Source organism: Halorubrum distributum JCM 13561 (genome assembly GCF_000337395.1).
In the GTDB taxonomy this organism is placed as follows: domain Archaea; phylum Halobacteriota; class Halobacteria; order Halobacteriales; family Haloferacaceae; genus Halorubrum; species Halorubrum distributum.
Window position 1 is genome coordinate 1 of record NZ_AOJF01000001.1, and the last position, 56,989, is coordinate 56,989.

Here is a 56,989-nt window from a genome sequence, read left to right on the forward strand (position 1 = left end):
AATCATCGAGATGAACTAGGAGTAAATTCCGGGCGGGGTGGTATTGATCTTGGATCGCTTAAGAGCCGGATCCTTCCAGAAGAACGGGAAGAAATAGATGCTAGGATTCAAGGCCGGTTGGAGCAAGAGGATGCGGAAACTCCCCCCTACCCTATTACAGATAGACGGCTTTCACCCCGTTCATTTGAAGAATTTCTCGCTTTTCTTGAGCAGCGGGGGATAGAGGAAGTTGAACGGCTATATGTTCCTGAAGACTACTCCCGGCTAAAGGGACAGGATAGTAACTGGATTTGGGGCAAGTACTCCCCAGAGGATGTGGCGGAAAACCTAGATATATTTTTCACATATCTTTCTGATGCCTTCGATGATATCGTTGATGCAAATTTCACAGGTTTAGCTGATGAACTTGAGCTCTTTGGTGGCGCGTCAAAAATCGTGGTGACCTACGAGGTGAGCGAGACGTATGACTCACGTCGCGATGCGCCGACTATGTGGCTCTACTCTCTGAGCAATGATGGAAACAGTTCAGTTGATATTCAGGTTTCTCACGACGGAAATAGTCGGTTCTACGACTGGCAGGAAGAGATAGAAATGGGTGATGAGGTCGAAATTGATGGGGAAGAATACGAAATTACGGGAGTCTCCCTTAGCCAAATGGATTTCCTATTCCATGAACTTCCGATGCTGAGTTATATTTATAAACAACTTGGGAGAAATATTGGAGACCCATTAGATGTGGATAAGACAATATTTGCTGGACGAATCTAAGTGATTTCTTAATAGGCACCAAATTAACGGCCAGTTCTCGATCAGAGAAACGGAACAGACTCCACCAGCTTTCTGTATCTATTCCTGTATTCAGGTAGCCGGTTGAGTAAGACCAAAAGGTTTCAGCAGAGTCAGTTCTCTCAGAGTGTTGTAAATTACTCTGCGGATAAGAACCAAGTTCTTCTGAATTTCCGTCGAGCAATTTTCAGCGACTAACACGGCCGGAATCGAGAGATTCTGGTGTGTTTCACGATTGGATGTGCCAAGTCGGAGGACCTCGAAAGGTTCAGAGCAGGTAAAGCAGCGGACACAGATGAACAGATACGTTCGAATTCACCTTCGTTACCCCGCCGTCGAGCAATTTTTTAGATTTGAGCATTATTCCAGAACTCGTCGAGGTACTTTCTACGCCCTCAAATCGGCCCGACGAGGTTCTTCTGCGATATTAGCGCGTTATTTCGGCTTACATATCGCGGTTTTTGTCCAAAGAAAGAGGCGATATGCAGTGTGCGAAGGCCGCCGGCTCTCTCAGGCCGAGGGGCCATCACAGGGGTAGCGGAATTACGGACGTGTCAGATTTAGCGCATAGGTTGGGCGGGTGCGTTTCGGTGGTGTCTGTTGCCCCCGCGAGGGGGTGGCGGGGCGCATCACGTGCCCCCGATAGACGATGGCTTCGGAACGACGCAGCGAAACACGAGCAGCGCATCACGCAGAAACCACCCCCGACGGTCAAGCACCGTGGGCAGATCTCGAGGTGACGGTCCCGACCGACCGGGATCACGCGTCGGTCGTCGCGCTCGTGGAGTGTGCTCTCGTCGAACTCACGCACGAGACCGTGGGGGCCGTCTTCATCTTCCGGCAGGTCGGGCAGTCGACGCGGACACAGTACGTCGCTGCCGACGACGTCGGCGAGCAGATCCAGAAGCGGCACTTCGACGACCGGCTGGGCTGGCACGGGACCACCGTCCCTCGACGAACCGTTCGCGACGAGCTCATCACTCATCTCACGCGGTCGGCATCAACGACGGCGGAGCGGTCAGGTGAAGAAGCAGCCAGCGAGCCAGATACCTTCGTCGTGAAGCCAGTTCGAGAACTCCGAACGCCGTAGCGGCTAGACTTAACCAACATTCCGAACCGATACCGGCACAGCGTTGGTTAACTCTGGGGCTATCGCGACCCCTTTTTCCAGAACAGGACCACAGCTGGAATCGCCATTTTCGCAAGGAAGACTACGGACTGAGTGCGTATCGCAGAATGTTACCCACTTAATCAAATTGTCTAGGTCGCGTGAAAACCTACTGGACTCTTCCGTATGAAGCACGTACTATCTGTTTATCACAGACCTCACGTCATCGGGGAACGCCCCCCGTTCCGATCCCCCCTCCGCTGATTTAGACGTTGCTAAACTCCGTCTTGAATTGAGCGAAAAGTCCTTGGAAGAATTAGTGGAAGATGGGGTGGTCAAGTGGGATCCCGAGAGAAATATTGTAAAGAAAGGCCCCCACTTCGACAAGGAACGTCCCCTCAAGAGCTAATTCAGGATTCGACATGGTGTATCATGCCACAATCGTATTCCTCTCCGCAGTCTAAAGAGAAGGATGCCTGTACAGGATCCAACTACCAAACGGGAGTTTCAAGAAGCGATGGATGACCTCATTCTTCGTGCACTTGAGAACGGTGTTCCCATAGACAATGGAGGATACGAACTACGCCATGACGCCGAGACTCGAGACTTAGAAGTGATGATTTTCCGGTTGAAGAAGTCGGGATAATGACGATGACTAGCAGCCCTGAGCAGGATTTTCACCCCATCGCTGAATTGAGAAGGGGATATTGCGCCTAACTAAAATCAGTCGAATAACCCCGCCCATCGCCCTACTCCTCGAGTAAGTATACCTTGGCGGCCGGTCGGCTCGATTGACCGTCGCGACGGGTTTTATCGGGTCGCTACTCCTCGTGAGCGAGTATGGTCGTCGTCGAGGAGGTCACCAAACTGAGCGAGCGCCGCAACCAAACCTCGTCCGAGGCGTTTCCGGACGATGCGCTGGCGTCGATTCGGTCGGCCGTCGAGGCCGTCCCAGCAAGCGTCTTCGACGGCTCGACGAAGCACACAGAGGTCGGCGGCTTCGATGCCGCGATCGCCGACCGGCTCCCGCAGTACGAGTACGAAGGAGACGCCGCCGGCGGCTACAACCCGAACTGCAAGCTCTGGTCGCATCAGGGTTTTAACTACAGCGTCGATCTCTACGACGCCGACGCCCGCATCGCCATCGAGGTCGAGAAGAGCGAACGGAAGAACGTCAGCGACGATCTCCTCAAGTTCCAGAAGGGGTACCGCACCAAGAAGGACGGCCGGCCGAAGATCGAGTTCGGCTGTCTGGTGGTGCCGGTGAACTACCTTGGTCGGCATAACCTCTACCAGCACAGCCTGACAAAGCTCGACTTCATGAAGGGCGTCTTGTTCATCGACGACGTCGCCGTCATCGGCTATCGCGACCCGCGACCGGACTGACCCTGTCCGCCCTGACTGTTTGTCGGCGCCGGGAGGCGTGCAGCGCGCAACAGCGTGCGCTGCGTGACTCACCATGCCTGGTCCCGACCCGCACGACGACACGAGTCGCGACTACGAACAGTTCGAGAAAGAACTGCTCGCCCAAGACCGCGACGCCGCCGGCGTCGACACGGCGGACATCGACGACACGACGGCCCAGCGCCTGGTCAGCGATCTCGTCGATGCGGACGTCGTCACTTCGGTTCCCGAGGACCAAGTTCTGGTTCACGAGCCGAGCGGTACGGCGTTCGACTCGACAACGCAGTTGGCCGTCTTCCACCGTGGCTGGACGGCCGGCCGCGACGCCGACGGGGAGGGCGAGTGATGCAGCAGACCCTCGTCGGCTGTGCGTTCTGCGACGCGCCGCCCGGTACCGAGACTGGCGAGGCCCACACCTGGGGGCAAGACGAGCGGGTCACCCACCCGATCTGCATCGACTGCGCGATTCAGATGGAGCCGAATCCCGACGAGCGCGATCACGTCGCCTGTGACGGCTGTGGGCTGGTCGTCGACACGCTCGCAGCACTCACCCGGTTCCGGGTCGAACTGGGGCACCTGGAAGGCCCGATACAGCTGTGCGCCCGCTGTAGTCCGGGCGGACTCGCGACGTACTGGACGCGCGATCTCGAGGAGCATCTCGTCGCGACGCCGGCGGAGTGACCCCAACACTCTTTACTGATTCACTGTAAACTGTAATCAAGAAGGAACCGTGTCACGCACCTCAAACCGCGCTGACGGCGACATCGTCCAGGATTTCCTCTCGGTCGCCGACCTCCTCGAGGAGCCACAGCTCGCCCAGCTGTACGCGTACCTTGCTCGGGAGGGCGAGGCAACCGTCCAGGACGTGATGGAGGACCTTGAATTCGCCCAGGGGACCGCCTACAGCTACGTCAACCGACTCGTCGACGCCGGCGTCGTCGACGTCACCGACGACGAGCAGCCACGCCGGTACGCCGCTCGGGAGATCGACCTGACCGTGACGACCGCCGCGGGCGACCGCGAGTACACGATCACGCCGACGCTCATCGACGCCGTCGGCCGCCGCGAGACGGATGCCGACATCGACACCTACATCGACCGGCACGGCGTCGCCGGCCTCGCAACGGCGCTCACCTACGCGGTTTCTCGGGAGCGCGGCGAGGTGACCCACCGGCTGATGGCGGAGGATCTGGACATCTCGCCGCTGGCTGCGGAGATGATCCTCCAGGCACTCCGGCCCGTCGTCCACGAGCACTACGACATCGAAGAGGCCGGGGCAGGGCTCAAGGAGTTGGCCATCGACGGCGACGGCGCTGACGACGCGTGAGCCGGCTCCACATCGCTGACACCGGCCTGTTCGTCGCGATGGGACAGCCCTCGAACAGCCGGTACCAGGCCGTTCGGCGGTTCGCTCGCCGGAACGACGTCGCCTACCTCCTCCCTGAACGAGTGTACGAAGAGCTGACCGTCGACGATCCGGATGTCGAAAACCCGCCCGTCGACACCGCAATCGACGAGGGCTGGGCGACGGTTGCGGCGCCACTGGAGTTCTCCGAACCGGTCGTCTCGCGGGTGATGGACGGGGTCCAGCGGTACATCGCGAACGCCGACGACCGCCCTGCCGACGAAGTCGAGCGTGCCGACGCCGCCCTAGCTGCGCTAGCCGCCCAGCATCTCAGTGCGGGGTCGGTAACCGAGGTGTATATCTACACGACGGATATCGCGGCCGGCGAGGGGGCCGAAACCGTCCTCGCGAGTGAGGGGTACGGGGATTCGGTGACGTACGTGAACGGGTTCCGATTCATCGAGGACCTGGTCGCCGGCGACAGCTGACTGATCACTCGGTTGGTTCGGTGGAAGAGGACACTCGAAAGCCCTCGGCCGCTCGACGTCCCCCGACCGCCGCTGCGCGCCTCGTGGCTGCGGTGCTTGCGGGGTCGGGGGATGGCCGAGGCGGCCTCGCCCTTTCTGAGTCCGCCAGGACAGTGGAAAGCCCACCTAGTGATGTAGCCGGCTGAACAGGTGCGTACGTGACGGCCCGCCCCGCTCGCCGCTGCCGCCCTCCGCGTCGCTCGCGACCGACCATTCCGGGCGTGCGGGCGCTCTCCGCACCGCCCGCGCCCGTTCCGGGCTAAAGTGCATGTGCCCTCGGCGCCAGCGGGTAAGCGCGAGGGGTTGCGCGGCGTGGCTGCTCACCCCTGACTGTGAGGGTTCTAATCGAGGTGCCAAAGAACTGTGTACGAAATAGTTATTTTCGCCCCAAAACCAACGAATCCGCTGGTAAGTAGATATGCGTACAGCACACCCCAAAGGATTTGCCTGCAGAGATAGATAGTTGATAGATATGAGCGAAACCACCAGCGAACAATTCCTTCGGAGCCGAGTCGGACTGGGGGGTGAGAGCCTAGTTATCGGGACTATCACGCTTCTTGTCCTCACGTCCGTCCTCTTGGTGAACGGGAATTCCTTCCAGTTCAGCCTTCTCGCAGGTGCTGCGTTGGGGGCCCTTACTACTGGTTTGCGTTATCTCGTCCAGCGTAAACGGAACTGACCAGCTACTCGCATCTGTGGGATAGTTCCCTCACGTTTAACTGCTGAGAACGAAGCGCGTTGATTCGTTAGGTACGTCATCTGTACTTACCGATTCAATCCAAGTCTAACAACTGTTCTACGTAACCTCGTTCTAACTGTGTAGTGCGGTAGTGTTTTTGAGCGCCTGCGAAGGGTGCAGGCGCGTTCGGTCGTGCCTGCACAGCACAGGTGATTCGAGATGCAACACCACCACCAGCGACAGGTGTCCCGTCAACCGGAGGCGCGATGACCGATGGCGGTCGAACTGAACGAGATCGAGGAGGCTGAAGTCGAACTTGAGGAGTGGTTAGTCGAACAGGCCGAGAACGGTGTTCCGGAAATCGTCCTGATCGGGCTCCTCCGGGATTACGCGGACGACATCGAACAGCTCGGCTACGTGCCCCGAATGTGGGGTGAGTCAGAGCGGTGAGACGGACCAACACCTTCGAAGTCGTTCCACAATCGGAACAAGACGAGGCCGTCCTTCGACGCCTTCTCGATGCGTCAGCGAGCCTCTGGAACCAGCTGACATATGCGCGCCGGCAGCAGTTCTTCGCCGGCGAGAGCGTCTGGGACTGTGAGAACTACTACGACGAGTACGTCGACGTGTTGGGGTCGGCGACGACCCAGCAGGTCACCCGCGTCAACGACGCCGCTTGGCGGTCGTTCTTTGAGACGGTTGAGGAGGCCGACCAGGAGGTCAGTCCCCCCGGCTACTGGGGCAATCAAGCCGACGGGCGCGACCTGCGGACCTACATCCGCAACGACGCCTACACGATCAGTTGGGGCGAGCGCTCCCGGCTCGAAGTGCCCATCGGCAGCCAGCTCAAAGACGAGTACGGCTTCAGTCGGTTCGAGCGGCTCCGTGTTGCCGTCCGCGGTGAACCACACTGGCAGGGCGAGCAGGGCCGCCTTCACCTCACCTACGACGACATCGACGAGACGTATCGCGCCCACCAACCCGTAACAGTCTCCGAGGCGGAACAGGCGACGCCGACGGGGACGGACGTCGCCGCGCTCGATATCGGCGCGAACGTCCTCGTGGCGTGTACGACGACGATCGGCGACCAGTACTGGTACAGCGGCCAGGAGCCGTTCCGACAGTTCCGTGAGACGACCCAGCGCATCGCCGACGCCAAAGCGAAGTTGCCGGATGGACAGCAGACCAGTACGCGGATCCAGCGGCTCTATCGGAAGCGGTCTCGCCGGCGCGATCACGCCGTGAACGCGCTCCTTCGTGACCTCGTTGAGCGACTCCACGACGACGGCGTCGAAACCATCTATCACGGCGATCTCACCGGCGTCCTTGGCGAGTACTGGTCGGTCGAGGCGAACCTCAAAGCCCGCACGTTCTGGGCGCACCGGCAGTGTCTCGACCAGCTCGCGAACGTCTGCGAGGAGTACGGCATCGAGGTGGCCTCACTCTCCGAGGCGTGGACCTCCCAGACGTGTCCGGAGTGTGGCGAACGCGAGCGGACGCGCCGACATCGCGAGACACTAAGGTGTCCGTGTGGCTTCGAGGGGCACGCCGACCTCGTCGCGTCGCGGACGCTGCTCGAACAGGCGACGAATACCGCGGTCAGGCCGACGGCACGGCCCGTGCGGTTCCAGTGGGACGACCACCTGTGGTTCCCCGTCGAGGGGGACGTGGTGGGGCCCAACGAATAGCGCACAGACCCGCAAGGTGCCGCCGTGGTGTCACCGTGACACCAGCGAGCGGACGCTCCGTGACTTCGGAGTGGATGTCGATCCGCTGGTCGCTCGCTTTTCGTACCACTACGCAGTTGATCGACCCCGAAGACTTTACCTCAAAACATTTGGTTATCCCGTGATTCAGACAGACTATGAGCAGTAAAACCGTCGAGACAGCTCGCTGGCTTGCCTATTTCGATAGGGTTGCCCGAGGGGTACTGCTACTTGGTGGTGCGTTTATTATTCTACGCACGATTGTCGCAAGCCTCCAGGTCTGTACTGCTGGTGAATCATGCCCCCCAATCATCACTTCTGAAGTCGTCGTCACAGCACTGTTCGGTGTGATAGTAGCTTACGCGGGATATCGATTTCAACCTGAGTAACGGAAATCGGGATCGGGGTTTGCTGAACAGACTTTGATAAGGCGCTAACGTCTCGATTTTCTCCAGTATCAAGCGTTTACGGCTCGCACCGCTCGCCGCATTCCGCCCTCCGCGTCGCTCGCGACCGACCATTCCGGGCGGTCTGCCTGCAGTAGCGGGCGGACTGCCGGGCTAAAGTGCATGTGCCCTCGACGCCAGCGGGAAAGCGCGGGGGGCTGCGCGGCGTGGCTGCTCACCCCCTACGCTTTCTCCGCTGGTCGCTCGCTCCGGGCGGGTCGGCGCGCGGTGCTGGTTGGGGCCACCTTATGCAGGCGCGCTCTCGCTCGCGCCCGGTAGGGCGCTCGCGAAGGCGCGAGCGAGAGCGCGCAGATGGTTCTGTCGGTCGTTGTCGTCGGAAAACCGCGATGTTGGAGCATCGCGGAGTCGGCGCGTGAGCGCCTTCGGAGTTGGTGAACTCCAATGTCTAGTAACAACGCTAGCGGAAAGGTCGTTACGGTGGATGAACAGGCATTCGAGAAAGCGGGCGGTCAGGCGGTCGATGAAGATGGCTTCCCGGTCGTCGACGAGACGCCGGAGTTCGAGGCGGCGGTCGAGCAGGAGACGCAGGCGAAGGTGGATGCGAACCACCCGGATGGGATCGCGGACACGAGCGAGGACCGGATTCACGGTGTCACCCTCGAACAGGAGGAGCGCATTCGGGCGCGGGAAGCCGAACTGGAGCGCATCAGTGCCCAGGCCGAACTGGGAACGCAGGACGGTCGTGAACAGCGCACGCGAGAGGTCGTCAGCGAGCAGTGTGGTCGTGACGAGCCGGCGCCGGCGGAGCGCACGGATCCCCGAGAGAAGCTGACGCAAGAGGAGCTCGCGGCGGTCAACGAGCAGGCGATGCGGATCAGCGACGAGGTGAAGGGCGGCTGGTCGAGAGCGGTCGTCGCGAAGCAGCTGGCCGAGAAGGTGCAGCGCGGTCGGGACGTCACGAAGGCGGTGCTGGAGACCCTCGAGGAACTGAAGGCGGCGCCGGGGGCGATCGTGCCCATCGCGGACGTGCCGGACGTCCCGGTCGGTGAGGTGACGGTCGAAGGCACAGTGAGCGAACTCTGGGATCCCAGTTCCCCAGCAATCGCCCAGGTCGGACTCATCGAAGACGAAAGCGGGCGTACGAAATTCACGATCTGGGAGAAGAGCGGGAAGACGGTGGTTCGAGAAGGGCAGACAGTCCGGTTCAGAGCTGTCAAGAAAAACTGGTACCAGGGACGGTGCAGTCTCGCCATCACGGGCTGGAGCAGGATCGAGTTCCCGGAGCGCGGCCGGTGGTGGGAAGAGTAGCCAGCTGACGCAGCCTTCTTTTTTGCTGTGTGCCGGACCGACCCAGACCCCGCCGCCCCACCCTCCGCTCCGTGCTCGCTCCTACCGTCGCTGCGCGCGCAGCCACGACCTCAATCACGAATCGACATCGAACTCAGAGAGGTCGACCTCTCGGTAAACCCATTCTTCGAAAGCAGCATCAACCAGCTCTTCGAGAGATCTGTAATCGGAATTAGTTCGAATCGTTGTGTCCACGGCCTCTGGGAGATCGTCTACATCCGTCATCTCGTCAAGGTTGACCGGAAGCGCGTTCTCAAACGCCGATTGTGACTCGTACTCGGTCTGCTCACGTACGAATTCATCGGTGAACAACACTGACGCGCCCACGTGATTTAGAGCAATATCGACGATATCTTGATCGGCCCACTCCTCCAGTCGGTCTCGTTCGTCCTCCTCTAGTTCTTCGGCAGCCGCTGCGAATGCATCTTGGATGTCGCTCACGAGTTGTTCCATTCCCTTCATTTCCGCCACATGAGTCGCAGATGACTGCCACTCAATAAACGCAAACGTGATTTGCGCCAAGGAGACCGCCGTTAACTGGCCTGGACGGGCCAACCCTGCGTTCGACGGGCCAGCCAATAGGAGGTCGGGCTGTTCAACGTCAGGGATATCGATGATACCGAGCCGGTCAAGCGTCCCCTTCGACCCCCCATGGACCGATTCGCTGGCTAACCGGTAATATGGCTGGTAGTGGTTCAGATCGCCAGCTTCCTGGAGGCCCCTAATCGACGGCCCGCCACCACCCTCGTATGCGTCTGCCGCCCACCCGGTTCCGTAACCGTTATCGTCGAAGTCGGATCCAAACCGCTCTACCAGCTCCACTTTCCCCTCTTCGAGTGACTCCATCGTCTCATCCGCGATCTGTTCCTCATCAAGGTCGTCTGCGTGTTCTTGATACGTCTGAGCGAAGTAGTATTCCCAGAGATACCGGTAGTGCAGAAAACGCTCGGCTGTGTCGGAGCCTGCTTGCTTGATGAAGGAAGTGGTAATCGAGAGTTCGTGAAGGGATCTCCATCGGGCAAAGGCTCCATCAGCAAATCCGCCTTTGAGCAGGTGGTGGATCTCCATCGCGACCTGTACTGCCCGTGCGTGAAGTCGAGTCAGAGCGTCAAAGACGAAGTCCTGTTCCTGAGCTGCCTGGAGCCGATATTCCGAGTTGATTGCATCACCTGTTTCCTGCGACCAGATAATGAACCGTTCAAGCAGTTCCAAAGGTTCCCCCCAGCGATCTTCGATCCCGCGCTGAAATTCTGCCTTGGTTTCATAGAGTCGTCGCAATCCCTCGTCATCCTCGCGGACCTGCTGGTACATACTATCCCCAACAGCCTCAATGACCTCGTTGGTAGCTTCCGCGATCTCGTCTTCGGTGGGTTCCTCATCGAATTCTCCTTCTTGGAGAAGTTCCAGAAGCTGGTCGTGGATTGCCTGAGAGAGTGGGTCAGTGTCGTTGGGCATCCTGAGTTACTCTTTCTCGTGTTTCAGCAGAGTGGATGATGGAGCTTTGGGAGCAATTGGAGTTTATTAACCCCTCGATGGGTGAGGGGCGCGTCGTACTGGCGGGTTCCCGAAACACGGTGAGAACGATGGCAACCAGAGACATCTACGAAACTGGATTCGACGAGGACGTCCGAACGGAATCGAGTGCGAACCAATGTCCCGAGTGCGACGGCCGGGTCACCACGAACGCGGTCGAAACGGTCTGCGAGGACTGTGGGCTGGTCATCGACGAACAGCGTATCGATCACGGGCCGGAGTGGCGGCCGTACGACGACGAGGGGTGCGAACGAACGGGTGCCCCACTCACTGCGGCCCGCCACGATCGCGGCCTGTCGACGGAGATCGGTCGCGGCACCGACGCGAAGGGGAACGAACTCTCGGGGCAGAAGCGACGGCGACTGGCACGGATGCGCCGTGAGCAGACCCGTGGCCGCTGGCGGTCGAAAGCAGAACGGAATCTCGCCCACGGCCTGGGCGAAGTGCGTCGGTTGGCGAGTGCGCTCGAACTCTCCGATTCGGTCCGCGACCAGGCGTGTCAGCTCTTCCGGAGCGCCCAGAACGAGGATCTGCTTCGTGGCAGATCCATCGAGGCCATCGCCGCGGCCAGCATCTACGGGGCCTGCCGGTGCAACGGCCGCTCGCGGTTAGTGGACGACGTCAGCGAGATGGCCCGCGTCGCGGAGTCACGAGTCACGAACGCGTACAAAACGTTGAACGAGGAGCTGGGCCTCCCCGCTGAGCCCGTCTCCCCCAGCATGTTCGTGCCGCGCCTCGCCTCGGACCTCGAGTGTCCGGACGAAATCCGACAGCGGGCCCGAGCCCTCGCGGAACAGGCCGAGGAGCGCGGCGTGACGACGGGCGTCCATCCGGCCGGGTTCGCAGCGGCCTGCCTCTACAAGGCCGGTCACGAAGAGGGCCGATGGTTGACGCAATCCGAGGCCGCGGACGTGGCGAACGCCTCGAAGGCGACTGTTCGGGCGCACCGGGATACGTTGGAGGAACAGGTCGCCTGAGGCGATCACTGTCTCTCCGTCTGTACTGCACATCGGTCTATCCACGCTACGATTTAAACACGAAGACGAGCCATGTTCTCTGTAGACTGCTCTATGAACGGTCGTTACTCCGACTTTGAGGAACTGCGGCCGACCGGCGAGGCGTCCCACATTCCGGACACGAGGCTGGACGACGGCTGTGAGGGTGCCCCCCGGCGGCAACGCATCGCGACGAGCACTGGTGGCTACCCTGATGCGCCGACGGTCGCCGATGGCGAGTGCCGGTCTTGTGGGGCGTCAGTCCCAGACGGCCAGACGAAATGCCGGTTCTGTCTCACTAACCATCTCGGGAGTGACGCCACTAGCACGAATGAGACATCGTCGACGACGTGCCTCGGCATCGTCCACCTGGTCGTCGAGTCGACCACGTTCTACGGCGCCGTCGCGAAGGGCGGCGCGGCGGCAAACCTTCTCTCCGCCAACGAGGCGGAGCCAGCCGTCGACGACTACACGCTCATCTACGATCTCGATGAGGCGCCGGCGCGCCAGCTGGCCGAGCAATGGCCCTCACTTCCCGACGCGGTACAGGTGGCGTCAGCGGAGGGAGAGCGGCTTCTCAGTGTCGCCCGTGACCGGACTGGGTGGCACGGGCAGGAAGCGTCGGAGGATCCGGAGCAGGGCCCGACACGGCTCTACGACCAGCGTGGGGACGGCATCCGCGACGCGTCGCGTCTCGACGCGGTCCTCGACGACGCCGACGACGCGGTGTGGCTGGTTCCAGCGATAGCGCTGACCGAATCCACTGGCGAGGCTACGGCTGATCACCAGGCGTCGTCGGTACCGACGACGCAGGAACTCGACTGTCAAACCTGTGGACGGGCGACCGACCATCGGTTCAAGACGCATGAGTCGGTTCCGGATGAGGCGTGGACGGGACAGCCGATCTGGGAGTGCCGGGGGTGTGGCTCAGCTCGTTACGGACCCAGTCTCGAGTAGCCCCAATGCTGAGCGTCGATTAACCAACAGTCTGGGACTACTGTCGAGGGTCGTTGGTTAAGGCCGTGATTTCCTGCAAGCCCGACGCCAGTCGCGATGGGGCGTCTTTCCGCGCCGGCGAGCGGTGAGGCGCTTCCGATGGAGCAAGAGTTCAAACAGGGCTACCGGATGCATCGTATACTCAGCAATCTCAACCGACTCGACGTTGACCGATTGGACGACGCGGATCGAGAGCGAGTCGAGACCGCGAGAGACCTTCTAGAAGAGGTGAGCCTTCTCACGCGGCCGGGCGACGGAGCCGGGGCGGACGCCCACGCAGACTCCTAACTGGAGTCGCCGGCCACGCCTCGGGAGCCACCTCTCGCATCGGTTTATTGCCCCCAACGGGGGTGCGGGGGCGACCCCGTGAAGTCCAGACATGGCGACACTGCAAGCTTCGACGACATCGACCGGCGCGATCGTATCGGATCCGCAGGCAGTCCGCGAGCTCTGTGAGAGCTACTGCTTCGGGACGCTCGACTGGGAGGTTACCGAAGACGGAGAGCTCACCATCTGGGGGTACGACGACTTCGAGGTGTACGAGGCACGGGAGAACGGCCTCCCGGACTACGAGGGCGGCATCGTGACCCACGAATTCCTGCGAGAACTCGCCGACCACCTCGAAGCCGACGAAGAGTTCGATATCCAGACGGCGGGGTTCACCAAGTGCCGCTTCCCCGTGCTGGCGAAGCGGTACGTCGTTCGCGACGGCGAAGTCCTCCACGCGGACCTCAGTTCCCCCGACCCGATCGACGAGTAGCGTTGTTCGTCCCCCGGGAGGGGTGCGGGGCGATCCAGTCGCGGTCGCCCCGGAGGTGATTGCTCGATGGGACACCGCGCACTCGTTGCGTACGAACGCACAGACGGACAGTACACGCTCCACTACAGCCACTGGGGCGCAGCGAACCTCAAGCTCAAGCACCGAATCTCGGCTGAATCGCCGTTCGGTGGCGACGACACCGACTCCAAGTGGGCGAAACAGCTGCTGGCGGAACTGGCCGATGGCCTCGAGGCAGATGCCGTCGACGGCTACCTCGCCGGCGAGGCTCGACCGTCGACGGTCGTCGAGCCGAAGCCCCGCACCACCGAGCTCACCCTCGACGAGATCGTCGGTGACCACCTCGACTACCTCCACCACGAGGCGTTCTTCGTGGTGTCGACGACGTTCGAGGTGACCGCGTATCGGACGCTGTGGTTTGGGCTCCAGTACGACTCGGAGACAGTCGAACAGGGAGAGACAGTCGGGAACGGCGCACTCGCGACGGTGCGCTGGTACGACGGCGAGCCGGTCGGCGACGGCCACCTGCAGGGACAGTCCGCGGCCCTCAAAGACGTCGTCGGCGATATGCTCGACAAGGGCGTCTTCACGCCGTCGACGGCGAGGCAGTACCTGAAACGGAAGCTGGCCGAGCGAGTCGGCGACCGACAGGAGCTGCTCATTCCGACCGGAGAGTCACCCTTCGAGACGGCGAGTCTCAGCAAGCCGTAACACCAATCCCTTAGTGGATATCGGGGGACGCCTAAGTATGGCAAATCAGTCTGAAGATGACGTTCGTGTTTGGCTTGTCGAACGGACGTACTCCGATGACGAGCAGAACCTGATCATCCTCACCTACGCAACACCCGATGGAGAACAGTACTATCGGAAGGAACGCGCACTCACGTCCTTCACCGACGTCCGAGACACGACAGCAGCAGTCGATGCTGAACCCGGCAATCTTGGCATAGTCGATGACCCCGACCTCCAAGAGCAATACGCGGCCGAAGCACAGCGAATGCAGGAAGTCCACGACCCTGACGACGTAATCTGAGGTCCACTAGTCGACAACGCTGCAGGCCATGGGTTATGTCGTAGCAGGCCTTAGTCGGGGTATGCGCGAACTCGTCTTCGCTCTCGAATACGAGCCCGGCTGCAACCGGGTGGCGGACGCCCTCGCAGACCACTCCGACGCTCGCGTTCGTTCACTCTCGCTGCACGCCACTGCCGACCAGCTCTGGCGAGTCGACCATGCCACCGGCACTCCGGACGCACTCGACGCCATCGAGGACGCGTTTCGCAACAGCGACTACTACGCCGACTGTCTCGCCACCGAGGACTGCGGCGCAACCCAGACTACCCGTGTCCTCGACCGCACGGACGACACGCTCATCCTTTACTCCGACTGGGAGCGCACTCCGACCTGCGCCTCAGTTCCCCACATCGCTCGCGATCACCTCGGCGACGGCGTCTTATTCGAGACCCGTCACGAGGGGCGCCACTACACGTGGCGGCTCATTCACGCCGGCGAGGGCGATGTGGCGGCGTTCTTCGATTCCCTCGGGGTTGCCGTCGGGGAATGCGCCCAGATGGAGATGCTCCGCACAGCGGACACGACGACAGGAGCTGGGGGACGCGACGGGAAACCGAGCGGCCTCCCGCCAGCCCAGGAGGCCGCACTCCAGGCCGCGGTCGAACACGGCTACTACGAGTCACCCCGCGAGGTCGACGTCGGCGAGCTCGCCGAGCATCTCGACGTGCCACGGTCAACACTCACCTACCGACTCCGTCGGGCGGAAGAACATTTGGCGAAGCAACATGTTGCCGGCGAACAGGTAGCGGAAGAACGGCTGGCATCGCACTGACGCCCTCGATTGGAATATTCCAACAAAGACATATCGAACTCCCGCTCCTACCGTGACGTGATGACAGAGAATCCGGACGCAGCCGGGGGAACGAGCGGCGGCGGACAGCGACGTGAGCTGACCGCCCGCCTCGCCGTCCCCGAAATGGACTGTCCCTCTTGCGCCCAAAAGGTGGACAAGAGCCTCCAGCGTGTCGACGGCATTACTGACGCCACGCTCCAGCCGACCACCGGCACGGCCAACGTCACGTACGACCCTGATCGGACCAGCGAAGCCGACGTAGTCAAGGCGATTGAAGGCGCCGGCTACGAGGTCGTCGGGGGCTCGGACGCCGAGAGCGATGATGAGGACAACCAGGCGACCGATGGCGTCGACATCGCGCCCCCATCGGAGGTCTGGACGAGTCCTCGCGCGAAGAAGACGTGGCTCGGTGCGGCGTTCGTCACGCTCGGCCTCCTCTTCGAGTTCCTCCTCACCGGGCAGAACATTACGGTGGCAAGCGTCCTCGAGTACCCGCTCCACATCGCGGATGTCCTGTTCCTCGGCGCCGTCGCGGCCAGTGGCATCCCGGTCGTCCGTAGCGGATACTACTCCGCGAAGAACCGAAGCCTGGACATCGACCTCCTGATGGGGACGGCGATCATCGCGGCGACCGGTATCGGCTACTTCGTCGAGGCCGCCACGCTGGCCGTCCTGTTCAGCATCGCCGAACTGCTCGAGGACTACGCGATGGACAGGGCACGGGACTCCCTGCGCGAGCTGATGGAACTCTCGCCCGACGAGGCGACCGTCCTTCGGGATGGTGAGGAAGTGACCGTTCCCGCCGAGGAGGTCGACGTTGGCGAGACCGTCGTCGTCCGCCCCGGCGACAAGATTCCGCTCGACGGGACGGTCATCGACGGCGAGAGTGCAGTCGACCAGTCGCCGATCACGGGCGAGAGCGTCCCCGTCGACAAGACCGCCGGCGACGAGGTCTACGCCGGCGCGATCAACGAAGAGGGGTACCTCGAGGTAGAGGTCACCTCGACCGCTGGCGATTCGACGCTCTCGCGCATCATCGAGATGGTACAGGGCGCACAGGCGAAGAAAACCGAGTCCGAGCAGTTCGTCGACCGCTTCTCCGGCTACTACACACCCCTCGTCGTCGTGCTGGCAATCCTGACCGCCGCTATCCCGCCGCTGGTTATCGCTGATCCGGTGTCGGTGGACCTAGCCGGATACGGGTTCACCTTCGCGAGCGACTGGCAGACGTGGTTCATCCGGGGGCTCACCCTGCTGGTGATCGCCTGCCCGTGTGCGTTCGTCATCTCCACACCCGTCTCGGTGGTGTCGGGCATCACCAGCGCCGCGAAGAACGGCGTCCTGATCAAGGGCGGCAACTATCTGGAAGCGATGGGTGGGGTCGACGCAGTCGCCGTCGACAAGACCGGGACGCTCACCAAGGGCGAACTCGCCGTCACCGACGTCGTTCCGGTCGGTGACACCACGGCTGACGATCTGCTCCGTCGCGCCGCCGGACTGGAGCGGCGGAGCGAACACCCCATCGCAGCAGCTATTCTCGCCCGTGCTGAGGAGGCGGGCGTGGGCAACCTGCCCGACCCGACGGGTTTCGAGAGCCTCACCGGGAAGGGCATCCGCGGCGAGATCGACGGCGAGACGTACTATGCGGGCAAGCCCGCGCTCTTCGAGGAGCTGGGCTTCGATCTCTCACGGGCACGCCGTGAGACGGACGGCGGCGTCATGGCGGAAGAGGCAGCCGAGTCCGACGACGGGGCGTTCGCCGAGAATGCACTCACCGCGCTGGAGCAGGAGGGCAAGACGGTCGTTATCGTCGGGACGGAGTCGGAACTGCTGGGTGCGATCGCCATCGCCGACGAGGTGCGCCCGGCCTCGAAGCGGGCCGTCGAACGCCTGCACGAGCTGGGCGTCGAGCGCGTCGTGATGCTGACCGGCGACAACGAGGGCACCGCCCGCGCCATCGCCGAGCAGGTCGGTGTCGATGAGTATCGCGCAGAACTCCTGCCCGACGAGAAGGTCGACGCTGTCGAGGAGTTACAGGCGGAGTACGGGGAGGTCGCGATGGTCGGTGACGGCATCAACGACGCGCCCGCGCTCGCCACCGCGGAGGTCGGCATTGCGATGGGCGCGGCCGGTACCGACACCGCTCTCGAGACAGCCGATATTGCGTTGATGGGCGACGACGTCGGGAAACTCCCGTACCTGTACGACCTGTCGCATACGGCCAACGGCGTGATCCGGCAGAACATTTGGGCGAGTCTCGGCGTGAAGGCGCTGCTTGCCGTCGGCGTGCCGATTGGGCTCGTCAGTGTCGCCGTCGCTGTCGTCGTCGGAGATATGGGGATGAGCCTCGGCGTCACCGGCAACGCGATGCGGCTGTCGCGAATCGCGCCTGAACGCATGGGCGGTGAGACTGGCCAAGAAACGAGTGCATGAACGTTACCGAAGAAGACAGTGTCACCCCAGAACTGTATCACGCGTCGACCGTGAGAGCAACGAGCTCTTTGAACCCCTTCGGGCGGGTCCAACGTATAAGTCGAACTGCTCGAATCCCGTCTCCCGAGAGCGGGGACAAGAATAACGGTTACTCCGTTTGAAATCTTCCACAATAATGAACCCCTTCAATGCGATCCGCGAGTTCGAAGCCGATGGAACGGCCTACAAGATGGCCGACCTCACCGTCCTCGAAGAGCAAGGCCTCTGTGACCTCGACAACCTACCGGTCAGCATCCGTGTCCTCCTCGAATCCGTGCTCCGAAATGCCGACGGGGAGGACATCACCGAGGAAGACATCCGTGACCTCGCTGGCTGGCAACCGGACGTGCCCGACGCCGACATCCCGTTCCAACCGTCCCGGGTCATCCTGCAAGACCTCACCGGCGTCCCGGCCGTCGTTGACCTGGCCGCTCTACGGTCGGCCGTCGACCGCCAGGATCGAGACCCGAGTCTCGTCGAACCGGAGGTCCCCATCGACCTGGTCATCGACCACAGCGTCCAAGTGGACTATTTCGGCAACGAGGAGGCCTACGAGAAGAACGTCGAACTCGAATACGAACGCAACGGGGAACGGTACCGCGCACTGAAGTGGGCACAAAACGCCTTTGATGACTTCAGTGTCGTGCCACCCGGGACGGGTATCGTTCACCAGGTGAACCTAGAGCACCTCGGACGGGTCGTCCACGAGCGCGAGCATGACGGTGAGAACTGGCTGTTCCCGGACACGCTCGTCGGGACAGACAGCCACACCCCGATGATCGGGGGCATCGGCGTCGTCGGCTGGGGCGTCGGCGGCATCGAAGCCGAGGCCGCGATGCTCGGCCAGCCCATCACGATGAACGTCCCCGAAGTCGTCGGCGTTCGACTCACCGGCGAACTCCCTGAGGGCGCGACAGCGACCGACCTCGTACTGCACGTCACCGAACTGCTCCGTGACGTCGGTGTCGTCGACCGGTTCGTCGAGTTCTACGGGCCAGCCGTGGAGACGCTGACCGTCCCTGACCGGGCAACGATCGCGAATATGGCGCCCGAGCAAGGTTCGACCATCAGCATGTTCCCCGTCGACGAGGCCACCCTCGATTACCTCAAACTGACGGGGCGCGACGAGGACCACATCGAACTCGTGCGAGAGTACCTCGATGCCCAAGGGCTGTTCGGCGAGCAGAATCCCGAATACACCGAGACTGTCGAACTGGATCTCTCGACGGTGACACCGAGTCTTGCCGGGCCGAAGAAGCCGCAGTCACGTGTCGAGATGGGCGACATGCGGAGCCATTTCCGGGAGTTGCTTCACGGCGAGTTCGAGGAGGACCTCGGCGACGTGGACCAGGAGGCCATCGACCGCTGGATCGCAGAGGGCGGCAACACCCAGACCGAGTTGACCGGTGAACCAACCGACGTCGAACGAACAAACGGCGGCGTTCAGCAAGAGGCCCAGACTGAGAAACCGGACCTGGGACCGCTCACGGAGCGTGCGACAGTAACGGTTGATGGGACCGACGTCGAGATCGGGCACGGGAGCGTCGTCGTTAGCGCGATCACCAGCTGTACGAACACATCGAATCCCTCCGTGATGCTGGCAGCCGGGCTCCTGGCGAAAAATGCTGTCGAGCGGGGCCTCGACGTCCCGGACTACGTCAAGACGAGCCTCGCACCTGGCAGCCGCGTCGTAACCCAGTATCTCGAAGCGTCGGGACTGCTTCCGTATCTTGAGAAACTCGGCTACAACGTCGTGGGCTACGGCTGTACGACCTGTATCGGGAACGCAGGGCCGCTCCCAGAACCCATCGAGGCAGCCATCGACGAGCACGACCTCTGGACGACGAGCGTCCTTTCCGGGAACCGGAACTTCGAGGCGCGCATTCATCCGAAGGTGCGTGCGAACTACCTTGCCAGTCCGCCGCTCGTGGTCGCCTACGGGCTCGCCGGGCGGATGGACATCGACATGGAACACGACCCCCTTGGGTACGACGAGAACGGTAACCCGGTCTATCTCGCAGACCTCTGGCCGGGTAGTGACGAGATTCACGAAGCGGTTCACGACTTCGTTGACCCGTCGATGTTTGAGGAGAAGTACGCCGAAGTGTTCGAGGGTGACGAGCGGTGGGACGCACTGGATGCGCCGACGGGCGAGGTCTACGAGTGGGACGAGGACTCCACGTATATTCGGGAACCGCCGTTCTTCAAGGACTTCCCGCTGGAGAAACCTGGTGTCTCCAACGTCGAGGATGCACGGTGTCTGCTAACGCTGGGTGACACGGTTACGACCGACCACATCAGTCCTGCTGGACCGTTTAGTACGAATCAGCCGGCCGGCCAGTGGCTCATGGATCACGGCGTTGAGCCCCACGAGTTCAACACGTACGGTGCTCGTCGAGGGAACCACGAGGTGATGATGCGGGGCACGTTCGCCAACGTCCGCATCGAGAATCAGATGCTCGACGACGTCGAAGGCGGCTACACTATCCATCACCCAACGGATGAGCAGACGACCGTTTTCGAGGCCAGCCAGCGCTACCGCGACGAGGGAACACCCCTCGTCGTGATGGCTGGCGAGGAGTTCGGGACCGGATCGAGTCGTGACTGGGCGGCGAAGGGGACCGACCTCCTCGGTGTGCGTGCGACCATCGCTGAGAGCTACGAGCGAATTTATCGGGACAATCTCGTTGGGATGGGCGTGCTGCCGTTACAGTTCCAGGACGGGGACTCCTGGGAGGCGCTTGGTTTAGACGGCTCGGAGGTCTACACGATCTACGGGTTGGACGACGGGCTGACGCCGATGGCTGAGTTGACCGTGACTGCCGAGCGGCCAGACGGGTCATCGGTTGAATTCCCAGTGACAGCCCAAGTCGGGACGCCCGCCGGAGTGCGATATATTGAGCACGGCGGCATCTTACATTACGTACTTCGACAGCTATTGACGGAATCGTAACTCATTCCGAGTGAAATCACGGAGAGATGGCTGCTTTCGGATACCTGATTCCCTATTCGGAACCATCTGGAATCTGAAACAGCAGTTTCTGTGTTGAAGAGGTGCCAGATTTGGTTGAGGTTCTCGGTTTATTCCAAAGACGATTGGCCGCTATAGTACCATTCTAAACCAACTAATCACGCTACCAATTACACTCAAGCCACCCATACTGCGTTCGGCCATTCACACAGTCCCAGACACCAATCAACAGTTATGGGTTCTCAACAGAGCCATCGTGTTTGTTATTGCGCCGGCGATGGGTGCCGGCGCAGCAGGAGCGAGCAACGACCCCCGGTGCGTCGGCGTTTCGAGGTGTTCGAGATGCACATGGTGATTTACGCTCTGGTAGAAGAATCGACCCACGACGACGCACTGGCCACCGGAAAGACGGTGTTCGACCGCCTGGTCGGCGCGGACCCACACGCCGGCGCCGTCTTCGATTACTATGTGACCTTCGACGAGGAGGACACGTCCGTTGCGGGGACGGCGCGATGGGGTGAGCTGCCGACTGCAGCCCCCGTCGACTCCGATGACGGCGAAGACCTGCTCGAGCGTGGCTGGGAGGCGACGAAGGAGGAATTCGAGCGTAATCTCGACCGGGCGAAGGAGGCCATCAACGAGCTCTCCGACGAGGAAATCATGCGCGACGAGGACCTCGCCCGACACGCCTTCCACCAGGTCGGTGCGTACGACGGCCCGACGATCTTCCTGTACACCGAACACGGAACCGGCATTCGCCACCGTGGACAACTGGACCGACTCCTCGAGGAGAGTGAAGAGCTCTGGATCGTACCCGCTGACGTCCACTTCTAACTAATGCCTCGCATCACCAACTGGCGACGCGAGAGCCGCTCGCCGACGCTTGCGTATCGGAACACCGAGACCGGTGCGCGAGCCGTCCTGCATCGAGCCCCGGATTCCTACCGGTACAAGTGGCGCGGAGCAATCCTCGTCGACGGCTACCCGGTGTGGTCGCGGGGGTACGAGACGAAGGACGCGACGTCGTTCCGTGACGAACTCCGGGAGCGGCCGGCACCGGACCTCAGCTGCCCGGAGTGTCCGAACAACGACGTTCGCGTCGGCGAGAAGGCAGCAGACGGGGCGAAAATCCAGCGATGGTACGACTGCCCCGACTGTGGGTACGAAGCCCCCTCACGCATCGTCTACGGTGCCGAACGGTGAGTGAGTGAGCGGTGGGCGCTGTTTTTCGGCCGGGCACGAGGTGTTGGCCCGGTACGACCGGGGGAGTCAACCAATGAGTCTCGAAGTACTTGACCGACACAGCGAGGCACTGTTCGAGTTCCTCTGGTGTCCCGTCTGCGGGCAGGAGGTCTTCACCCACATCCCGTTCGAGGGGGTGTTCTGCAAGAACTGCAACACCCAGGTCGAACTCCAGGAATCCCGAGAGACGCGCGGCTACGAGGAGGCCGTGCTCGCCTGCTTCGATTCAACCACGACCTGGAACCTCCACGTCGACGAGAAACTGCGGCGCGACCTGCCTGATGGGTCGGCCCGCGTGAAAATCTTCGGCGCACCGGGCGCCTACAAGGTCGACTGGTGGAGTCCAGAGCCGGGGGAGGACTGGGAACCTGTCGAGCGCGGCGAGTTCGACGACGTCGAGGAACCATCAGAGGTGTCGCATCTGGCGTAGAGCACGCGTTAAGGCGGTAAATTTACGCCTGACACACGTCGCAGGACCCGCATCCACGAGGGGTTCGCTCGTCGAAGTAGAGACGGCGCCATCGAGCAAACTGATCCGCATACGTGTCCTTGCTGTACGGGAATTGGTACAGATTGACCCCGTCCGGCAGGTCTGTGATTTCGGGCGCGTCTACGCCGGGAAATCCGTTACGAAACACGAGATCTTCTGTTTTGGACACCAGCTCAGGAGCAACTGTGGATGGGTCCGAGGCCTTCAAGAAGTAGAGTGATGGGATGAACTCTTTCGGGTCGAAGAATCCGTTGGCGTGCAGAATCCACCCACAGAGCCACAGATACGCCTTCTCACTGGAGAAGAAGACTCCGTAGTGGTTGTCCGATTGCCGGCGTTTGTACACGAACACGGGGAGACCATAGCTGAAGCCGACCCGCGTTGGTTCTGCGTGGATATAGCAGTCCTCACGGTCGATATAGTGGACCAGTGGAGCTTGACACAGCTTGCCCGGGTGCTCACCAGTACCGATCTGCTCCCACAGCTCCGAAACGGAGGCCACGTCGGCGCTCTCGTCCTCGAGAGTCGTATCATCGATTGCACGATGGACGGGCGCAGCAGACTGAATCTCCTCGGGGAGATCGTCGCTGGACAGCTTCGCCGTCTCTCGGTCAGGGAGTGTCCGATAGAAGTGTTTATAGAAGCCCTCACGACGCCGTTTATCGGCGAGTGTTTCACACCGGGCGCAGTCCTCGATGAACATCGCTGGTACCACCCGGTCTGGATTCTCGGCGGCCTCCTCGTACAGACTAAGCTGCCGTTCGGCCCGACTGGCAATCTCATCTGGATCGGGGAGTGGTGAGCCCCTCTCAGACTCCGATGACATACGCATACCTTTGGGCTGGAACAGCATCAGTTTCCGAGCAAGGACCCCGCCCGACCGCTGTCTTGCGAATCTCAGAATTCATTTTTAACCGGGTTTAAGTTGTCTAGTGACAGCCATTCGGCGAGACTCCAGCGACTCCACTCGATTCAGGAGAAGTTGTTTCTGCGCCGGCGATGGGTGCCGGCGCACACGCGTCGGCGGTGATCGATGTCGACACGAAGTCAACTCCGATTCATCCAACGGAGCGAGCCCGCAGACGAACAGTCCGAAACCGACCGCATCGCACAGATCTACCGTCACTCGGATGGCTATCCCGACAGCGTCCTCCGTGACCTTGTCCAGATGAAGGAGCTGCTCGACGAGACACGAACAGAGCGCGGGCCTGCGTACGCCGCTGCCCAGTTCCTCTTCCTCGACACGCTATCGACGATGACCCTCTACGTGGACGAAGGGCGTGATCGGAGCATCCACGCTGACCACCCCTCGGATCTCCTCGAGCCGGACAATATGGAGCACCTCGACCAGCCGATGTTCCTGCTCGGACACGGCGTCGAGAACCCAGCCGACGGCATTCACGGCGACGAGGAGTATCTCTACGTCGTCGAGCTCCCGACCCGGAACCCGTTCGAGGAGCCGTTCGAGTGGACCGTCAAGGTGAGTGGTCACTCCGCCTTCCCGCGCTGGGATGGTCCGACCGAGAAAGCCTTCGAGCGGGCCAGCTGGCAGTTCCACGGCCCGCTTGAGCAGGCGCTCGAAGAGATAGTCGCTGAGCCGGCGTGAACGCTTAGCCCGCTCAGATGATGCCGCCGATGACGAGTAGTCCGACGACGACCAGCAGCGTCGCGACAACGCTTCCCCCGGCCAGCCACTTGTTCTCCATCGCCTTCTCGTGAAGCGGCATCGCGGCGTACTCCTCACGGAACGCTTCGAGGTTCTCCTCGTCGTAGAAGTACTTCGTCTTCAGCGCGAACCGTTCCGTCACCGCACAGCCCGTACAGACCGGCTCGCCTTCCAGCCGCTCCGTTTTGATGTGGCTGGAGCAGGCGATTGCCCCGCAGTTCGAACAGTAGGTGTACGTCTCGTCGCCGCCGCTCGTGTCACAGTGGACGCAGCGGTGGATGCCGTCCTCGGCTGTTACTCGTGACGGGCCTGCCGCGTAGTACTCGTAGGGGTAGGTGTACTCCTGGAGGTCGGTCGTGTGCCGAACCTCGGGGAGGTACACTGGTTCGATCGATTGGACGGAGATGTCCGAGCGGTTCGGCTCGCAGGTCTTGTCGTACGTGACGTTGTTGTCGCCGGTGTAGGTGACCGTCGTCGTGTGGTGTTGCTGGAGGCGCTCGACGGCCCACTCCTTGTACTCCGTTTGGGTCTGTCCGAACCGGCGCTCCTCGACGTCGTCGAACACCTCTCCGAACTGCTCGGCATCGAGGTCGACCGTCGCGTAGAGATTCTCGGTGACCAGCGTCCCGACGTCCTCCTCGACGACCTGCGGCTGCCCGCGTTCGGCGTGGGCGACGAATCGGGTCCGGTCGTTGATCCGGTGGACGACGCCCACCGACGTCTCGAAGACAGCGTTCGTGTCCGCGGTGACCGCGACCACCGGGCGGAACGTCACCGATGAGTGTGGGTCTGGGAGGTCGGCGGCCTCGATGTTCTCGATGTCGCGGAACGCCTCCGTGACTGGCGCGTCGACGTCGGCGGCCGGATCGTACGGGCGGAGCGTCTCGTCGCAGAGAATCTCGATGCGACCGTTGTAGAGGTCGAGGCCGATCTCGTCGGCGATCTCCCGGAGGTCCTCGCCATCGAGCAGCTCGATCGGGTGTGGGTCGTCGTTCTGCTGGAGGCGGTTTGCGTACTCCTGAGCAGGGTTCGTAAACCGGCCGGTCGTGACGACCATTCCGCGTTTCGCGCCGTCGAAGTCGAATGTCGCGATGGCGGAGTGGAGCTTCTGGACGACCGGCCGCCCGACCGTCCCCGTGTGCTTGCACTCGACGATGATCGCGCGCCGCGTGCCGTCGACGACCTCCTCCATAATGACGTCGCGACCCTCGTCAGCCGTGCGGTCGGCCTGGCGGACGTTCTCGTAGCCGAGGTTGCGGAACACGTCCTCCATCACGTCCTCGAACTCGAACCCCGAGAGATCGTCCAGTACAGCCATCCTCAATTATGTGGACAGTACGTTGCAACTGCCAAATACGTTGCCGAACGCTACGCCGTCCTGTTTGTGGAACCCCTGAGAGGGGTGCGGGGGTCACCGAACCGCCCGCGAGCAACGATGAACGGAAATGTACCTATGGCCAGTTCGGAATCGGTTCCAGTCGCATCGCCCGGTCAGTCCCACCGAGACACAGTCGAGTACGTCGGCTTCCGCGTCGACGGCCAAGCCGTCGTGCTGAACCTCTCGGAGCATCGGCGACTCTCCCTCGAGCGCAGTCTGGACCTGGTCAACCACAGTTCGAGAGACTACTCAAATCGAGTTACGAGAGGAAAGTTCTAGAGGAGTTCTCCAGACGAGATGGTTGATTAGTCAGTAGAGATTGCTTCATGCCAGATCACACTCAGATATAGAACGAAGAATCCACTAAAAGTACTACACTTTAAGTTGGTCTTGGACTCGGTCTGTAGACAGACCAAATTCAAGCAGACTCGCTCTTTTTTCCTCTAATTCCTCTGCCCACTCTGAATCACCCTCGAAGAAACGCAGTACATGGGGGTTGTTCCTAAAGAAGAGGCCTGCAACCTCTCCAAAGTCAGATAAAGCACCTTCAGGAGAGTCTATTTTGAATAATTTCCGGCGCTTCGACATTCTCTTCAGAGGGTTTGGATTCCGCAATTCACGGTTTACGTGACGGTCAATGAAATCATCAAGAGTTCCATATGAACGGAGTGCCCCATCTAAGTGGAAACATCGCTCACACTCCTCATCTACAATCGCATGTAGATATCGGGTATAATACTTCAACATTTCATCAGCAAGACTCGTATGTAATGAGTGCCGGATTCCTGTTCGCGGCATCAGTTCCTCAATCTGCAGATGCCACTTACCATCTCTTTTTTCAAAATAGAACTCAGTTCGGTCTTGTAATCCGTGATCATAGCTCTCAGTCCCCTTCTGAATGAAGAACTCGTGCCCAGATCTATCTTGAAGCTCTTGTAAAGTTTCAGGGCCACGCCAATGAGCGGCTAGTTTCGATTGACGAGTAGTGTCTGGTAGACCGATTTTTGAATATGTGATTGGAACGGCGAGATTAACAGCCTCTGCTCGGGCTTGGTTCAGTTTTCCAACCAAGCGATAGTTCTGGGAAAGTCGGGAACAAAGAATTAGATAGTGATTCTTGTATTCGAAGCTATTCTTATTCATATCAGCCTCGGGAGAGACTTCGATTAAGTCCCCAGAATTTCCACCAGTGAATTCGGGATAGGTCTCTTTCAGAATCCCTCGTTTTTGTGCAACAGCGATATCCCAAAGGTAGTAGCGACACTCTCTAGTTTCATCAATCTCGATTTGCTTTGCCAATTCTCGCTCAACTTTGACTCTGGAAATGGCCTCGTGGTCAGCCACGATTGATTTCAGAGATTCATACTCTTCCATCAGCTCTTCAGACGCAAAATTCCCGAAGCTCAAGCTTTTCACACGTATATTTTCTTCCTCACATAGAGAAGCCACAGTCCCCATTTGCTCCAATAAATCCGGAGGGACTTCGTCAGTAGGCATTATTGTGGCTAACTTTCGGGCACATATGAATTTTGCCACCATAGACCGGTTGTAGGCCTCTAACCAGCTGTTTCCTCAACTCGAAGAGAATAGAGGGCGTTTTACTGAATCCAGTTTGTGGATGGTAGTTTCATAAACACCTCAGAATATGATGGCCCTGAGATTCAAGTACGATTTCGGGTCGATAGTGTTTATTTCCCCCGAGAGGGGTGCGGGGGAACTCACTCCCCATCACCGAGTTATGACTGATTCAGAGTACCCCTAGCGAGACGAATCGCTCCGTTGTAACCCCAACTGGAAGCAGGAGTTGAGGATAGGGTCGAGAGTTTATAACCCATTACGGGGGAACCGCGGAGGGAGGTGACGTAGCGTTGACCGACCACATCTGTGACTACTGTGGCGAGGCATTTGCGACTTCCAACGAGTTGGGTGGCCACGTAACCGCGGTCCATCGTCGCGACCAGATCGTAACGGACGCAGACGTAATCCTTGACGATATTCGGCGTGTCGCAGACAAATTAGGGAAACCGCCGACAGCAAAGGAGATGAGCGAGCACGGAGAATACTCCCAGCGCGTCTGCCAGAATAAATTCGGGAGTTGGAACGAGGCGCTTCGTGAGGCTGGCTACGCTCCAAATCGGAAATTCCGACTCACCGATCAGGACCTGGTGGACGAGATTGACCGGCTTGCGGAGCAGCTCGGTCGCCCACCATCAAGCGGGGAGATGGATCGGATTGGGAAGTATCACAGATGGACGTATGACCACCGGTTTGGCGGGTGGGAAGAGGCACTCACCGAAGCTGGCTTCTCACAACCACGGTCCTATCAAGAACGTTTAGAGATCCCGTACGGGCCAAATTGGCCGGAGCAACGGCGGCAAGCATTGGAACGTGATGACTTCCGGTGCCAAACGCCGTGGTGTGAGATGACTCAAGCGGATCATCAAGAGCAGGTCGGAAAGGACATCTCTGTCCACCATTTGATTCCGCGGAAGTTCTTCGTCGGCCCGGACGGGCAGTTTGACCATGAACAGGCGAATCGAGTCTCGAATCTCGTGACGGTCTGCTCGAAGCATCATCTCATCTGGGAAGCCGTCGCCCCGCAGCGGTTGGATACGATTGTCGACGCCACACAGCCACCAGAGCGAGGTGGGCCGGACGGCGTTGCTCTCGCCCTACGAGGGGATGAGGGGTAACCCCCTCGTGATTCAAATTCGAGAGACAGACGAGTCTATCCCGACGCCCAATACAGACGGTCTCACGAACAGAGAACGGCTCCGGTGGCACCTCACTAGTGCCCTCGCAAGCGCCGAGTCGGCGGGAACGATAACCCACCTCCGAGGAGCCCTTGCAACGTATCGGAATCTTCCGCCGTCACCACTCGTCGAGTGTCCGCTCTGTGGGAAAGTCGGGCTTCCAGAGCGAATCCAAATTCACGAATGTCGACAGGCGTAGCGTCGTTTTTTGCGCCTCGATGGGTGGAGGCGCAGATCAGAACGCTTCGCGCCTTCGGAGGATGCTATGAAAGACCCAGAGGAAGCTACGGTCTTCGCAGGCCTCGATGGGCGAACCGAGACTGAACTACCCGAGTGGTACGCCGATCAACACGGAGGTCCCGAACCAATCAGCTTCAGTGAGGCGATTCGAAACCTCCCGCAGGCAGTCAATACAGCGGTCGCGTATCGCAACCCGTACAACGACGAATGGATTGAAACGGAGCGATTCAACGCCATCGTCGAGCCGTCGCGCTTGCAAGCAGAAGCGGATGGGAACACCGAGGCGGAGTCACTATTTCACATCCCGACTGACTCCTACTCGATCATCAACCCGGTCGACGTCTACGGGCCGCTAGAGGAGGTCCTCCGCGAGGAGACCATCGACGGGACCCCGCTGGGCGAGGTGATGTTCGGCGAGATTCGGCGCTACCGGGGCGGTGGCGAGGTCCATATGGACATCATGTTCGACGGCCTCGAGGTGCGCCTGCCCGGTCGGTCGGACCCGATTACGATGGGCGTCACGTCGGGCTACGACTTCTTCGGCGAGCACGCCGTCTACGTGGAGGGGTTCGCTCAGGATGGCTACTGCTCGAACACGATGCGCTCGCTCACCGACAAGGAGGTTATCAAGCACGTCGGCGACGTGCGGAACTTCCGCACCTGGTGGGAGGAGCTCCTCGCACAGGTCGAACTCGTCGCGGACGACCTCTTCGAGTTCATCCGGGACGCCCAGGATATCGACCTCGACTTCTCGGAGCTCCCGTTCACCGTCACGGAGTTCTACACCCTGTTGGGGTTCCCGGACTACCTGGCTGAGCGTGCCGCCGGCGATGCAGAAGCCAACGCCGCGTCACCGTTCGAGATCGATATGTGGACGCTGCATTCCGGCGCGACGTACGCTCTCACCCACTTCTTCCAGGGGAAAGAGGGGGCATCCCTCGATCAGTACGTTCGGATCGCCAACGACATCCTGTTCAATCCGGAAGGCACGATTGAGCGCGTCGAGCAGTCGTACGAGCAGCAGCTAGAGGCGGACGGTGACGACGGGTCACAGGCGTCGCTGGCCGGTGAACGAGCGCTGGCGAGCATCGAGCGCGTCAGCGACGACCTGCAGGAGAAAGTCGAGCAGTTCGAAGAACGCGAGGACGCGCTGCGTGAGCGGTTCCAAGAGGCGATGGGCTAAGAGCAGTCGGAGAGAAGACTCGCCAGGCGTGCTTCCGTTCTAGCGGCTGGAATCCACTGCTGACAGTATTAAGTGAGTAGGGGCGTACCCAGAGACCATGTCTATTGAGCATAATCCGACTCTCGACGCGCGAGAGCCACAGCAGGGGGATATAGAGACTTTTGAAGAGTTGGAGTCTGGTGACTCGGTCAAATTCTTTGAATGGCCCGTCGAGCCGTTGACCGTGATCGACTGGGAAGAAGACGATAATGTCGGGAAGCGAGTACGAGTGGAAGCAGAAGGCGGCGAGTCGTTTCTCTACCAGGTAGACGGCCACCTCTGGCATTACGTCCCTGAGGACGAGTTCGCAGGAGAAAGGAATCCCTTCCCAGTCCAGAATCTCACAGTACTCGAATCCCCAGAGGCCTAACCAGACTTGAGGGGAGTCCGTGGAGAATTGGTTCCTCTTTTGGAATGGCTTGGTTTACGCATTTCCGCTATTTTCTGTCGCCCACTCGAGTAACGGTTCCAGTCGCGTTCGAACCTCGTCGCCATCGTCGGTCAACGCATATTCGACACGCGGCGGGATTTCATTATACTGCGTCCGTGAGACGATCCCTGCCTCCTCAAATTCGTCGAGGCGTTTCGAGATTGTCGAGGTACTCGCCGTTGGGAGGTGCTCCTCGATCTCCGCGAACCGCAGTGAGTCGTGTGCGCCGATGATGCTGACGAGTTGCATCGCGTATTTCCGGCTCAACGTGTCGATAACTCCTGTGAGCGGACAGTAGCACGTCCCCTCGACATCGCACGCGGGCGCTGATGAAGTAGTATCTGCCATAGCTTCGTAGCCTCCAACCTACTCTATGGCTTTGGACTCTGGAGTATAAGAACTTCCCGTCGTAAAGTATAGACACAGATGGCCCAGACGTCCGACTATGATCTCGTGATTCTCGGCGGTGGCGCCGCAGCCTTCGCCGCGATCACTGAAGCGAGCCGGCGGGACCTCTCGACTGCGATGGTGAACACCGGCCTTCCCATCGGCGGGACGTGCGTGAACGTCGGCTGTGTCCCGAGCAAGCATCTGCTCGCCGTCGCCGAGAGCGGCGCTGCAGAGTCGGAGAGCCCCTTCGACGCCGTTCGATACCCTGAGGAACCGACTGTCGACTGGGCCGACGCACTCGACGGCACCGACGAACTCGTCGAACGGTTCCGGCAGGAGAACTACGTCGACGTCGCAGAGCATTTCGAGACCGACATCTACGAGGGCTACGGCCAGCTGGTCGGCGACACAACCATCGAGGTCGTCGACTGCGACGACGAGGGCGTACGCATCACTGGGGAGAAGGCGCTCGTCGCGACCGGAAGTTCACCGTGGGCGCCATCCATCGACGGCCTCGGCGGCGTTGACTACTACACGAGCGAGACCATCCTCGAGGAGCGCGACCTCCCCGAGAGCATCGTGATGCTTGGTGGCGGATACATCGCGCTGGAGTGGGGCCAGATCCTCCACCGTGTCGGCGTCGATGTGACGGTTCTCCAGCGCTCCGGTCACGTGCTCTCAGATATGGAAGGTCAACTCGGCCGGGAGATGCAACGAGCCTTCCGCGAGGAAGGAATCGACGTCGTGACCAGTAACGACTTCCAGCAGGTTCAGGATGTGGCTACCGACAGTGGTGCTGACCCTGGTCAGAAGGGCGTCGCTGTGGAGACTGTCATCGAGGGCGAGGAGCGAGCGTTCACCGCAGAGGCGTTATTCGTCGCGACCGGCGTCCAGCCCAACAGCGAGGACATCGGCTTGGAAGCAGTCGGCGTCGAGACCGAATCCGATGGTGCGATTCGTGTCGACGAACATTTCCAGACGACCAATCCCGACATCTACGCGGCGGGCGACGTGATCGGCGAACCCGAACTGGAGACGGTCGCCGCCAAGGAGGGCAATCACGCCGTCAAGAACGCCTTCGGGGACGAGGGCGTCAGCATCGATTACGACGCGGTGCCAGCAGTCGTGTTCACCAGCCCGGAAGTCGCCGCGGTCGGGACGACCGAACTGGAGTACATGGACGAGCACGGAACCTGTTCGTGCCGAACCGTCCAGATGGCGGATGTCCCGCGAGCGAAAGCCGTCGAGAACACGGATGGCCTCGTCCAGGTCGTCAAACACCACGAGACCGACGAAATCGTCGGCGTCCACATGGTTGGCCCCCGTGCCGCTGACATGATCATGGAAGCGACGCTGGCGGTGAAGTTCGGCCTCACCGTCGACGACATCATCGATACCGTCCACCCGTTCCCCACATTCAGTGAGGCGTTCAAACACGCCTGTCAGGCGTTTCGGCGGGATACGTCAACGATGAGCTGCTGTATCGAATGAAACCGGCTCATGGCCACTGGTAGCGATATAAAGTGATTCGAAGTCACATGGGAAGAGGATTTTCTGATCCGGGATTCCAGCAGGGGATCATCGCTCGGCAGCCACCCTTTGTTGGAAGACCTGGCGACGCTGTATAGAGTGTCGTTTTTGTGGCCCTCAAGGGGTGGAGGGCACCGATATGGAGAGAACAGACGACGCCGAAAATGACGAATTCCCGCCAGAAAAGCGGCTTGAAGCACCGAACACGCGCCTGATCAAGGCAGGGATCGCGACGATTCCGGATATGGAAACCCTCCAGGAGTGTGTTGCCTACGAGAACGCCCACCAGAATCGAACGCAGATTCTGCGCCGGCTCAAGTGGAAGGCTGAAGAGCTGCGTGAGAACGAAGAATAAGCTCTATTCTTAACCAACACACTCCGCGTGAGTTTCCCTATTGTTGGTTAACTGCCTGAGTCTCGGTTTTTCGGGCCCCTGAGAGGGTGCGGGGCAGCCAGCAGCGGCCTCGCGAGCCTAATCATGTCCCTCAAGCTGGGCTCCAGCGCCAGCACCGCCCGCGAAATCGCCGCCGCCAGACAGGCAGACTACGTGGCGTTTCTGCATCGAGCGCCGTTTGTCGTCGACGCTGTCGACCTCGGCTTCCTTCCCGGCTTTCGCGAGGACTGTGGGTACCAGGAGACGCAGTATCAGAACCTCAGCCTCCCCGTTGGGATGCTCGACAACGATTTCCGGAATCCCGATCTGGAGCGGTTCGTCGACCGTTTCTTCGAGTACGAACCTCAGGTCGGGGTCATCGGGGACGTCGACGAAATCGACAACGTCGACGCCCACGTCGCTGCGGCTCGTGAGATACAAGCGAGCTATCCAGAGGCCGAGCTCATCGTCGTTCCGAAGTCGCGGGCGGTGATCGACGCGATTCCCGAGACCCTCGTCCTCGGGTATTCACGAGGATACGCCGACCGCCTGGCCCACGAGTTCTCCGACCCAGCCGATTGGAGAGGGCGGCGCGTCCACATCCTCGGCGGGAGTCCGCCCAAGCAGCTCGACGCCATTCGACAGCTGACCAGACCGACACTCACCGACGAGCCACCAGCCGACATCATCGGCGTCGACTGGAACGGGCTGCATCACGGCGCACAGTTCGGTGAGTTCTGGACGGCCGACGGCTGGGACGACAGCGGTCGCGACGCCGACCACGTCACCGTGCGAAAGACGGTGCGCCACAGCCTCGCTCGCGTCCGTGAGTTTTGGAGAGCCCACGGAATCTGGCCCGAAACGACACCGCAAAAAGAGGGGCTCAACGTCGAGTACGAGGGTCCGAGTCCTGCCGATCTCGAGGACGCCGCCTGTACCGAGTGCGGGACGAACGTCTGGCGAACTCGCCGCGGCCCGTACGTCGCCGAATACGATACCGGTGCAATCTGTGGATACTGCAGTTACGAGTGCTACTTCAGCCACCGTCACCGGAACAATCTGGAGGAGATCGCCGGCGAACAGAGCGTCTACCTCCCGCCGGCGTGACTTCGCGACCTGTTTTTCGTGCCCCCGAGAGGGCGAGGGCTCCTTCGAAAGCTCTCAGAGGTGACTTCCAGTGAGTCAACAACAGCGTCCCGACAACGTCTCGATCGACGATATTCCCGTCGATATCGACAACACGCAATCAGCGGAGGTCGATCCCGCCGACGTCCCCGACGAAATCGAATCCATCACCCGTGGGCTCGCCGGTGAGCAGCCGACGACGAATCCCATAGTGGTTCTCAAGGCGGCCCGGTGGTGGTACATTCACGGCAAGGGCGGCACGGATCCCGCCTTCCAGTGGGCCATCGAGTGGGCGCGTCATCTTGCGACCGACACGCCCAGTGACGTCGAGCGGTTCGACGAGTTCCTCGATTACCTCGTCACGGTCGGCTTTGCAGACGAACGCCACGAGCTCCGCTGACCGACAGAGCGGTTTTTTGTGCGCCCCAGAGGGGTGCGGCGCGGTCTAAACAGACGCAGTCGCCGTAAACTTGATTCGGTGAACACAATGGCTACGACCAGTGATTCGTCGGTCTCCTTCGAGGAGACCGACACGCGATCCGACGAGATGAACAGCACTATCGAACAGTGGATCGACGACCTCGTCGCTGGCGTCGACGACGCACAGGCCAGCGCGGAGTTCCAGGAGTGGCTCGACGTCCAGAGCCGCTTCCACGACTATTCCTACCGGAACACGCTCCTCATCAAGCGGCAGTATCCCGAGGCGAGCCGGGTGGCGGGCTACCGGACGTGGCAGGAGGAGTTCGACCGCCACGTCACGGAGGGCGAGTCGGCCATCTGGATCTGGGCGCCGATCATCACCAAGCAGTGCCCGGAGTGCGAGAATTCGCCGAGCTATCACGAGGATAGCGACTGTGACTACGATGAGACGCCGCCCGAGGAGTGGTCCGAGGGCCTGGTCGGGTTCAAGCCCGCGCCGGTGTTCGATGTCTCCCAGACCGAGGGCGAGCCGCTTCCCGACCTGGACACGGAAGCGACCGGGGACGCCGGCGACCTCGTCGAACAGCTAACTGCCGCCGCTGATGACCTCGGCGTGACGGTGCGAATCGTTCCAGCCGAGGAGTGGACCCACGGCGAGGCGAAGGGGATCTGCGAGCAGCTGAGCCTCGTCGACGTCCAACCGCTCGTCGAGGTGCGTGATCGGGAGAACGAGGCCGACCTTGCGCGGACGCTGATTCACGAGTACGCGCACGCCCTGCTCCACTTCGACGTCGACGACGACACCGAACGGGCGAAACGCGAAGTCGAGGCCGAAGCAGTCGCGTACGTCGTCGGGCGCTACTGCGGGCTCGACACGAGCAGGTCAGCGTTCTACCTCGCTGCGTGGGAGTCCGACGATCCCGAGATCATTCGCGAGCGCCTCGGCCGGATCAGTCGGACGGCAGAGAAAATCATCGACCTCCTCGAGGAATAATTCTCTCGCCCATTCGATTAACCAACAGAGGGACACGTAGTTTTGTATTGTTGGTTAATGTGATGTCGCCATTCTTTCTGGCAATTCCACGTCCTAATCAGGAGGTTAAATTCGGGGACTGGTTCCTGTTATTGTTCAATGAGCTGTTTTTGCTCTTCGAGTGTTTCCTCGTGGTCTTCAACAGCATCGTCCCGAGCCTCTGCATCACCACTGAGCCGGTCTGACAATTCTTTGAGACGGTCTTGTTTCCCATAGAGGACGAGCGTGTCGTCCGGTTTCGTCTCCGTATCTGGTTGTGGCGCACCAATATATGAATCATCACGACGAATGCCGAGTATCAACACCCCTTCGCGTGGTAAATCCAGCTCCGAAATCGATCCCCCTGCCAGCCAATCGCCCTCGCTGATTTCCACCTCCGCCACACGATATTCGCGTTGCAATCCGAGTAACTGAGCATAATCCGAGATCTCCAACTCTGTCGTCTCATTCAGCGCCCACTCAATAAGCGGCGTCACAAGGCGGTTGAACCACCGACTCCGTGCGAACAGAATAATTACACCGGCGCCACCGAGAATGTACAGTAAGTTCAACAGGTCGTCGCCACCAGTTCGCGTGAACGAAAGGATAAGTGACGAAATTGCACCGAGGAGTCCAATACTGCCGAGCCGAATGAGCGCCTTCACTGTTTTACGGCGGCCGACGGTGGTGATAGCCTGTTCTGCCTCTTCGGTCGTATATCCGGCTCCAGAGAACGCTGACGTGGCTTGGAAGGAGGCCACATCTGGTGACAGGCCCGTCATCTCCAGTGCAATCGAGCCGGTACGCACAATCAACAACGACAGCGCGAAGATGATCAGCAGTGACAGTATCGAGTACGTGGCAACCATACCTAGTGGAGCGTTCCCATATCTGTAAATAGCACCGCCTACGCGAACACTACACCCTTAGTGTCTATAAGCAGTCATTCTGAGTGAAAAACAGTCCATCAGCTACACGGGAGTTTTTCTGCGCCCGCGGAGGGGCGGAGGCGCGTTCTGACCTCCGTCGAATGATGACTGAACCCTATCTCACGACGGTCCTCGAGGAAGCCGAGCACGTTGCCGAGCAGCATGACCAGGTCGCTCGAACGACAGACAACCAAGCCCACGAGTACCTTCGATACGCCGTCCTCCGGGTGCTCGAAGGCGAGGCGGAACACCTCCCGGCGGACTGGACGCCGATCGACGGCGTGACCGTCGGCTACGGGAGCGACGAGGCGATGTACAATAGCTGGGGCTCCAGCGAAGACTGGTGGGAGATCGTCCCGCCGCAGGTGGCGTGTACCCGCTTCCGGGTGTTCTTCCCGGACGACCACCAGACGGTTCCCCGCGACATCGTCGACGTGATGGCCGCGCTCGGTGCCTGGCGCGTCTGGACTGGGTGCGCAGCGGCGTGCGGCTCCTACGACCATCGCGAGCGCCGCGAGGTCCACTACCTGTGGCCGGAAGGCCATCCGGTGGAGGGACTGCTCCACGAGCGGCTCAGTGGCCCTGTGGAAGCCGTCGCTCCGGACGGGGGTCGAACGGGCGACGTTCGCGACCGACTGGTCGTCGACGAGAACGCAGAGTCACAGGACGATCTCGAGCCCCGCACGAAGCGTGCTGTCGCCGAAGCGATGGACGTCTCACTCCTCTCGAAAGGTGGCCGCTACGAGGTGCAGTCTGCGTCCGGGAACCGGTACGAAGTCGACGTCATCGACGAATCGTGTACCTGTCCCGACTGGCAGCAGCGCTCACCCGAGGGCGGCTGCAAACACCTGCGTCGCGTCGATCACGAGATCAAACGGGGCCGTGTACCCCGACCAGACGGCCGCCTTCCCTCCCCCTAGGATAACGATTGAGCTACTCCACGGGACGGACTGTCTCGCCATCTCGTTGGACCCGGTCGAACGTTGAGAGATACGCAATCCGGTCCCGAACCTCCTCGTCATCCAGCTCCAGTTCCGCGGCCAGTTCGTCGACGGTCATCGGCTCGTCGAGTGCTTGGAGGACTTCGAGCCCCCGGTAGTACCGATTCGTGAGCTCCTGGACGCGGCCCTCGATCGGCGTGGTCACCCCGTACCGCTCCTCGAGTTCGACCAGGGCCTCATTCGCGAACGTAGCAAACTGATCGTCCTCCAGGCGTTCGATCTGGGCTTCGAGTTCAGCCCGGACGACGTCGTAATCGAGGCCGGCCTGCACGAGCATATTCATGTCCTCGATGTCGTCGTCGCGGCCGGCGATCGCCTTGAACAGGAAGATATCTTCGTTGCTGACTAGCCGGACCGTCAGTCGATCCGTGTCGAGGAACGGCTCGCTGCGCTCTTGCATCCCGTCGGTGAGCACGAGCTTGTTCGCGACCTGCTGGTTGAAGATGTCGAGGCGACACCCATCATCGTTCTCGACGCAGATCGTCGCCCCCAGCGCCCGGTAATCTGGATCCAGCGATTGGACCTCCGCATACCCGAGGTCCATCAGGACCGCCCACACTGACCGTACGCGTCGCCATCCGGGACGACCAGGTCGATATCTTTCGTCGCCCCCTTGAGGTCGCGCAGCGACATCGCGCCACCACCGATCAGGTAGACCGTGAGCGGTTCGGATAGGCCATCCGCGATTTGCTGGAATTCGTTCTCGATGTACTCGCGTCCGAATGTGGGTCTCATTGTGGTAGTGGCACTTCGTAGTCAGCCGCCAGCTCCTGGAACTCGTCCCACGCCGGGAGCTGCTCGTCATCAACTTCGCCGTGCGTCTCGAGGTAGCGGAGCAGGGCGTCGATTTCGGCTTCAAGGCCATACTTCGCCGCCTGCTCTCGGAGGTCCGCCTCGTCGACGTCGATGTGGCTGAGCAGGAGGAGACAGTACGAACGGTGGCGGCTACCGTCGTCGATGAGCAGCGTGTGACAGCAGAGCTCCGCCGGCGAGACTGCGTCGAGATCCTCGGAGTAGAAGTAGTAGCGATGGCCGGTGAGCAGGAACTGGAGGTCGAAGGTCGCGAATCGAGCGAGGCCGGTTTCGTGGAACCTCTCTGCGTCGATTTCCGTCTCAGCCTGGGCGAGGAATTCGTCGTAGTCCTCCCAGAGAATCGTGCCCTTCGGGGCGACGGCTTCGAGGCGGTGGCGATGCAGATGGTGTGCGAGTTCACGGGCGAACTCGTGGAGGCGGTCGAAGTCGGCGTTGAAGTCATAGCGGCCGTCGGCTGTTCCGACGAGACCCCGGTCGCGAAACCGCTTGAGGACGCGGTTGACCGTGTTGCGGTAGTTGTCGCTTCGGTTGGCTATCTCGGAGACGGTTCGCGGCTGGTTGAAGTAGTACAGCACCTCGAGTGTCGTCCCGGTCAGCAGCTCGGGGAAGTCGATGTGGGAGTGCTGGCGGACGAGGTCCTGATAGAGTTCGACGGCGCGAGCATCCGACGGGATGACTCGTTTTCGGCGGCCGTCGCGTTCCGTGTAGACGAGCCCCTTCTCAACGAGGTCGGCGACGGCACGAGAGAGGTAACTCTCGCTGTGGTCGAGCTTCGTCGCGAGCTCGGAGATCGTGTCGCCGCGGTCGACCGTGGCGAGGACCTCGAGTTCGATGCGCCGGAGCACGGTGTAACATAGTACGAAACTACTATATAAAGAAGTTTCGATTAATGTTACAGTCAGCAGGCCCGAGAGTCGTCTCCATCGTCTTAACCAACAAAACTATGGATTCGTGGGACGTGTTGGTTAACACGAGAGTAGCCGATGTCCTACGAACCCCCGACCCCACCGGCGAACCTCCCGACGGAGATCGTCAACACGCTCAACGAGTCGGACCCGGAGCAGCTCCGAGACGTTGCGACGTACGCTGAAGCGCTCGCCGAGCACAAGGAACGAGAGGCCCGTCTTGAGGAGTCGGCAGATCAAGAAGAGGTCGAAGAGCGACCGGACGATCTCCCGGACGACGTCCCTACAAAAGCGACGATCACGATCAAGGAAATCAACGACAATCGCTACTACTACTGGCAGTGGCGGGAGGGAGAGAAGATTCGTTCTCAGTACAAGGGTCCGGTCAACCCGGACGAGTAAAACTCGATGATGGAGGACACCCACCCCACGTTTCCGTCGTAACTGGATGTTGGTGGAGGGGGTGACGCTGATTTCGAAGGGACCACACCCCCCGCGTTTCCGTCGTTTCTCCACGACGGCGTAGGGAGAGACTACGATAGTGCTATGCAGCCACTAATTCTGTTGACCTGGAACCAATCTAGAGATGAACTAACTTCTGCAACACATAGATTAAAGTAGTATAGCTGAGAAATGCTCATTAAGTGTACTTCGACCAAGGAGGAGGGCGAAGTACTTCGCCCCCCTCAGATGAAACAATCCTTTCCAGCTGCGTCTGTAGGCGGCCAGTATTGGACGGCTAGGCCGCTCTCGTCTTTGGTATCTCGTCGTGGATGTCTTCTTCGAGTCCCCTCCCCACCTGTTCGGTGATTACGACGGAAACGTGGGGTGTGTGGGTTCGGGATTCGACATCGAGGCGACGCTTCCGTCTGCGGGTTTCCTCCCTCACGTCGGAAACGCGGCTATATTGTCAGCAATCCAATTCCACCGAATGACGGCATTTTCCCGCTGATATCGGACAAGGAACGTCGGAAACGCGGGGTGGCGTTCTCCACTAGATTTATACTCCCCCCGCTCACACCGTGTGATATTCAATGACGCCCGACTCTTCACCCAGTTCTGTCGACGATCCACTCTTTGAATCCGGGCATCGTATCTTCGCGAACAAGGATCTCCTGAAAATCGGTCACGTGCCGGAGGCTGACCGGATCGTCGGTCGCGACGAGGAAATCTCGAAGCTCGCGAAACGTCTCAACGGTGCTGTCCACGGGTACTCCCCGGAAAACGTGATGATCTACGGGAAAACTGGGACCGGTAAATCTCTCGTTTCAAAACACGTCTGCCAACGAGCTCAGAATGCCGCTCAGGATGGCGTCGAGATTGGAACCGCGTATATCGACTGTGCTGAAGACAACACGGAGACTCAAGCAATCTCCTCACTGGCCGCGAAGCTGAACGATGAATCTTCGACTGGAATCTCCGTCCCACATACCGGCCTCAGTACGTCGAAATACTACAAACTCCTCTGGAAGACGCTCGACGCTCAATTCGATTCTGTGATCATCATCCTCGACGAGATCGATCTGATGAACGACGACAGCGTGCTGATGAAGCTCTCGCGCGCTGAGGAGGCGGGGAAAATCGACTGTAGCGTCGGTGTCATCGCGATCAGCAACAAGATCCAGTACGTCGACAACGTGAACGAGCGCGTGAAAAGCAGCTTCCAGCACAAGGAGCTGTTCTTCAAGCCATACGACGCCAACCAGCTCCGGGAGATCATGTTCAATCGTGAGGACGCCTTCCAGGACGGCGTCCTTTCCGAGGACGTGATTCCGCTCTCGGCGGCCTTCGCCGCGCAGGAACACGGCGACGCTCGGAAGGCGATCGACATTCTTCGTCACGCCGGGGAGGTCGCCTACGAGGCCGGAGCAGAGCAGGTGACGGAGGAACACGTCCGCCAGGCACAGCAGCACGCCGAAAAAGACCGGTTCAGAGAACTCGTGAACGGCGCACCCACGCAGGCGAAGGCGGCGTTGCTGGCGCTCACAGAACTGAGTGTCAACAGCAACGACGATGCGTTCCTCACGAGCCGGGTGTACGACCAGTACGAACGCATCTGCAACCATCTCGATATGGATATCCTCTCAGTCCGTCGGTTCCGCGACATCCTGAAAGAGCAAGCCTTCCTCGGGGTTGTCGAAATCGAGAAGATCAACAAGGGGAGTGCGGGCGGCATCCACCTCCAGAACCGACTCATCGAAGATCCCCAGGTCGTCCGCGAAACGATCCTCGAGGACAGCCGGATGCAGGACTGGACTCGCGAGTAGTGACCCCCTACTACTGAGTGGGTGCGGACGACGGAAATCTGGGGTGGGGCGTGAGGAAACGACGGAAACGAGGGGGGTCGAAAATTACGTCGGAAACGTGGGGTTGGATCGAAACGACGGAAACCAGGGGTGGGGTCCACTACGACAGTTCGTTGGTGGCTCCGAACGAGCTCAAAACGGCGTCCCTCTCACCGGAGAGCTCTCGGCGAATGTCGGACCGATCCCACCCAAGCGGTGAAAGCACGCTCTCGGCCGCTCTGACCAGCTGCGTCTCGTAGTACGAGACGTCGTAGGTCTCGATCTCCTCGTGGGCGAGGGCGACCCGGTCTCGCGAGGATTTCTCGTCGTCGACGACCACGTACTCGATATCTTGGCCCGGGTGGACTGCCAGGTCCTGTTCGCGGGCTCGCTTTAAGGCGGCCACGTTCTGGGTATTCTGTGAGTAGCCTTCCAGGGGCTTGGAGACACGGTTCCGCTCAACGAGCCGCTCCACTGCTACGGTGCCCGCCTGTAGTTCGCCGATTGCTCGTTCGAGCCGTCCGAGCACCGCGTCCGGTGACCGCATGGCATCGAGTCGGTCAAGACAGTCTCGCTGGACGTCCTCGATGAACGGCGGGGTCGAACGCTGCCGGGCTTCGATGCCTCTGACCTTGAAGTCGTCCTCGCCGGCGACCTTCCCGAAGTACTTCGTCAGCGCGCCGGCGTCGCTCTCGCGCTGCGGGACGAACGCCACCCAGTCGTAGTGGGCTTCGTGTTCGAGCCGAATTTCGACGCGTTCCGTGATCTCCGTCGCGAGCGTCTCGAGGTTCTCGCGGTCCTCGTCGTCGATGTCGGGGTCCGGGGTCACCCAGATGGAGTCGACGATGCCGTGGACGACCCGCCAGCCGCCCGCTTCAAGCCGCTGTTTCGCCGTCAGCAGAATTTCGCGAGCGAACGCGTTGATCGCCTCGTGGCACTCGATGCGGCCGAACTTCGCGTTGCTGAACCCCTGATAGCCGAAGCAGGCGACGAGGATCCACTTCAGCGCTCCCGACCGTCCCTCGAGCTCCGCCAGCCGGTCCTCGTCGGGGTCGTCCCGTTCCTTCTCGCGACGGATGGCCGCCTTGATCTCGTCGCGCGCGTCGATGATCGGCTGTAGCACGTCGACGAGGTAGCCCCGGTCGTCGCAGATCGAGTACCCGAGGCCAGGGACGTCGTCGCGGCCGCTGTGGCAGTCACACCGGATGACGTCCGGCGAGACGTTCCGGGTACAGATGATGTTCGGATACAACGAGGAGAAGTCGAGTTCGTGGACGTTCTCGTGGAGGCCGACCTCGGGCGCGAAGATGAAGCCGCCGCGGTCGGCGTCGTGGAGCGTCCCCATCGGCTTGTAGAACTCGTGGCGCCAGGAGTTCCACGGGACGAGGACGCCGCGGTCGTGGGCCTCACAGATCTGAATCGCCGTGAGGACGTTCCCGATTGACGCCCACGCGAGTTCCTGGACGGGCTTTTTCGAGCGCGACACGAGGTCGAGGACGCCGTCGAGGTTCGTTTCCCCGTAGAAGAACGTGTTCGACTCGTCGATGATCGCCCGGCCGGGCACGTTGTACCGCGCCGGCGAGTGACCGACGCGGCCGTAACTCGAGTACGTCGACTGGCTCGCAAGCTGCTGGTAGTCGACGCCCGGCCACCGGCTCAGCGAGAAGTCGTCGATGCCGGCATCCGTCGCCATCTCGTACAGGGTCGGAACGATCTCGCTCGTCGAGCAGATCAGGACGTCCGGATCATGTGCGTCGAGTGCCCCTTGGACGGCGGTCAGGATATCCGTCGGCGAGCCGGTGACGGTGTCGCCGACGACGGACAGCTCCCCATAGATGTCGTTGCTCGTTTCGGTCACTGGGACGCTGAGCCGGAGCGTCGACAGCTCGTTCGCCGGCGTCGGATCGGCGCCGGTCTCCAGACAGTACCGGAACTCTCGCGAGAAGTCGACGTTGAAGCAGGCGAGATCCCCGACTGGATAGGCCGACAGCTGACGCGCTTGCCGGGCGAGTGGAGTGACGCGATCGATGTGGGCAACGTCGACTGCGAGAACGGCCTCCTCGTCGCGTCGAAAGCCGGGGCGTCGCGCAACCATCTCGGTCGCGACGACGTCCGGGTGCTGGTCGTACACCGACTGGAGTGTCGTGAGGTCGAGGTCGGCATCAGGGTCGCGAGCGGCGACGTAGAAGCGTGGGGTGTAGTCTTGGCGCTCGGTCGCGACGGCGCCGTCGGCAGTTGCCTCCCACTCCAGGACGCGGCCGTCGTCCAGAAAGTCGATACTGAACGGCATCGTCACGGGTTCGCGTCCGGTGGGGCACTCTCCTGGTCATCGCTCGTTGCGACCGCGGCTTCGAGCTCCTCGAGGCGCTCTTCGTGGTCGTCGAGGCGGGCCTCCTGTTCGAGATCGATGCTGAGCAGCGCCGGCAGCAGCGGATTTTGGTGGTTCAACAGCCCGCTCGCGTCGGCGTGGTCGCGGGCGTACTCGAACAGCTGGTCAAATCGTGGCTGGTCGCGACGCCGCAGTGCCCGGCGGAACTCTGCCCACCGCTCTTCGATGGCCCGGAGCGCATCCCGGTACGTCGGGTTTGTGCGCCCCATCGCTATCGGCCTCCTGTCCCGGTCGCGGTCCACGCATCGAGCAAGGGGTCCGCAGTGGCCGCCACCGTCTCACCGTCAGCTGTGACGCCTGTCCCGACACCCTCCGGGGTCGGCGTCGACGGCGTCGACGTTGTCGGTTCCACGCCGACCTGCGTGGCGCGTGCCGCGAGCAGCTGCCGCCAGTACGCGAACGTCGTCTGGTAGTACGCGCCGTCGTCGACGGGATAGACGAGCGTCTCGAAGTCCTCGCCGACGACCCGTGGCCCCATCCGGGTTTGCTCACACTCCAGGTGGTGGTGGGCGACCGTCGCGATTGATTCGGTGAATTCGTTTCGTTCGTTTCGCGTAACGAGCACCGGGATGTCGTACCCCTCGGCGTAGGTCGCTAACCGGGCAAGGGCACGGGCTTGGAGGGTTTTAGCGTGGGTCTCGCCAAGGGTATCGTCGGCGCGATACTGGGCGTCGACGGCCGGCGCGACGATGAGGGCGGGTGTGTGGGGCGACGTGTCCTCGTCACGACTCGGTTCCCCTCGACCGGCCGCCCTGGCGTCGGTGGTGGACATCTGGATCGACTTGTTCACCGCTGACGGGAGATCACAGACGGCGCCGTAGTGCTGGTAGGCGGTGAATCCGCGTGCCACGTGGATTCGGTTGAGCAACCGTTGACTGGGCGCGATCTGGGCGAGTGTCGTCGTCGTCGCGTGACCATTTGCGTCGACCCAGAAGGCGGGCCCGTCGTGCAGGAGGAGATGGTCGAGTACGAGTGACTGCAGGATCGGGACGCCGCGGCCTCCCTCGATGTCGAGCAGCGTGATGCCGTCGCCGAGTGACGGCAACAACATATCGTCCGTAGCCGGATCGGCCTGGTCAGCAAGGGACCGATTGCGGTCAGCGCCCCGTGTCGGCTGGTCTACCGCCAATCGGTTCGACGTTGAGTGTTCTCCCATACTCGATTAGTTGTCTACGTTCCCGATAAGCCGCGGCGTGTCGCTTCCGCGTTTCAGGAAACTCGATGTGATCCCCTCTAATCCCGGTACAGTCCCGAGTAGTCTCCGTTTGGATCCTGTTTCCGAGAATAGTTCCTGAATCGAGCGTACTTCGTGTTAACCAACCCCCGGCCGTATTGACGGCGGTGTGTTGGTTAAACCTACCCAGCTGCAGTCTCGAGCCTGACTGCTCGGAAAGTTAATGCTCAACGCCACGTTGGAAGAGGTGCTCTATGAGCTATCCACGAACCCACGTCGACCACCGAAACCCCGATCACCACGAGTCAATGCACCCAACTCGAAATATCGTGAACGCCCACGTTGTTGCCGGGGAATTTCTCACTTCGCGGTACCACGAGGCGCTTCAAACTGTTCTCCATCCCCTCGGCGAGTCTCTGGACACCAAAGACCAACATGCGCTCAACGACCTTGGCATCGTCCATGCTACTGGTTCCTTGAACGAGCTTTCCCCTATCGTTCGCACATACGTCAAACTCGATGAGTATTGGACACGCACCCATCGTACTGCGCTCAACGAACTATTCGCTGATCGACGTGCTCACGTCCTGAGTTGCTGTACGCGGTTCCTTTCTGAGTTCCCTCGACACCCTCTTGAAGCCGAATCCGGCCGTTCCGGAACTGCGCTGGATACTACCCTTGCTCCGCTTCTTGAGTGCGGATTTCTCTCACACACAGATGATGAGAAAACCCCATACTCTGTTGATGAACACCACGCGCTATATCGACCGACTGAACGGCTCTTCGACGCACTTCTTGAACAAGCAGCTGTTCTCTGTGAGCTTCTGCCGCCGACCGAGCTCTAACAGCACGATTCAGAGTTCACATTTCCAGATACGTTGAAGACTCTCCCGGCCGGACCCGGATGTATGTGTGGCCGGAACTCGCTCTTCATCGACCAAGCAGACCTCGAGGCCCGCTTCGATGCCGAGGTCGTCGCGGACGGCGGGTACACACCCCGATACAACATCGCACCTGGTGACGACCTCCACATCATCACGAACGAGGCTTCCGACGAGATCGATGCCTACCACTGGGGGTTGATTCCGTTCTGGGCGGACGAACCCGAGGAGGGCATCATCAACGCTCGCTCCGAGACTGCCGACGAGAAACGCGTCTTCGAGCGGGCGTGGGAATCACGTCCCTGCCTCGTCCCCTCGTCAGGGTTCTACGAATGGAAATCGCCGAACGGTGGGTCGAAACAGCCCTATCGGATTTACCGGGAGGACGACCCCGCATTCGCGATGGCCGGGCTCTGGGACGTCTGGGAAGGCGACGACGAGAGGATCTCGTGCGTCACGATTCTCACGACGGAGCCGAACGACCTGATGAACTCAATCCACGACCGGATGCCGGTCGTCCTCCCGCAGGACGCGGAATCTGACTGGCTCGCCGCAGACCCGGACACCCGCAAGGAACTGTGCCAGCCGTATCCGAAGGACGATCTGGACGCCTACGAGATCTCGACGCGGGTCAACAACCCTGGCAACGACGATCCTCAGGTCATCGAGCCGCTAGACCACGAGCAATCGGGCCTCGGCGAGTTCAGTTCCTGATAGCTGACGGGATCACGGTCACTGCATCGGCGACGCCGCCGCTGAATCGACGAGCGAGTACTCTCGATCCCGACTCGTCCCTTCCGCCTCGAGGAGGTTGTACTGCTCCATCTTCGAGAGGTACGTGCGGATAGTCCGCTTCGTCCGTGGATCATCGACCTCCTCGGTATAGCGCTCGTGAATCTCGCTGGGCCCGACCGGGCCGTGTTCGCGAACGATGTCGTAAACGACGCGCTGGTGGGGTGTGAGTGAATCGAGGCTCTTTTGCTTGATCTGGGCCCGGGCATCCTCGGCGGCGTCCAGGAGGATGTCGTCGGTGATGCGCTCGTGGTTCTCGCGATCAGCCTTGCCGGCGGCCGTTCGGAGGATGCCGATTGCGAGGCGGGCGTCGCCGGCGGCGGCGTCGGCGACTCGGTAGAGCTGGTCGTCGGCGATGACGTCCTCGTCGAGCCCCCACTTCGTCCGAGCACTCAGGATGTCGTACAGCTGCTCGTCGTGGTACTTGTCCATCCGGACGTGTTCGCTGGAGCGCAGCCGGCTCACGAGGCGGTCGTCGACGCGGCTGAACAGCTCCTCTTCCTTGTTCGCGATACAGATGATCGCGAACTGCGGGAGGCTGTGGAGGTCGTAAATGACGCTGGGGTCCTCCAGTTGGTCGACCTCGTCGAGAATGACGACGGTCCGCGGGCCGTCATGCTGCTGGAGGCGGTCGACGAGTTCGTCATGCGGCGTCGACTGCCGGTGGATGTCGATGGTCGCGCCGAGGTCGTCGAGGATCTGGTAGAGCGTGCGGAACCGGGTGTAGTTGCGCCAGCAGTTGACGTAGGTAGTCTCGACGTCGAGGACCTCTTCGCGGAGCCGTTCCGTGACGAACTTCGAGATACAGGTCTTGCCAGCGCCGCTGGGTCCGGTGACGATGGCTGTGTCGGCGGGTTCACCGTTCGTGATGGGTTCGAGGACGCTGGAGAGGTGGTTGACTTCGGCGTCGCGATGCTCGACTTCCCGAGGAACGAATCCGGCCCGGAGGACACGAGCATCGCGAATCATCTTTCTCTGAGAGATTGATTTCGGTTCAGGTTACAAAAGCCTGACCGGGTTGTTTCCGGAAACTCCTATGATAGTACCATCGTGAGTACCCAAAAACCTACGCTGTATCCCGATTTGTGTTCGTGGAAAGTCGAGGCTTCCGGAAACTTCCGGAAACTCATCCTCCACTACTGATTTGACACCAAGTGAGTGATTTCTCTTTGACCCCCGAACGACGGGGTGCCGGAGAAATGGTCATTATGATCGAGTGACAAGCAAATCTAATACAGCCAGCGACTTCGATGCCATATCTTGGAGTTCTAAACGGAACACGGGTAATCCCACCGCAAGTAGCCGACGGCACGTCTGTTACTTGTCCTGCGTGCGACCAACCGATGGCCGTTGTACGGTCTCACGAACGAGGTTCTGCTTTCATTTCTCGTCATTTTCGGCACCACGAACAGGAGGGTCGTTCTGAGATGGGCCAAACTACAGGTCAGGCAACCTTTGCTGATCTTGTAGATGTCGGCGAGTGCCCTGGTGAATCGGACGAACATATGAAAATGAAGTCGATTGCGTATGCTCGATTGGAACACGATTTCCCTGATGCGTCAGTTGAGCTTGAATCCGGTATCGACGGCCGAATTGCGGATGTCCTGCTCACATTCGACACTCCCCGAGAGCCCTATGGAAGGGGTATCGCGATAGAGGCTCAGTATCGGAATCAGGGCAAAGATATCGAGGCAGTTACTGACCATTATCTACAGCGTGACTATAGCGTTGCGTGGCTCGATGAGGGCGATTTCTCAGAGTACGATGTTGATCTCTCCGGAATACTGTCCGTCTGGCCCTATGCGCTTCCGTCGCGGTCTGATATGGAGGGGTACCCGGAAGTCATCAGGTGGCTCTGGCAAGAGAAATCGCCCACTGTTGCGTTGGAAATCCCTATACCAGGAGAGTATTGGGCTTCGTTCGATAAGTCGGATGAATGGGTGACTGTCGCTCAACAAGATCTCCGCCGGAAGGGACGCGCTTGGGCGACTGTTTCTCGCTCACCAACGGGTCAGCTTACTCTTCAGCTCGGAAAGAAGGACTGGGGCTGGGATGGCGATACCCACCGTGTCACCGTTCAACTTGAAGATTCGGATACCCAGGAACTCCGATCATTCACTGATAACTTGGAACGGCTAGCGTTTGGACCAGATCGCCCGAGTGAGGAAGATCGGGAACGCCCTTGGCATGATTTGACGACTGCTTGGTTCGCTGGCTCTCCCCGTGTTACCTCTTGGCTTTCGGCTTCCCTCTCTCCCGATGACGACGTGGTCCTCTCGTTAGGAAAGAAACATCCCAAGGAGACTGACCGAGTTAGTGTTCAGATCGACGATACTGCGACTCAGGCTCTGGACGACCTAACCACACTTCTTGAGAGGGCCTTCGAACTGGAGGCCTGACTTCTACTAGAACGGCTGGGGTTCGAGGATGTGCTCCATAATGAGCCGTTCGCGGGCGTCCACGAACTCTTCGAACGTCATCTCCTTTGCGCCCTCCGGGATATGATGAGTCTGCTTGTAGTCGTCCGTTCTGGAGTTCATCCAGTCCTCGAAGTCATCGTCCGATTTCATCTTGTTCGTCTTGTCAATCAGTAACTGGAGGTTCCCCACCCGGTCAGCATCTGCTTCTTCGGGGAGAATCGATTTTGGGATGATGTGGTCGATATCGTAGTCTTTGCCCCGTGCCGGCTCATCGGGGTAGTGTGATAGCTGCAGAAGGAACTCGATGTCGCGCTTCCCGTACTGGAGCTCCTCGAAAAGCGTGGTCAACTTTTCTTCGGTGAAACGGAGGGAGGTTCCGTAACTGGATGCCACTTCATCACTGATCCACTCAAGTGGGAACTCCGAGCTCTCTTCTTCTCGGATAACATCCCGGACGAGTTCTGCGATCTGGTTCGATGATTGGCTGGTGAATCCGTTGAGTCGGGCTGCACAGATATAGTAGAGAATGTCACGACGTCGCCCGCGACCTTTGATTGAGGTCGAATCGAGCGAGGGATTCTCGTTCTGGTAGAGGTAGTAGGCGATAGGTGTGTAGAGGGCGGGACTGAGGATGTAGGTCACCGTCGGATAGTAACTATTCAGAAGCTCAGCGAGTTGTTCCATCGTGTTCGAGAACGTATCGGTGAGCCAGATCTCCTTCAGATTCCGCAGCAAGTCGAGTGTGTAGTTGTCGAACCGATACTGGATCTCGTTGCCGTTGATTGCGAGCAGTACCTTCTGGACGTGCTTCGTAGCAAAAGGAGCGTTCCCACCGTCGATGATCCCGTTCAGTTCGTCGACCATCGAGTGCACCTCGTCCCGTGCGTTGATTTCCGGCGGCTCCTGTTGCCAGCTACTAGTCATCAACGACAGGAGGATTTCGGCACGATTCGGCGTCACCCCTCCCTGATTGATCCGTACGAAGACGTCGCGAACACGGGTGATGTCGTTCTCGTCTTCGGTAAAGAAGTGGAGCTTCTCGTCCTTGTGGACCGCTCGATAGAGGTCCTCGAAATTACGCTGAGCGTTGAGAATCAGACTATCTGAATTCTCTATCTCGGGGTGGTTCTCGACCAGCTCCTGGATCTCTCCCTCAATTTCCTGGCGTTCTGCATAGAAATCGTCGTTGTCAGAGATGGACATGATTCGGTTGACTGGATACCAGTATGCATTCGCGGTTGCGGACTGCTCAGAGCGGAAGGAGAAGTCGTATTTATTGCCGAGTTCCGAGTCCGCTGTCTGCGGGTCCGAGAGGAGGTTGAGATAGAGTCGCTTCTGAACCCACGAACTGGCCTTGTTCCGAGGGTGGTTGTGTTTCCGCTCGTAGAATGATCCGGTCAGACCGATATTGAGCGCGGTCAGTCGCTGCTGGCCGTCGAGGACTAGTTTCACCGGTGACGGGAGTGGGTCTTCAGAATTGTGCGGGGGGTTTCGATGGGTCGGTGTTGTGAGTGACTGGGGAAAATTTGGTTCGTCGACGTAGTGGGTGACGAAGCGATATTTGGGCTGAGCCTGTGCTTCCTCAGCCGAGAGGTTCCACTGAAGGAGCGCACCGATCGGATAGTCCCGTAACAGGGAATCAAACAGATCCACGATGTCACTCGTTTCCCAGACGAACTCCCGCTGAATCGCGGGTAAGAGATAAGAATAATTTATGTTTTCCACGACCTCAGCGATCCGCTTGGTTTCCATATTCCGTCTTGTGGTATGCTGGTTTTATATATCTACATAGTGGTGGTCGCCTATCATTTATAACGAAACAGAGCAATTTCTGATACGGAAATGAGCTTGAATATCCCACTTCCTGCGGGTCTCGGGGACTATGCTTGGCTCGAAACTCTTGTTCAACGTGAAGAAATTGATCAAACGATTCCTCTCTATATCGAAGCTGATGACGGGATTGAGGTCGTCGCTGTTTCCCTTCTCTGTGAAGATGATCTTCGGATGATCTACCGGGCACCTAATGGCTGGCAATTGCTCACAGAATATGAGTTGTCCGAGGACCCGATTATTCACGTAGACGACCTCCTTGATGCTGTCGTTGCATTTGTGGGAACAGACGCGAGAGTTGTTCAAAAACTCGCTCAGGAACTCGGTGAGAAGTTAGAGGAGCATTGGAAGATGGGATTTGTTCCGTATAGTCAATCTGGGAAGGGGGACAAATTTGAGGAACTTAGACAGGACTGCAATTGCTCAGGGATTGACGACCCGTCAATTGAGCGTTTTCCGGGAATGTCCGAAATCGAGGAATCAGCAGAATTTCGCTGCCATAACTGTATGAGCTTATATGGTATCGAGTATCAGGGTCGTAGAATCGATCTTGATGAGGTGTTCAGTGCTGAGTGGCTCTTCACGAATTCGACTCCGGATGACATCGTGGAGATCGGTGCCGAAGATTCATTTCTCGTGTATTCTGATGGTCGACCAATAGACAAAACAGAACGAGTCATCGGCGCGATGACTAGCTATGGTGGTGACACGAGTTCTTCTTTTGCCCGATATATCCCTGAGAACCACCAGGGATTGCTCTATATTCGAGATGACGACGCGGCTGGATACGTCACTTGGGAAGAGCTGGATGGAATACAGGTTCTTCGACAGCTGTATGTCCGGGATCATTACCGGCGCCGGGGGATTGCTGAGGAATTGATTCAGACTTGGTGCCAGGAGTACTGCGAGGATGGTGTCTACTACATCGACGAACCGAACGACAAGAGCCGATCTCTGTTTTCAAAACTGAGTCATATTGACGGTGACGGTGAGTACGAAGCGATCGAACTATACCCGATTCGCGGAGTTGGAAATAGTCTCGACGGTAGCCAGACTCTCCCTCAATAGTTCATCCACGCTCTCATCAACTCAATCAGCCAGGTCTCGAATTCCCTCTACCACACTCTTTCCTTGCCAACCCACGATCTGATCTGCGTGGTCTTCAACGAAATTGGGCATCTGCTCGTTTCCGCGCGGTGTAACACCCAGAATAGGCTTGCTCTCGATTTCAGCTAAAATAGTTTCTTTCTTGATCCAGTTGCTGTGTGCTACGTACATTCCCCCGAGTATTATTACGACCGTAGCTGGCTTGATCTGGTCTTCCCGGAGCGCCTGTTCCAGCTCCTCTTCGGTGTCAGCATCGATCTCATCCACCTTCGGTACTGAGTAGTTCCGGAAACTGAAATTCGGGTAGTCGCGAAGTAGTTCTACCATCCGATTGTACTCGTCGCTGTACTCCCAAGAGTGCGAGATGAACAGTCGGTATTCGCTCCGACGGTTGCTTGAAGATCTGCTGTTGAAGCTCATAACTATATGCGAATTGTTGACGGCTTACCCGTTTAGTACTATGGTCCTCTCTGATGCGGAATCCAAATCTGCCGATATTCCAGGGGGGAAGAACTTATACTATTTAAAAACGGATTGTTCATACGATTATGAGCCAAGACACCTCCTCCCCATTGAAAACCACCTGGGAGGCTGCGTTTGATGATATTCGTGGCAGTCCAAACCCCGAATCAGCTGTTCGATTCGTTCTGAAGTCAGCTGTTAACGATCTACCTACCGGATTCTATCGCGATGATGGAGACCGCCTACTGCCGACCTACAAAGGGAACGATCTCGGAAAGGAGTTCACCGTTCGAGAACTCGGCCCCGTTTATACAGTCACGCAATCTGGGGATAACAGTCTCCCTGAGCTCAGTTCCTCTCAACCGTCGCTCTTCGAGCCGAATGACCAACAGTCGGGCCTTGTCCCGACCGACGATTCCCTGAGCCGCAGTTCTACCGACACTCAGAACCAGCAGGGGCTCTCGTCTGGACAAAAAATCGCTGGCGGTGCTTTGCTCCTATATGCTGCCTACAAAGGGCTGGAAGCCTTGGCCTCTGCAGGCTCGTCGACTCAAGAGTCCTCTTCCTCCTCAGGCGGAAATACTGGGCAATCACTCCCTCGCTTAGCACGCGCTGCAACTCGACTTGAGGACAAGCAGTACAACGTTTTTGTCTCCCACTCGTGGGAGTATGACGAACACTACGAGCGTATCGTTGATTTCCTTGATGAGGTTCCGTCGCTCAAGTGGCAGAATCATAGTGTCCCTTCAACTGACCCCCTGCCCGTGGATACCGAGTCTGCCCTTCGCTCTGAACTCCGGAACCAGATGAAAACGGCGTCGGTTGTCGTCGTAAGTAGTGGAATGTACGGTGCTCACAGCACTTGGATCCCGGAGGAGCTGGAACTCGCCGATGAACTGGACAAGCCGGTGATCGCAATCATTCCAGAGGGACAATCGAAGGTCCCCGAGAAAATCCAAGAAGTCGCAGATACTCAGGTAGGATGGCGAAAGGCCTCGCTTGTCGACGCACTCGCTGAATATGCCTGATTCAACCGACGAAGCGGCGGTTGATCTCTCAGAGGATGGCGCCGATACTGACGATGGAGACACGCCCGAAACAGAACCTGAACACTCTGAAGAGGTCACCGGAGGGGACCCTGCTGAGCCATCTGAGGAGGAAGATGTTACAACTGGACCGCTGGCTAATAAGTGAGGACGAGAAGAATCGACTGATGGAGCAGTACATACATTACGGGGAGGTTGCGATCGAGACAGCCAATCAGCGAGTCCAGATGAACCGCTTTTTCGGTCTGATTTTAACCTCGATACTGGCCGGTCTCTTTGCCCTCGCCCGCGGCAATCTCACGACCACTAACGCTGCGATCGTTCTCTTCGCATCAGGATTCGGTAGTCTGATTTGCTACTTTTGGTATCAAAGTCTTCAATCATACCGCCGGCTGAACAAAGCGCGGTATGCTATCTTGAATGAGATCGAATCGGTTCTCCCTGTTCGCATGTATCTCGATGAATGGCGATACTTGAAGCGAGAGAAACCCGACCCAGAAATCGTTGATCCTCGTCCAGCTGAAGATGCTGATCACCGCTCGCATACAATTGTGGAACAGTGGTTCGTCCGCCTATTGGCTGCTGGATACATCTCCGTCGGAGGATATGCCGGCGGGTTCATTCTTACTCCTCAGGTGAAGAGGTTCATTCCATCACTACCGGACCCATCGATGGTTGGTTTTGGTGTTGGTGGCGTCCTCTTAATCGGCTTAGCCATCTTCTTTAGGATTCAAACCCGCTGAAACCACTATGAGACGCTTCGACACCGGTGATTCGGTTCGAATTGATATCCCTGATGAGACGGATCCCGATCACGATCGACTCCATGGGCGTCGCGGAACAGTTGTTGAGATCATTTCTGACGATGCAGGAGCTGTGACCGATGATGAACGGGAGGGGTATCTCTTTCGCGTTGAATTGGATGATGGCGAAACTGTCGACGTGCGCTGGCGTGATCTCCGGCCTGCTTGACGTGACTGCGATGCTGGTAATCGTATCAACCGAGACGGAATAGTCTAAGTAAAGACTATATAATGGCGGTCAGTTGGGCAAAGCATCGCGAATGACTCGAAAAACAATCGCCCGGAATTCAGGCAACTCCGGGCGGGTGAACATCTCGGGTTCTGAGCTCGAAATGCTTGAAGCCGGGATCGGCGACGATGTCGACGTCGACGTTGCCGATACGAAGGACGTCGCTCACGCTATCATCGACAGCAAGGACACGGACCAGTTCCTCATCGTCACTCCACTATAACGTATGCAAACGGCACTCACCTACCGGACGAATCGCGACCTGTTCTCGAACTACTACCTGGACGAGCACCTCCCCGAAACCGAGGCGTGGGACGAGCTTAGCGACGAGGACCTCCGCGAGGCGAAAGCGGACATCATGGACCTGTGGGAGCGCGAGAAGGGTACGGCTCCCAAGCGTAACGAGTCCCAGCTCGAGGAGAAGTTTATCCGGCCGATGTTCCGGAAACTGGGTATCCCCTTCGAGGTCGAAGAGAGTACCAGCCGGACCCAGCGCCGTCCCGACTATGGCTTCTTCGAGACCGAGGACGCCGCACGCGGTGCGTTCGAGCGCCGCGAGGAAGGTGGCGATTTCTACAAGGACGCCGTCGCCGTCGCGGACGCCAAGCGCTGGGGTCGTCCGCTCGATACCCGCGGGAGCGGGGAACACGAGCGGGACTTCGAGAATCCGAGCTACCAGATTCACGTCTACCTGCAGGAGACGCCGGCGCGGTGGGCCGTCCTCACTGACGGGAAGAAGTGGCGGCTCTACTACGGTCCGACGAGCCACCGCCTCGACTCCTACTACGAAATCGACCTGCCGACCGTCCTCGAAAAAGGCGATCTTGAGGATTTCAAATACTTCTACCTCTTCTTCAGGCACGGCGCATTCCTCGAGGACTCCAGCGGCGAGTGCTTCCTCGATGAAGTCTACGACGAGTCTAATGTCTTCGCCCAGGAGTTGGGAGAGGACCTCCAGGACAACATCTACGAGGCGATCAAGGTGCTCTCGGAGGGATTCATGCAGTACCCGGACAACGACCTCTCCGAGGACGATCTCGACCTCATTCACGACAGTTCGCTCATCTACCTCTACCGGCTCATCTTCGTGCTCTACGCAGAAAGTGAGGGTCGTGACCTGCTCGATACGAACAACGAGATCTACGAGGAATCCTACAGTCTGAATACGCTCAAGCAGGATGTCGCTGAAGAACTCGACAGCCCGAATCCGAAGTATCGCGACTGGCAAGACAACCTCTGGGACCGACTGGACGAGCTGTTCAAACTCATCGACCAGGGGAGCAAGTCGCGCGGTATCCCGGAGGAGGACCTCTACATCCCGGCGTACAACGGTGGGCTGTTCAGAACCGATCCCGACGAAGACGACAGCGTCGAAGCCCGGTTCCTCGCGAATCACCAGGTGGGCGATGCCTATCTCGCTGAGGTCATCGAACTGCTCACCCGGAGTCAGAACGGCAACGGCGGCGGGAAGATCTTCGTCGACTACTCATCGCTGGACGTCCGCCACCTCGGGAGCATTTACGAAGGGCTTCTCGAGTATCAGCTCGACGTCGCCGACGAACCGCTCGCGCTGGAGGACGGTGAGTACGTGCCCGCCGGCGAGGATGACAAGGTGATCGTTGAGGAGGGCGAGGTCCACCTTACGACTGGCTCTGGCGAGCGGAAATCTACGGGATCGTACTACACGCCGGAATACGTCGTTGAATACATCGTCGAAGAGACGTTGGAGCCCCTGGTCACAGAAATCCGGAACGACCTTATGGCACAGAGTGCCCGGGGTGAGCGTGGCTTTGCAGCGGAATTCGCAGAGCGCATTTTCGACCTCAAAATCCTCGATCCTGCGATGGGAAGCGGCCACTTCCTGACGAGCGCAATTGACTACCTCGCTCGTGAGATCATCGATGCTCAGGAGCGGCAAGCTGCACAGCAAGGGATCGAGACTGTCGACGAAGAGCATGACATCAACTGGGCCCGTCGGCAGGTCGCACAGCGCTGCATCTACGGAGTTGACCTAAACCCGCTGGCCGTCGAGCTCGCGAAAGTGTCCCTCTGGCTTCGGACGCTCGCAGCTGAACAGCCGCTCGCGTTCCTGGACCACCACCTGAAGACGGGGAATTCGTTGGTCGGGAGCGACATTGAGGAAATTGAGGAACTGGAGTCCGATGCTGGTGGTGACGGGCAGAACGCGACACTCGCTGACTTCGGTGTGGCCCGGAAGGGGACCATCGAACAGCTAATGCGAATCTATCAGGACTTCATCGCCATCGAGAACCAGGATCTCGCTGACGTCAAGCAGATGGAGGCCAAGTACGACGAGTTTGAGCGGAATAAGCTTCGACAGCGGCTTGAGGCTATGGCGAATGTCCGTACAGCGGAAGACTTCGGATTAGACAACATTCCAGATGATGCCTACGAAAGAATGGCAGCTTCACTGGAAGATGATGAGGAATGGAACACGCTCGCTGAAATGCAATGGTATCAAGATGCTCAAAAGTGGGCAGATCTTGATAACTACTTCCATTGGAAGTTAGAATACCCAGAAGTATTCTATACTGCGGATGGGGAAGATGCTGATGATCCTGGGTTTGATGCTGTTCTCGGGAACCCGCCGTATATGCGGATTCAAACGATCAGAGAGGCAAATCCTGATGTTGCCGATTATTATATATCACGCTACGAATCTGCGACTGGGAACTTTGACATTTATGTTAACTTCACAGAACAGGGATACGA

General features: G+C 59.6%; 56 protein-coding genes and 1 pseudogene (1 of these 57 cut by a window edge). 43 read left to right on the top strand and 14 right to left on the bottom strand.

The window, feature by feature from the left end; all coding sequences use genetic code 11:
• The 10 genes from C470_RS15885 to C470_RS00045 all read left to right on the top strand — a co-directional run.
• The coding region (locus C470_RS15885) for a hypothetical protein (protein ID WP_160162933.1) at positions 1–768 on the top strand (768 nt) is incomplete at its 5' end.
• 667 nt (positions 769–1,435) lie between these two features.
• Positions 1,436–1,876: a hypothetical protein gene (locus C470_RS00005; protein WP_008364297.1), complete on the top strand. Its 441-nt coding sequence runs from the start codon at positions 1,436–1,438 to the stop codon at positions 1,874–1,876.
• Positions 1,877–2,734: 858 nt separating this feature from the next.
• Positions 2,735–3,280: a hypothetical protein gene (locus C470_RS00010; RefSeq protein ID WP_008364298.1), complete on the top strand. Its 546-nt coding sequence runs from the start codon at positions 2,735–2,737 to the stop codon at positions 3,278–3,280.
• 73 nt (positions 3,281–3,353) lie between these two features.
• Complete coding sequence (locus C470_RS00015; protein WP_008364299.1) at positions 3,354–3,644, top strand: hypothetical protein; 291 nt, start codon at positions 3,354–3,356, stop codon at positions 3,642–3,644.
• Positions 3,644–3,979, top strand: a complete 336-nt coding sequence (locus tag C470_RS00020; protein ID WP_008364300.1) for a DUF7558 family protein — start codon at positions 3,644–3,646, stop codon at positions 3,977–3,979. Before C470_RS00015 ends, C470_RS00020 begins: the two co-directional genes overlap by 1 nt.
• Positions 3,980–4,028: 49 nt before the next feature.
• The gene (locus tag C470_RS00025; RefSeq protein ID WP_008364301.1) at positions 4,029–4,625 is read left to right on the top strand and encodes a DUF7437 domain-containing protein; all 597 of its coding nucleotides are present in this window, start codon (positions 4,029–4,031) and stop codon (positions 4,623–4,625) included.
• The gene (locus tag C470_RS00030; protein WP_008364303.1) at positions 4,622–5,131 is read left to right on the top strand and encodes a hypothetical protein; all 510 of its coding nucleotides are present in this window, start codon (positions 4,622–4,624) and stop codon (positions 5,129–5,131) included. The genes C470_RS00025 and C470_RS00030 overlap by 4 nt, the downstream gene beginning before the upstream one ends.
• Positions 5,132–6,122: 991 nt before the next feature.
• Entirely contained in the window at positions 6,123–6,299 is a 177-nt protein-coding gene (locus C470_RS15980) for a hypothetical protein (protein WP_004048615.1), read from the top strand.
• A complete protein-coding gene (locus C470_RS00040) occupies positions 6,296–7,537 on the top strand; it encodes an IS200/IS605 family transposase (RefSeq protein WP_008364304.1) in 1,242 nt (413 codons plus the stop codon). Before C470_RS15980 ends, C470_RS00040 begins: the two co-directional genes overlap by 4 nt.
• Before the next feature lie 866 nt (positions 7,538–8,403).
• Complete coding sequence (locus C470_RS00045; RefSeq protein ID WP_008364305.1) at positions 8,404–9,270, top strand: hypothetical protein; 867 nt, start codon at positions 8,404–8,406, stop codon at positions 9,268–9,270.
• Positions 9,271–9,384: 114 nt separating this feature from the next.
• Here C470_RS00045 and C470_RS00050 read toward each other — a convergent pair whose 3' ends face one another.
• A complete protein-coding gene (locus C470_RS00050) occupies positions 9,385–10,764 on the bottom strand; it encodes a DUF5677 domain-containing protein (RefSeq protein ID WP_049908447.1) in 1,380 nt (459 codons plus the stop codon).
• Positions 10,765–10,892: 128 nt separating this feature from the next.
• Between C470_RS00050 and C470_RS00055 the strand changes: the two genes are divergently transcribed.
• From C470_RS00055 to C470_RS00110, 12 genes are all read left to right on the top strand, one after another.
• A complete protein-coding gene (locus C470_RS00055; protein WP_008364308.1) occupies positions 10,893–11,819 on the top strand; it encodes a transcription initiation factor IIB in 927 nt (308 codons plus the stop codon).
• 93 nt (positions 11,820–11,912) lie between these two features.
• Positions 11,913–12,794: a biosurfactant protein 1 gene (locus C470_RS00060; RefSeq protein WP_082226621.1), complete on the top strand. Its 882-nt coding sequence runs from the start codon at positions 11,913–11,915 to the stop codon at positions 12,792–12,794.
• Between the two features lie 138 nt (positions 12,795–12,932).
• Positions 12,933–13,121: a hypothetical protein gene (locus C470_RS00065; protein ID WP_049908471.1), complete on the top strand. Its 189-nt coding sequence runs from the start codon at positions 12,933–12,935 to the stop codon at positions 13,119–13,121.
• 91 nt (positions 13,122–13,212) lie between these two features.
• The gene (locus tag C470_RS00070) at positions 13,213–13,593 is read left to right on the top strand and encodes a hypothetical protein (protein ID WP_008364311.1); all 381 of its coding nucleotides are present in this window, start codon (positions 13,213–13,215) and stop codon (positions 13,591–13,593) included.
• A gap of 66 nt (positions 13,594–13,659) precedes the next feature.
• Complete coding sequence (locus tag C470_RS00075; RefSeq protein ID WP_008364312.1) at positions 13,660–14,322, top strand: DUF6735 family protein; 663 nt, start codon at positions 13,660–13,662, stop codon at positions 14,320–14,322.
• 37 nt (positions 14,323–14,359) lie between these two features.
• Positions 14,360–14,644, top strand: a complete 285-nt coding sequence (locus C470_RS15105; protein ID WP_082226590.1) for a hypothetical protein — start codon at positions 14,360–14,362, stop codon at positions 14,642–14,644.
• A 61-nt stretch (positions 14,645–14,705) separates the two neighbouring features.
• Positions 14,706–15,455 carry a helix-turn-helix domain-containing protein gene (locus C470_RS00085; protein WP_008364314.1) on the top strand — a complete coding sequence of 250 codons (750 nt, stop codon included), beginning with the start codon at positions 14,706–14,708 and terminating at the stop codon, positions 15,453–15,455.
• Positions 15,456–15,515: 60 nt separating this feature from the next.
• On the top strand, positions 15,516–17,909 hold the full coding sequence (locus C470_RS00090; protein ID WP_180271702.1) for a heavy metal translocating P-type ATPase: 2,394 nt from the start codon (positions 15,516–15,518) through the stop codon (positions 17,907–17,909).
• Positions 17,910–18,084: 175 nt separating this feature from the next.
• On the top strand, positions 18,085–20,901 hold the full coding sequence (locus tag C470_RS00095; RefSeq protein ID WP_008364317.1) for an aconitate hydratase: 2,817 nt from the start codon (positions 18,085–18,087) through the stop codon (positions 20,899–20,901).
• 360 nt (positions 20,902–21,261) lie between these two features.
• Positions 21,262–21,753 (top strand): hypothetical protein, encoded by a 492-nt coding sequence (locus C470_RS00100; protein ID WP_008364318.1) that lies wholly within the window; start codon positions 21,262–21,264, stop codon positions 21,751–21,753.
• Between the two features lie 3 nt (positions 21,754–21,756).
• Positions 21,757–22,122, top strand: a complete 366-nt coding sequence (locus C470_RS00105; RefSeq protein WP_008526065.1) for a DUF7568 family protein — start codon at positions 21,757–21,759, stop codon at positions 22,120–22,122.
• Between the two features lie 73 nt (positions 22,123–22,195).
• On the top strand, positions 22,196–22,591 hold the full coding sequence (locus tag C470_RS00110) for a DUF7567 family protein (RefSeq protein WP_008364319.1): 396 nt from the start codon (positions 22,196–22,198) through the stop codon (positions 22,589–22,591).
• A gap of 22 nt (positions 22,592–22,613) precedes the next feature.
• Here the strand turns inward: C470_RS00110 and C470_RS15110 are convergent, their stop codons facing one another.
• On the bottom strand, positions 22,614–23,477 hold the full coding sequence (locus C470_RS15110) for a hypothetical protein (protein ID WP_239638541.1): 864 nt from the start codon (positions 23,475–23,477) through the stop codon (positions 22,614–22,616).
• 207 nt (positions 23,478–23,684) lie between these two features.
• On the opposite strand from C470_RS15110, the gene C470_RS00120 reads away from it, so the two are divergent.
• Entirely contained in the window at positions 23,685–24,257 is a 573-nt protein-coding gene (locus C470_RS00120) for a hypothetical protein (RefSeq protein WP_049908450.1), read from the top strand.
• Between the two features lie 13 nt (positions 24,258–24,270).
• Here the strand turns inward: C470_RS00120 and C470_RS00125 are convergent, their stop codons facing one another.
• Both C470_RS00125 and C470_RS15490 read right to left on the bottom strand, forming a co-directional pair.
• Positions 24,271–25,635 carry a restriction endonuclease gene (locus C470_RS00125; protein ID WP_008364322.1) on the bottom strand — a complete coding sequence of 455 codons (1,365 nt, stop codon included), beginning with the start codon at positions 25,633–25,635 and terminating at the stop codon, positions 24,271–24,273.
• 432 nt (positions 25,636–26,067) lie between these two features.
• On the bottom strand, positions 26,068–27,192 hold the full coding sequence (locus tag C470_RS15490) for a hypothetical protein (RefSeq protein WP_144050372.1): 1,125 nt from the start codon (positions 27,190–27,192) through the stop codon (positions 26,068–26,070).
• 371 nt (positions 27,193–27,563) lie between these two features.
• On the opposite strand from C470_RS15490, the gene C470_RS15890 reads away from it, so the two are divergent.
• The 3 genes from C470_RS15890 (at position 27,564) to C470_RS00140 (ending at position 30,280) form a co-directional block, all read left to right on the top strand.
• Complete coding sequence (locus C470_RS15890; protein WP_160162934.1) at positions 27,564–28,388, top strand: homing endonuclease associated repeat-containing protein; 825 nt, start codon at positions 27,564–27,566, stop codon at positions 28,386–28,388.
• A 325-nt stretch (positions 28,389–28,713) separates the two neighbouring features.
• Positions 28,714–29,871: a hypothetical protein gene (locus C470_RS00135; protein ID WP_049908451.1), complete on the top strand. Its 1,158-nt coding sequence runs from the start codon at positions 28,714–28,716 to the stop codon at positions 29,869–29,871.
• 97 nt (positions 29,872–29,968) lie between these two features.
• A complete protein-coding gene (locus C470_RS00140; protein ID WP_049908452.1) occupies positions 29,969–30,280 on the top strand; it encodes a hypothetical protein in 312 nt (103 codons plus the stop codon).
• 54 nt (positions 30,281–30,334) lie between these two features.
• On the opposite strand, the gene C470_RS00145 is transcribed toward C470_RS00140, so the two are convergent.
• The gene (locus C470_RS00145; protein ID WP_082226606.1) at positions 30,335–30,688 is read right to left on the bottom strand and encodes a winged helix-turn-helix transcriptional regulator; all 354 of its coding nucleotides are present in this window, start codon (positions 30,686–30,688) and stop codon (positions 30,335–30,337) included.
• Positions 30,689–30,766: 78 nt separating this feature from the next.
• Here C470_RS00145 and merA point away from each other — a divergent pair, with 78 nt between their 5' ends.
• The 5 genes from merA to C470_RS00170 all read left to right on the top strand — a co-directional run bounded on the left by merA (position 30,767) and on the right by C470_RS00170 (position 35,172).
• Positions 30,767–32,221 (top strand): mercury(II) reductase, encoded by a 1,455-nt coding sequence (gene merA / locus C470_RS00150; protein WP_008364327.1) that lies wholly within the window; start codon positions 30,767–30,769, stop codon positions 32,219–32,221.
• A gap of 178 nt (positions 32,222–32,399) precedes the next feature.
• Positions 32,400–32,615 (top strand): hypothetical protein, encoded by a 216-nt coding sequence (locus C470_RS00155; protein ID WP_049908453.1) that lies wholly within the window; start codon positions 32,400–32,402, stop codon positions 32,613–32,615.
• A 123-nt stretch (positions 32,616–32,738) separates the two neighbouring features.
• Positions 32,739–33,740 carry a DUF6610 family protein gene (locus C470_RS00160; RefSeq protein ID WP_008364329.1) on the top strand — a complete coding sequence of 334 codons (1,002 nt, stop codon included), beginning with the start codon at positions 32,739–32,741 and terminating at the stop codon, positions 33,738–33,740.
• Between the two features lie 70 nt (positions 33,741–33,810).
• Complete coding sequence (locus C470_RS00165) at positions 33,811–34,158, top strand: hypothetical protein (RefSeq protein ID WP_008364331.1); 348 nt, start codon at positions 33,811–33,813, stop codon at positions 34,156–34,158.
• 87 nt (positions 34,159–34,245) lie between these two features.
• Complete coding sequence (locus C470_RS00170; protein WP_008364333.1) at positions 34,246–35,172, top strand: ArdC-like ssDNA-binding domain-containing protein; 927 nt, start codon at positions 34,246–34,248, stop codon at positions 35,170–35,172.
• A 128-nt stretch (positions 35,173–35,300) separates the two neighbouring features.
• On the opposite strand, the gene C470_RS00175 is transcribed toward C470_RS00170, so the two are convergent.
• Positions 35,301–36,059, bottom strand: coding sequence for a potassium channel family protein (locus C470_RS00175; RefSeq protein WP_008364334.1), 759 nt, complete (start codon positions 36,057–36,059; stop codon positions 35,301–35,303).
• Between the two features lie 164 nt (positions 36,060–36,223).
• Between C470_RS00175 and C470_RS00180 the strand changes: the two genes are divergently transcribed.
• On the top strand, positions 36,224–37,039 hold the full coding sequence (locus tag C470_RS00180; protein WP_049908473.1) for a hypothetical protein: 816 nt from the start codon (positions 36,224–36,226) through the stop codon (positions 37,037–37,039).
• Positions 37,040–37,052: 13 nt separating this feature from the next.
• On the opposite strand, the pseudogene C470_RS00185 reads toward C470_RS00180, so the two are convergent.
• Positions 37,053–37,855, bottom strand: a pseudogene (locus C470_RS00185) (DUF6036 family nucleotidyltransferase).
• Positions 37,852–38,778 (bottom strand): helix-turn-helix transcriptional regulator, encoded by a 927-nt coding sequence (locus tag C470_RS00190; protein ID WP_008364339.1) that lies wholly within the window; start codon positions 38,776–38,778, stop codon positions 37,852–37,854. Before C470_RS00190 ends, C470_RS00185 begins: the two are co-directional and overlap by 4 nt.
• A gap of 138 nt (positions 38,779–38,916) precedes the next feature.
• Between C470_RS00190 and C470_RS00195 the strand changes: the two genes are divergently transcribed.
• Both C470_RS00195 and orc4 read left to right on the top strand, forming a co-directional pair.
• Positions 38,917–39,240: a hypothetical protein gene (locus C470_RS00195; protein WP_008364341.1), complete on the top strand. Its 324-nt coding sequence runs from the start codon at positions 38,917–38,919 to the stop codon at positions 39,238–39,240.
• A gap of 632 nt (positions 39,241–39,872) precedes the next feature.
• A complete protein-coding gene (gene orc4, locus C470_RS00200) occupies positions 39,873–41,105 on the top strand; it encodes a DNA replication protein Orc4 (protein WP_049908454.1) in 1,233 nt (410 codons plus the stop codon).
• A gap of 139 nt (positions 41,106–41,244) precedes the next feature.
• Here the strand turns inward: orc4 and C470_RS00205 are convergent, their stop codons facing one another.
• Genes C470_RS00205 through C470_RS00215 form a run of 3 tightly spaced genes read right to left on the bottom strand, consistent with a single transcriptional unit; the run spans position 41,245 to position 44,668 of the window.
• Positions 41,245–43,413, bottom strand: coding sequence for a type B DNA-directed DNA polymerase (locus tag C470_RS00205; RefSeq protein WP_082226626.1), 2,169 nt, complete (start codon positions 43,411–43,413; stop codon positions 41,245–41,247).
• Positions 43,414–43,415: 2 nt separating this feature from the next.
• Positions 43,416–43,721 (bottom strand): hypothetical protein, encoded by a 306-nt coding sequence (locus C470_RS00210; RefSeq protein WP_049908475.1) that lies wholly within the window; start codon positions 43,719–43,721, stop codon positions 43,416–43,418.
• Between the two features lie 2 nt (positions 43,722–43,723).
• The gene (locus C470_RS00215) at positions 43,724–44,668 is read right to left on the bottom strand and encodes a hypothetical protein (RefSeq protein WP_394295042.1); all 945 of its coding nucleotides are present in this window, start codon (positions 44,666–44,668) and stop codon (positions 43,724–43,726) included.
• Positions 44,669–44,940: 272 nt separating this feature from the next.
• Between C470_RS00215 and C470_RS16205 the strand changes: the two genes are divergently transcribed.
• Both C470_RS16205 and C470_RS00225 read left to right on the top strand, forming a co-directional pair.
• Positions 44,941–45,531, top strand: a complete 591-nt coding sequence (locus C470_RS16205; protein WP_193365821.1) for a hypothetical protein — start codon at positions 44,941–44,943, stop codon at positions 45,529–45,531.
• A 63-nt stretch (positions 45,532–45,594) separates the two neighbouring features.
• Positions 45,595–46,281 carry an SOS response-associated peptidase gene (locus C470_RS00225; RefSeq protein ID WP_008364352.1) on the top strand — a complete coding sequence of 229 codons (687 nt, stop codon included), beginning with the start codon at positions 45,595–45,597 and terminating at the stop codon, positions 46,279–46,281.
• Between the two features lie 18 nt (positions 46,282–46,299).
• Here C470_RS00225 and C470_RS00230 read toward each other — a convergent pair whose 3' ends face one another.
• A complete protein-coding gene (locus C470_RS00230; protein WP_008364353.1) occupies positions 46,300–47,328 on the bottom strand; it encodes a Cdc6/Cdc18 family protein in 1,029 nt (342 codons plus the stop codon).
• A gap of 458 nt (positions 47,329–47,786) precedes the next feature.
• Here C470_RS00230 and C470_RS15135 point away from each other — a divergent pair, with 458 nt between their 5' ends.
• Complete coding sequence (locus C470_RS15135) at positions 47,787–48,758, top strand: hypothetical protein (RefSeq protein ID WP_008364356.1); 972 nt, start codon at positions 47,787–47,789, stop codon at positions 48,756–48,758.
• A 6-nt stretch (positions 48,759–48,764) separates the two neighbouring features.
• On the opposite strand, the gene C470_RS00235 is transcribed toward C470_RS15135, so the two are convergent.
• Positions 48,765–50,531, bottom strand: coding sequence for a DUF262 domain-containing protein (locus C470_RS00235; protein WP_049908456.1), 1,767 nt, complete (start codon positions 50,529–50,531; stop codon positions 48,765–48,767).
• Between the two features lie 90 nt (positions 50,532–50,621).
• Between C470_RS00235 and C470_RS15140 the strand changes: the two genes are divergently transcribed.
• The gene (locus C470_RS15140) at positions 50,622–51,677 is read left to right on the top strand and encodes a GNAT family N-acetyltransferase (RefSeq protein ID WP_082226608.1); all 1,056 of its coding nucleotides are present in this window, start codon (positions 50,622–50,624) and stop codon (positions 51,675–51,677) included.
• Positions 51,678–51,698: 21 nt separating this feature from the next.
• On the opposite strand, the gene C470_RS15145 is transcribed toward C470_RS15140, so the two are convergent.
• A complete protein-coding gene (locus tag C470_RS15145; RefSeq protein ID WP_082226611.1) occupies positions 51,699–52,136 on the bottom strand; it encodes a TIR domain-containing protein in 438 nt (145 codons plus the stop codon).
• A 128-nt stretch (positions 52,137–52,264) separates the two neighbouring features.
• Between C470_RS15145 and C470_RS15150 the strand changes: the two genes are divergently transcribed.
• The 5 genes from C470_RS15150 to C470_RS00245 form a co-directional block, all read left to right on the top strand.
• The gene (locus C470_RS15150) at positions 52,265–53,206 is read left to right on the top strand and encodes a TIR domain-containing protein (RefSeq protein WP_082226613.1); all 942 of its coding nucleotides are present in this window, start codon (positions 52,265–52,267) and stop codon (positions 53,204–53,206) included.
• A 53-nt stretch (positions 53,207–53,259) separates the two neighbouring features.
• On the top strand, positions 53,260–53,967 hold the full coding sequence (locus tag C470_RS15495) for a RipA family octameric membrane protein (RefSeq protein WP_152418615.1): 708 nt from the start codon (positions 53,260–53,262) through the stop codon (positions 53,965–53,967).
• 7 nt (positions 53,968–53,974) lie between these two features.
• Positions 53,975–54,196, top strand: a complete 222-nt coding sequence (locus C470_RS15155; protein WP_082226615.1) for a hypothetical protein — start codon at positions 53,975–53,977, stop codon at positions 54,194–54,196.
• Between the two features lie 91 nt (positions 54,197–54,287).
• Positions 54,288–54,479: a hypothetical protein gene (locus tag C470_RS00240; protein ID WP_049908457.1), complete on the top strand. Its 192-nt coding sequence runs from the start codon at positions 54,288–54,290 to the stop codon at positions 54,477–54,479.
• A gap of 3 nt (positions 54,480–54,482) precedes the next feature.
• A protein-coding gene (locus C470_RS00245) for an Eco57I restriction-modification methylase domain-containing protein (RefSeq protein WP_008364367.1) crosses the window boundary here: on the top strand, positions 54,483–56,989 show its 5' portion. It continues 1,795 nt past the right edge of the window; the window shows 2,507 of its 4,302 coding nt (coding positions 1–2,507); the start codon lies at positions 54,483–54,485; its stop codon lies beyond the right edge, outside the window.

What these genes read in the sequence shown, in the direction of transcription:
- C470_RS00020 (WP_008364300.1), top strand. Translation starts at nt 3,644, where the DNA reads ATGCAGCAGACCCTCGTCGGCTGTGCGTTCTGCGACGCGCCGCCCGGT.
- C470_RS00065 (WP_049908471.1), top strand. Translation starts at nt 12,933, where the DNA reads ATGGAGCAAGAGTTCAAACAGGGCTACCGGATGCATCGTATACTCAGC.
- C470_RS16205 (WP_193365821.1), top strand. Translation starts at nt 44,941, where the DNA reads ATGAGCTATCCACGAACCCACGTCGACCACCGAAACCCCGATCACCAC.
- C470_RS00140 (WP_049908452.1), top strand. Translation starts at nt 29,969, where the DNA reads ATGTCTATTGAGCATAATCCGACTCTCGACGCGCGAGAGCCACAGCAG.
- C470_RS00145 (WP_082226606.1), bottom strand. Translation starts at nt 30,688, where the DNA reads ATGGCAGATACTACTTCATCAGCGCCCGCGTGCGATGTCGAGGGGACG.
- C470_RS15145 (WP_082226611.1), bottom strand. Translation starts at nt 52,136, where the DNA reads ATGAGCTTCAACAGCAGATCTTCAAGCAACCGTCGGAGCGAATACCGA.
- orc4 (WP_049908454.1), top strand. Translation starts at nt 39,873, where the DNA reads ATGACGCCCGACTCTTCACCCAGTTCTGTCGACGATCCACTCTTTGAA.
- C470_RS15140 (WP_082226608.1), top strand. Translation starts at nt 50,622, where the DNA reads ATGAGCTTGAATATCCCACTTCCTGCGGGTCTCGGGGACTATGCTTGG.
- C470_RS00175 (WP_008364334.1), bottom strand. Translation starts at nt 36,059, where the DNA reads ATGGTTGCCACGTACTCGATACTGTCACTGCTGATCATCTTCGCGCTG.
- C470_RS00070 (WP_008364311.1), top strand. Translation starts at nt 13,213, where the DNA reads ATGGCGACACTGCAAGCTTCGACGACATCGACCGGCGCGATCGTATCG.
- C470_RS00135 (WP_049908451.1), top strand. Translation starts at nt 28,714, where the DNA reads ATGAAAGACCCAGAGGAAGCTACGGTCTTCGCAGGCCTCGATGGGCGA.
- C470_RS00170 (WP_008364333.1), top strand. Translation starts at nt 34,246, where the DNA reads ATGGCTACGACCAGTGATTCGTCGGTCTCCTTCGAGGAGACCGACACG.
- C470_RS00005 (WP_008364297.1), top strand. Translation starts at nt 1,436, where the DNA reads ATGGCTTCGGAACGACGCAGCGAAACACGAGCAGCGCATCACGCAGAA.
- C470_RS00210 (WP_049908475.1), bottom strand. Translation starts at nt 43,721, where the DNA reads ATGGGGCGCACAAACCCGACGTACCGGGATGCGCTCCGGGCCATCGAA.
- C470_RS00060 (WP_082226621.1), top strand. Translation starts at nt 11,913, where the DNA reads ATGAACGGTCGTTACTCCGACTTTGAGGAACTGCGGCCGACCGGCGAG.
- C470_RS00055 (WP_008364308.1), top strand. Translation starts at nt 10,893, where the DNA reads ATGGCAACCAGAGACATCTACGAAACTGGATTCGACGAGGACGTCCGA.
- C470_RS15105 (WP_082226590.1), top strand. Translation starts at nt 14,360, where the DNA reads ATGGCAAATCAGTCTGAAGATGACGTTCGTGTTTGGCTTGTCGAACGG.
- C470_RS00095 (WP_008364317.1), top strand. Translation starts at nt 18,085, where the DNA reads ATGAACCCCTTCAATGCGATCCGCGAGTTCGAAGCCGATGGAACGGCC.
- C470_RS15155 (WP_082226615.1), top strand. Translation starts at nt 53,975, where the DNA reads ATGAGACGCTTCGACACCGGTGATTCGGTTCGAATTGATATCCCTGAT.
- C470_RS00090 (WP_180271702.1), top strand. Translation starts at nt 15,516, where the DNA reads ATGACAGAGAATCCGGACGCAGCCGGGGGAACGAGCGGCGGCGGACAG.
- C470_RS00205 (WP_082226626.1), bottom strand. Translation starts at nt 43,413, where the DNA reads ATGCCGTTCAGTATCGACTTTCTGGACGACGGCCGCGTCCTGGAGTGG.
- C470_RS00050 (WP_049908447.1), bottom strand. Translation starts at nt 10,764, where the DNA reads ATGCCCAACGACACTGACCCACTCTCTCAGGCAATCCACGACCAGCTT.
- C470_RS15150 (WP_082226613.1), top strand. Translation starts at nt 52,265, where the DNA reads ATGAGCCAAGACACCTCCTCCCCATTGAAAACCACCTGGGAGGCTGCG.
- merA (WP_008364327.1), top strand. Translation starts at nt 30,767, where the DNA reads ATGGCCCAGACGTCCGACTATGATCTCGTGATTCTCGGCGGTGGCGCC.
- C470_RS00010 (WP_008364298.1), top strand. Translation starts at nt 2,735, where the DNA reads ATGGTCGTCGTCGAGGAGGTCACCAAACTGAGCGAGCGCCGCAACCAA.
- C470_RS00240 (WP_049908457.1), top strand. Translation starts at nt 54,288, where the DNA reads ATGACTCGAAAAACAATCGCCCGGAATTCAGGCAACTCCGGGCGGGTG.
- C470_RS15980 (WP_004048615.1), top strand. Translation starts at nt 6,123, where the DNA reads ATGGCGGTCGAACTGAACGAGATCGAGGAGGCTGAAGTCGAACTTGAG.
- C470_RS00160 (WP_008364329.1), top strand. Translation starts at nt 32,739, where the DNA reads ATGTCCCTCAAGCTGGGCTCCAGCGCCAGCACCGCCCGCGAAATCGCC.
- C470_RS00120 (WP_049908450.1), top strand. Translation starts at nt 23,685, where the DNA reads ATGTCGACACGAAGTCAACTCCGATTCATCCAACGGAGCGAGCCCGCA.
- C470_RS00110 (WP_008364319.1), top strand. Translation starts at nt 22,196, where the DNA reads ATGAGTCTCGAAGTACTTGACCGACACAGCGAGGCACTGTTCGAGTTC.
- C470_RS00225 (WP_008364352.1), top strand. Translation starts at nt 45,595, where the DNA reads ATGTGTGGCCGGAACTCGCTCTTCATCGACCAAGCAGACCTCGAGGCC.
- C470_RS00045 (WP_008364305.1), top strand. Translation starts at nt 8,404, where the DNA reads ATGTCTAGTAACAACGCTAGCGGAAAGGTCGTTACGGTGGATGAACAG.
- C470_RS00230 (WP_008364353.1), bottom strand. Translation starts at nt 47,328, where the DNA reads ATGATTCGCGATGCTCGTGTCCTCCGGGCCGGATTCGTTCCTCGGGAA.
- C470_RS00195 (WP_008364341.1), top strand. Translation starts at nt 38,917, where the DNA reads ATGTCCTACGAACCCCCGACCCCACCGGCGAACCTCCCGACGGAGATC.
- C470_RS15135 (WP_008364356.1), top strand. Translation starts at nt 47,787, where the DNA reads ATGGGCCAAACTACAGGTCAGGCAACCTTTGCTGATCTTGTAGATGTC.
- C470_RS15110 (WP_239638541.1), bottom strand. Translation starts at nt 23,477, where the DNA reads ATGTCATCGGAGTCTGAGAGGGGCTCACCACTCCCCGATCCAGATGAG.
- C470_RS00085 (WP_008364314.1), top strand. Translation starts at nt 14,706, where the DNA reads ATGCGCGAACTCGTCTTCGCTCTCGAATACGAGCCCGGCTGCAACCGG.
- C470_RS00155 (WP_049908453.1), top strand. Translation starts at nt 32,400, where the DNA reads ATGGAGAGAACAGACGACGCCGAAAATGACGAATTCCCGCCAGAAAAG.
- C470_RS15495 (WP_152418615.1), top strand. Translation starts at nt 53,260, where the DNA reads ATGGAGACACGCCCGAAACAGAACCTGAACACTCTGAAGAGGTCACCG.
- C470_RS00180 (WP_049908473.1), top strand. Translation starts at nt 36,224, where the DNA reads ATGACTGAACCCTATCTCACGACGGTCCTCGAGGAAGCCGAGCACGTT.
- C470_RS00235 (WP_049908456.1), bottom strand. Translation starts at nt 50,531, where the DNA reads ATGGAAACCAAGCGGATCGCTGAGGTCGTGGAAAACATAAATTATTCT.
- C470_RS00100 (WP_008364318.1), top strand. Translation starts at nt 21,262, where the DNA reads ATGCACATGGTGATTTACGCTCTGGTAGAAGAATCGACCCACGACGAC.
- C470_RS00075 (WP_008364312.1), top strand. Translation starts at nt 13,660, where the DNA reads ATGGGACACCGCGCACTCGTTGCGTACGAACGCACAGACGGACAGTAC.
- C470_RS00125 (WP_008364322.1), bottom strand. Translation starts at nt 25,635, where the DNA reads ATGGCTGTACTGGACGATCTCTCGGGGTTCGAGTTCGAGGACGTGATG.
- C470_RS00015 (WP_008364299.1), top strand. Translation starts at nt 3,354, where the DNA reads ATGCCTGGTCCCGACCCGCACGACGACACGAGTCGCGACTACGAACAG.
- C470_RS15490 (WP_144050372.1), bottom strand. Translation starts at nt 27,192, where the DNA reads ATGCCTACTGACGAAGTCCCTCCGGATTTATTGGAGCAAATGGGGACT.
- C470_RS00215 (WP_394295042.1), bottom strand. Translation starts at nt 44,668, where the DNA reads ATGGGAGAACACTCAACGTCGAACCGATTGGCGGTAGACCAGCCGACA.
- C470_RS00105 (WP_008526065.1), top strand. Translation starts at nt 21,757, where the DNA reads ATGCCTCGCATCACCAACTGGCGACGCGAGAGCCGCTCGCCGACGCTT.